Origin of the sequence: Faecalibacterium hominis (ex Afrizal et al. 2022) (genome assembly GCF_049545105.1) — a bacterium.
Taxonomy (GTDB): domain Bacteria; phylum Bacillota; class Clostridia; order Oscillospirales; family Ruminococcaceae; genus Faecalibacterium; species Faecalibacterium duncaniae.
The window spans coordinates 2,972,157-3,028,960 of the sequence record NZ_CP186860.1; the positions used below are offsets into that span (position 1 = coordinate 2,972,157).

At 57.8% G+C, this 56,804-nt stretch carries 52 protein-coding genes and 6 tRNA genes (2 of these 58 cut by a window edge); 26 read left to right on the forward strand and 32 right to left on the reverse strand.

Features of this window, described 5'->3' with window-relative positions:
- The 12 genes from ACKXGA_RS14315 to ACKXGA_RS14370 form a co-directional block, all read right to left on the reverse strand.
- Positions 1–120, reverse strand: the 5' portion of a protein-coding gene (locus ACKXGA_RS14315; protein ID WP_015565185.1) for a Maff2 family mobile element protein. 96 nt of this gene lie to the left of the window's left edge; the window shows 120 of its 216 coding nt (coding positions 1–120); it begins with the start codon at positions 118–120; its stop codon lies off the left edge, out of view.
- Positions 121–257: 137 nt separating this feature from the next.
- Positions 258–2,039, reverse strand: a complete 1,782-nt coding sequence (locus ACKXGA_RS14320; RefSeq protein ID WP_423729748.1) for a VirD4-like conjugal transfer protein, CD1115 family — start codon at positions 2,037–2,039, stop codon at positions 258–260.
- A complete protein-coding gene (locus ACKXGA_RS14325; protein ID WP_097779483.1) occupies positions 2,036–2,494 on the reverse strand; it encodes a PcfB family protein in 459 nt (152 codons plus the stop codon). The genes ACKXGA_RS14320 and ACKXGA_RS14325 overlap by 4 nt, the downstream gene beginning before the upstream one ends.
- A gap of 29 nt (positions 2,495–2,523) precedes the next feature.
- Positions 2,524–2,973 (reverse strand): DUF3846 domain-containing protein, encoded by a 450-nt coding sequence (locus tag ACKXGA_RS14330; RefSeq protein WP_097779484.1) that lies wholly within the window; start codon positions 2,971–2,973, stop codon positions 2,524–2,526.
- Positions 2,897–3,097 (reverse strand): hypothetical protein, encoded by a 201-nt coding sequence (locus ACKXGA_RS14335; RefSeq protein WP_423729749.1) that lies wholly within the window; start codon positions 3,095–3,097, stop codon positions 2,897–2,899. The genes ACKXGA_RS14330 and ACKXGA_RS14335 overlap by 77 nt, the downstream gene beginning before the upstream one ends.
- A 291-nt stretch (positions 3,098–3,388) precedes the next feature.
- The gene (locus tag ACKXGA_RS14340; RefSeq protein ID WP_227611650.1) at positions 3,389–3,859 is read right to left on the reverse strand and encodes a hypothetical protein; all 471 of its coding nucleotides are present in this window, start codon (positions 3,857–3,859) and stop codon (positions 3,389–3,391) included.
- A gap of 65 nt (positions 3,860–3,924) precedes the next feature.
- On the reverse strand, positions 3,925–4,857 hold the full coding sequence (locus tag ACKXGA_RS14345) for a ParB/RepB/Spo0J family partition protein (protein ID WP_242889535.1): 933 nt from the start codon (positions 4,855–4,857) through the stop codon (positions 3,925–3,927).
- On the reverse strand, positions 4,814–5,647 hold the full coding sequence (locus ACKXGA_RS14350; RefSeq protein ID WP_097770932.1) for a ParA family protein: 834 nt from the start codon (positions 5,645–5,647) through the stop codon (positions 4,814–4,816). The genes ACKXGA_RS14345 and ACKXGA_RS14350 overlap by 44 nt, the downstream gene beginning before the upstream one ends.
- Positions 5,647–6,543: a DUF6017 domain-containing protein gene (locus tag ACKXGA_RS14355; protein WP_423729750.1), complete on the reverse strand. Its 897-nt coding sequence runs from the start codon at positions 6,541–6,543 to the stop codon at positions 5,647–5,649. The genes ACKXGA_RS14350 and ACKXGA_RS14355 overlap by 1 nt, the downstream gene beginning before the upstream one ends.
- Positions 6,506–6,760 carry a hypothetical protein gene (locus tag ACKXGA_RS14360; protein ID WP_005924919.1) on the reverse strand — a complete coding sequence of 85 codons (255 nt, stop codon included), beginning with the start codon at positions 6,758–6,760 and terminating at the stop codon, positions 6,506–6,508. The genes ACKXGA_RS14355 and ACKXGA_RS14360 overlap by 38 nt, the downstream gene beginning before the upstream one ends.
- The gene (locus ACKXGA_RS14365; protein ID WP_005945283.1) at positions 6,757–7,017 is read right to left on the reverse strand and encodes a hypothetical protein; all 261 of its coding nucleotides are present in this window, start codon (positions 7,015–7,017) and stop codon (positions 6,757–6,759) included. Before ACKXGA_RS14365 ends, ACKXGA_RS14360 begins: the two co-directional genes overlap by 4 nt.
- 396 nt (positions 7,018–7,413) lie before the next feature.
- A tRNA-Arg gene (locus ACKXGA_RS14370) sits at positions 7,414–7,487 on the reverse strand.
- A gap of 399 nt (positions 7,488–7,886) precedes the next feature.
- On the opposite strand from ACKXGA_RS14370, the gene ACKXGA_RS14375 reads away from it, so the two are divergent.
- On the forward strand, positions 7,887–9,260 hold the full coding sequence (locus ACKXGA_RS14375) for a TrkH family potassium uptake protein (RefSeq protein WP_423729751.1): 1,374 nt from the start codon (positions 7,887–7,889) through the stop codon (positions 9,258–9,260).
- Positions 9,261–9,339: 79 nt separating this feature from the next.
- Here the strand turns inward: ACKXGA_RS14375 and pepT are convergent, their stop codons facing one another.
- From pepT to ACKXGA_RS14415, 8 genes are all read right to left on the reverse strand, one after another.
- Positions 9,340–10,557, reverse strand: a complete 1,218-nt coding sequence (gene pepT, locus ACKXGA_RS14380) for a peptidase T (RefSeq protein ID WP_423729752.1) — start codon at positions 10,555–10,557, stop codon at positions 9,340–9,342.
- 158 nt (positions 10,558–10,715) lie between these two features.
- The gene (gene atpC, locus ACKXGA_RS14385) at positions 10,716–11,123 is read right to left on the reverse strand and encodes an ATP synthase F1 subunit epsilon (protein WP_097770960.1); all 408 of its coding nucleotides are present in this window, start codon (positions 11,121–11,123) and stop codon (positions 10,716–10,718) included.
- Positions 11,123–12,535, reverse strand: coding sequence for a F0F1 ATP synthase subunit beta (atpD, locus tag ACKXGA_RS14390; protein ID WP_005933079.1), 1,413 nt, complete (start codon positions 12,533–12,535; stop codon positions 11,123–11,125). The genes atpC and atpD overlap by 1 nt, the downstream gene beginning before the upstream one ends.
- Positions 12,536–12,721: 186 nt before the next feature.
- Positions 12,722–13,600, reverse strand: coding sequence for an ATP synthase F1 subunit gamma (gene atpG, locus ACKXGA_RS14395; RefSeq protein ID WP_156061955.1), 879 nt, complete (start codon positions 13,598–13,600; stop codon positions 12,722–12,724).
- A complete protein-coding gene (gene atpA, locus ACKXGA_RS14400; RefSeq protein WP_423729753.1) occupies positions 13,587–15,341 on the reverse strand; it encodes a F0F1 ATP synthase subunit alpha in 1,755 nt (584 codons plus the stop codon). Before atpA ends, atpG begins: the two co-directional genes overlap by 14 nt.
- A complete protein-coding gene (atpF, locus tag ACKXGA_RS14405; RefSeq protein ID WP_423729754.1) occupies positions 15,331–15,822 on the reverse strand; it encodes a F0F1 ATP synthase subunit B in 492 nt (163 codons plus the stop codon). The genes atpA and atpF overlap by 11 nt, the downstream gene beginning before the upstream one ends.
- Positions 15,823–15,839: 17 nt before the next feature.
- On the reverse strand, positions 15,840–16,064 hold the full coding sequence (atpE, locus tag ACKXGA_RS14410) for an ATP synthase F0 subunit C (RefSeq protein ID WP_005933085.1): 225 nt from the start codon (positions 16,062–16,064) through the stop codon (positions 15,840–15,842).
- Between the two features lie 37 nt (positions 16,065–16,101).
- Positions 16,102–16,785, reverse strand: a complete 684-nt coding sequence (locus ACKXGA_RS14415) for a F0F1 ATP synthase subunit A (protein WP_005933086.1) — start codon at positions 16,783–16,785, stop codon at positions 16,102–16,104.
- A 1,170-nt stretch (positions 16,786–17,955) separates the two neighbouring features.
- Between ACKXGA_RS14415 and ACKXGA_RS14420 the strand changes: the two genes are divergently transcribed.
- Together ACKXGA_RS14420 and ACKXGA_RS14425 are read left to right on the forward strand one after the other, a co-directional pair.
- Entirely contained in the window at positions 17,956–18,252 is a 297-nt protein-coding gene (locus ACKXGA_RS14420) for a hypothetical protein (RefSeq protein ID WP_242888060.1), read from the forward strand.
- Positions 18,253–18,322: 70 nt separating this feature from the next.
- Positions 18,323–18,625: a Dabb family protein gene (locus ACKXGA_RS14425; RefSeq protein WP_097770964.1), complete on the forward strand. Its 303-nt coding sequence runs from the start codon at positions 18,323–18,325 to the stop codon at positions 18,623–18,625.
- A 93-nt stretch (positions 18,626–18,718) separates the two neighbouring features.
- On the opposite strand, the gene ACKXGA_RS14430 is transcribed toward ACKXGA_RS14425, so the two are convergent.
- The 5 genes from ACKXGA_RS14430 to glgB all read right to left on the reverse strand — a co-directional run bounded on the left by ACKXGA_RS14430 (position 18,719) and on the right by glgB (position 27,240).
- Positions 18,719–20,752: an ABC transporter substrate-binding protein gene (locus ACKXGA_RS14430; protein WP_423729755.1), complete on the reverse strand. Its 2,034-nt coding sequence runs from the start codon at positions 20,750–20,752 to the stop codon at positions 18,719–18,721.
- Between the two features lie 233 nt (positions 20,753–20,985).
- Positions 20,986–22,230 carry a 4Fe-4S dicluster domain-containing protein gene (locus ACKXGA_RS14435; protein ID WP_098922909.1) on the reverse strand — a complete coding sequence of 415 codons (1,245 nt, stop codon included), beginning with the start codon at positions 22,228–22,230 and terminating at the stop codon, positions 20,986–20,988.
- Between the two features lie 4 nt (positions 22,231–22,234).
- Complete coding sequence (tig, locus tag ACKXGA_RS14440; protein WP_005933098.1) at positions 22,235–23,215, reverse strand: trigger factor; 981 nt, start codon at positions 23,213–23,215, stop codon at positions 22,235–22,237.
- A gap of 17 nt (positions 23,216–23,232) precedes the next feature.
- On the reverse strand, positions 23,233–25,155 hold the full coding sequence (locus ACKXGA_RS14445) for a hypothetical protein (RefSeq protein WP_423729756.1): 1,923 nt from the start codon (positions 25,153–25,155) through the stop codon (positions 23,233–23,235).
- 141 nt (positions 25,156–25,296) lie between these two features.
- Positions 25,297–27,240, reverse strand: a complete 1,944-nt coding sequence (gene glgB / locus ACKXGA_RS14450) for a 1,4-alpha-glucan branching protein GlgB (protein ID WP_005933102.1) — start codon at positions 27,238–27,240, stop codon at positions 25,297–25,299.
- Between the two features lie 196 nt (positions 27,241–27,436).
- Here glgB and ACKXGA_RS14455 point away from each other — a divergent pair, with 196 nt between their 5' ends.
- The 3 genes from ACKXGA_RS14455 (at position 27,437) to ACKXGA_RS14465 (ending at position 29,987) form a co-directional block, all read left to right on the forward strand.
- Positions 27,437–28,795 carry an alpha-amylase family glycosyl hydrolase gene (locus tag ACKXGA_RS14455; protein ID WP_423729757.1) on the forward strand — a complete coding sequence of 453 codons (1,359 nt, stop codon included), beginning with the start codon at positions 27,437–27,439 and terminating at the stop codon, positions 28,793–28,795.
- Positions 28,796–28,852: 57 nt separating this feature from the next.
- Complete coding sequence (locus ACKXGA_RS14460) at positions 28,853–29,362, forward strand: transcription repressor NadR (RefSeq protein WP_156065570.1); 510 nt, start codon at positions 28,853–28,855, stop codon at positions 29,360–29,362.
- 88 nt (positions 29,363–29,450) lie between these two features.
- Positions 29,451–29,987, forward strand: a complete 537-nt coding sequence (locus tag ACKXGA_RS14465; RefSeq protein ID WP_097770970.1) for a TetR/AcrR family transcriptional regulator — start codon at positions 29,451–29,453, stop codon at positions 29,985–29,987.
- An 85-nt stretch (positions 29,988–30,072) separates the two neighbouring features.
- Here ACKXGA_RS14465 and recG read toward each other — a convergent pair whose 3' ends face one another.
- The 6 genes from recG to ACKXGA_RS14495 form a co-directional block, all read right to left on the reverse strand.
- A complete protein-coding gene (gene recG, locus ACKXGA_RS14470; protein ID WP_227611663.1) occupies positions 30,073–32,133 on the reverse strand; it encodes an ATP-dependent DNA helicase RecG in 2,061 nt (686 codons plus the stop codon).
- A gap of 94 nt (positions 32,134–32,227) precedes the next feature.
- Positions 32,228–32,302 (reverse strand) — tRNA-Cys (locus ACKXGA_RS14475).
- Between the two features lie 29 nt (positions 32,303–32,331).
- Positions 32,332–32,407: transfer RNA gene (locus ACKXGA_RS14480), tRNA-Gly, on the reverse strand.
- A 36-nt stretch (positions 32,408–32,443) separates the two neighbouring features.
- Positions 32,444–32,517 (reverse strand) — tRNA-Asp (locus ACKXGA_RS14485).
- Positions 32,518–32,547: 30 nt separating this feature from the next.
- Positions 32,548–32,623 (reverse strand) — tRNA-Gly (locus ACKXGA_RS14490).
- 40 nt (positions 32,624–32,663) lie between these two features.
- A tRNA-Phe gene (locus tag ACKXGA_RS14495) sits at positions 32,664–32,739 on the reverse strand.
- A gap of 326 nt (positions 32,740–33,065) precedes the next feature.
- On the opposite strand from ACKXGA_RS14495, the gene ACKXGA_RS14500 reads away from it, so the two are divergent.
- The 20 genes from ACKXGA_RS14500 (at position 33,066) to ACKXGA_RS14595 (ending at position 55,494) form a co-directional block, all read left to right on the forward strand.
- Positions 33,066–35,057: a DNA gyrase/topoisomerase IV subunit B gene (locus ACKXGA_RS14500; protein WP_423729758.1), complete on the forward strand. Its 1,992-nt coding sequence runs from the start codon at positions 33,066–33,068 to the stop codon at positions 35,055–35,057.
- A 184-nt stretch (positions 35,058–35,241) separates the two neighbouring features.
- On the forward strand, positions 35,242–37,491 hold the full coding sequence (locus ACKXGA_RS14505) for a DNA gyrase subunit A (RefSeq protein WP_423729759.1): 2,250 nt from the start codon (positions 35,242–35,244) through the stop codon (positions 37,489–37,491).
- 211 nt (positions 37,492–37,702) lie between these two features.
- Positions 37,703–38,188, forward strand: a complete 486-nt coding sequence (gene rlmH / locus ACKXGA_RS14510) for a 23S rRNA (pseudouridine(1915)-N(3))-methyltransferase RlmH (protein WP_097770974.1) — start codon at positions 37,703–37,705, stop codon at positions 38,186–38,188.
- 239 nt (positions 38,189–38,427) lie between these two features.
- Complete coding sequence (locus ACKXGA_RS14515; RefSeq protein WP_097772530.1) at positions 38,428–39,849, forward strand: glycine--tRNA ligase; 1,422 nt, start codon at positions 38,428–38,430, stop codon at positions 39,847–39,849.
- A 496-nt stretch (positions 39,850–40,345) separates the two neighbouring features.
- Positions 40,346–41,587 (forward strand): aminopeptidase, encoded by a 1,242-nt coding sequence (locus ACKXGA_RS14520; RefSeq protein ID WP_423729760.1) that lies wholly within the window; start codon positions 40,346–40,348, stop codon positions 41,585–41,587.
- A 220-nt stretch (positions 41,588–41,807) separates the two neighbouring features.
- A complete protein-coding gene (locus tag ACKXGA_RS14525; protein WP_423729761.1) occupies positions 41,808–42,284 on the forward strand; it encodes a hypothetical protein in 477 nt (158 codons plus the stop codon).
- 177 nt (positions 42,285–42,461) lie between these two features.
- Positions 42,462–42,953, forward strand: a complete 492-nt coding sequence (gene rimP, locus ACKXGA_RS14530) for a ribosome maturation factor RimP (RefSeq protein WP_423729762.1) — start codon at positions 42,462–42,464, stop codon at positions 42,951–42,953.
- Positions 42,954–42,988: 35 nt separating this feature from the next.
- The gene (gene nusA, locus ACKXGA_RS14535; protein WP_097770979.1) at positions 42,989–44,104 is read left to right on the forward strand and encodes a transcription termination factor NusA; all 1,116 of its coding nucleotides are present in this window, start codon (positions 42,989–42,991) and stop codon (positions 44,102–44,104) included.
- A 36-nt stretch (positions 44,105–44,140) separates the two neighbouring features.
- On the forward strand, positions 44,141–44,437 hold the full coding sequence (rnpM, locus tag ACKXGA_RS14540; RefSeq protein WP_005933128.1) for an RNase P modulator RnpM: 297 nt from the start codon (positions 44,141–44,143) through the stop codon (positions 44,435–44,437).
- Positions 44,424–44,801 (forward strand): L7Ae/L30e/S12e/Gadd45 family ribosomal protein, encoded by a 378-nt coding sequence (locus tag ACKXGA_RS14545; RefSeq protein WP_223453768.1) that lies wholly within the window; start codon positions 44,424–44,426, stop codon positions 44,799–44,801. Before rnpM ends, ACKXGA_RS14545 begins: the two co-directional genes overlap by 14 nt.
- Positions 44,798–47,275 carry a translation initiation factor IF-2 gene (gene infB, locus ACKXGA_RS14550; protein ID WP_097770980.1) on the forward strand — a complete coding sequence of 826 codons (2,478 nt, stop codon included), beginning with the start codon at positions 44,798–44,800 and terminating at the stop codon, positions 47,273–47,275. The genes ACKXGA_RS14545 and infB overlap by 4 nt, the downstream gene beginning before the upstream one ends.
- A gap of 137 nt (positions 47,276–47,412) precedes the next feature.
- A complete protein-coding gene (gene rbfA, locus ACKXGA_RS14555; protein ID WP_097772525.1) occupies positions 47,413–47,802 on the forward strand; it encodes a 30S ribosome-binding factor RbfA in 390 nt (129 codons plus the stop codon).
- A 17-nt stretch (positions 47,803–47,819) separates the two neighbouring features.
- Entirely contained in the window at positions 47,820–48,809 is a 990-nt protein-coding gene (locus tag ACKXGA_RS14560; RefSeq protein ID WP_097772524.1) for a DHH family phosphoesterase, read from the forward strand.
- The gene (gene truB, locus ACKXGA_RS14565; protein ID WP_154276479.1) at positions 48,809–49,693 is read left to right on the forward strand and encodes a tRNA pseudouridine(55) synthase TruB; all 885 of its coding nucleotides are present in this window, start codon (positions 48,809–48,811) and stop codon (positions 49,691–49,693) included. Before ACKXGA_RS14560 ends, truB begins: the two co-directional genes overlap by 1 nt.
- Positions 49,694–49,699: 6 nt before the next feature.
- Positions 49,700–50,620: a riboflavin biosynthesis protein RibF gene (ribF, locus tag ACKXGA_RS14570; RefSeq protein WP_097770984.1), complete on the forward strand. Its 921-nt coding sequence runs from the start codon at positions 49,700–49,702 to the stop codon at positions 50,618–50,620.
- Positions 50,621–50,767: 147 nt separating this feature from the next.
- Entirely contained in the window at positions 50,768–51,022 is a 255-nt protein-coding gene (gene rpsO / locus ACKXGA_RS14575; RefSeq protein WP_005933138.1) for a 30S ribosomal protein S15, read from the forward strand.
- A gap of 209 nt (positions 51,023–51,231) precedes the next feature.
- A complete protein-coding gene (locus ACKXGA_RS14580; protein ID WP_097770985.1) occupies positions 51,232–53,376 on the forward strand; it encodes a polyribonucleotide nucleotidyltransferase in 2,145 nt (714 codons plus the stop codon).
- Between the two features lie 153 nt (positions 53,377–53,529).
- Complete coding sequence (locus ACKXGA_RS14585) at positions 53,530–53,910, forward strand: GntR family transcriptional regulator (protein ID WP_005933142.1); 381 nt, start codon at positions 53,530–53,532, stop codon at positions 53,908–53,910.
- Positions 53,903–54,631, forward strand: a complete 729-nt coding sequence (locus tag ACKXGA_RS14590; protein WP_097770986.1) for an ABC transporter ATP-binding protein — start codon at positions 53,903–53,905, stop codon at positions 54,629–54,631. Before ACKXGA_RS14585 ends, ACKXGA_RS14590 begins: the two co-directional genes overlap by 8 nt.
- On the forward strand, positions 54,625–55,494 hold the full coding sequence (locus ACKXGA_RS14595; protein WP_423729763.1) for a DUF2776 family protein: 870 nt from the start codon (positions 54,625–54,627) through the stop codon (positions 55,492–55,494). Before ACKXGA_RS14590 ends, ACKXGA_RS14595 begins: the two co-directional genes overlap by 7 nt.
- Before the next feature lie 57 nt (positions 55,495–55,551).
- Here ACKXGA_RS14595 and asnB read toward each other — a convergent pair whose 3' ends face one another.
- On the reverse strand, positions 55,552–56,804 hold the 3' portion of the coding sequence (gene asnB / locus ACKXGA_RS14600) for an asparagine synthase B (protein ID WP_423729764.1). Its footprint extends 334 nt past the window's final position; only the last 1,253 of its 1,587 coding nucleotides appear in the window; its start codon lies beyond the right edge, outside the window; its stop codon occupies positions 55,552–55,554.

Sequence of the window (56,804 nt, forward strand, 5' to 3'; positions counted from 1 at the left end):
GGAGGGGTTATCGCCGCCGTAACCCTCCATCAGGTTGACGGCACCCCACACGCCCAGACCGGCACCCAATGCCACAACCAGAGTCTTCAGAACGTCCACTGCGCTGTTAAAGAATTCCATAGAAAAATCTCCTTTGTTTTGAAAAAGTGACCCTGCACACACCTGAAATCCGTTTGCAAAAAGCCGAAAGCCACGGCGAAGGCCGATTTTCCGGTGTACCTGTTGGGTCAATGGGTAAAAAATAACCGCTCGTCTTATCAGGCGGGCGGGAGTGAATCGGCATCCACCATGATGAAGGTATCATCCGGGTGGATTTTTTCTTTTCGTTTCAAGAACTTCTCGATATCGAGTGCGTTCTTGGGGTCATAATCGGAGGTGTACTTGTAGTTCGGGTGCTGGGTCAGGTCGTACTTGTCGCTCAAAAATGGGCGCACACCACGAAGCTGCAGGATGCACTTGCCGCCATCCAGCACCGCCAGTTCATCCCGGCTCATAAGTTCGTGGCCGAGTTTTTGATAGTTGGTGCCATAGCTTGGGCTATTGCCACGGGTATCAGAATTGTTGTAGCTGTCGATGGTTTCCTTGCCGAGTGCTTCGGCAAGATCTTTCAGGGTGGTAGGCTCGCTGCCGCCGAGAAAGATCTGCGAATCCATATTGCCGACAATGGTGTCGGCGTTGTCCTTGTAGATGGCTTTCAACTGGCTGCGGGTCTGTAAGACCAGACACGCCGAGATCTCACGGCTGCGGATGGTAGCCACCAGTTTTTCCAGCTGCGGAATTTGACCGATGTTGGCACATTCGTCAATCAAGCACCGCACATGGACGGGCAGTTTGCCGCCGTATTGGTCATCTGCCTTATCGCAGAGCAGATTGAAAAGCTGCGTGTAGATCATGGAGATCAAGAAGTTGAAGGTACTGTCGGTATCACTCATAATCAGGAACAATGCCGTTTTCCGGTCGCCCAGCTTGTCCAGCTCCAGCTCATCGTACATGGTGGCATCCCGGACTTCCTGAATGTCGAAAGGTGCCATCCGGGCACCGCAGGAGATCAGTATCGAACGGGCCGTCTTGCCGGCAGCTAATTTATAGAGCTTGTACTGGCGCACAGCGAAGGAATTGGGCTTTTTCTTGCCCAGATCCTCAAACAACAGGTCTACCGGATTCTGGTAAGTTTCATCATCTTCCGAGACCTGCATGGTGTTGAGCATTTCCAACAGCGTTGCGAAGTTTTGCTCCTCGACAGGGGCTTCGTAGTGGAGGTACGCGATCAGTGAAACCAGCAAAAGCCGTTCAGCCTTGTCCCAGAAAGGGTCGCCGCCCTGACCTTCACCTTTGGTGTTGGTCATCAGTGCGGTCACGAGTTTCAGAACATCCTTTTCACTGTGGATGTACGCCATGGGGTTATAGCGCATACTCTTGGAAAAGTTGATGGTGTTGAAGAATTTTAGCTTGTAGCCGTGCTTTAACAGGGCTTCTCCACATTCCACGCCGATACTACCTTTCGGATCTGTAACCACGAATGATACCGGAAAATTCTTGGAATCACATTGCAGCAGATTCGGCTTGATAAAGAACCTTGTCTTACCGCTGCCGGAGCCGCCGACTACCAGCACATTTTTGTTCCGGGCGTTCTTGGGGTCCGGTGGGCGGTTGGACATCATCAGGCGTTCTGTTTTGGTGAGGATGATATTGTCCTCAAACTTCGGAGCCATAAACGGCTCGATATCTTTGGGTCCGCCCCACCGGGCAGAGCCGTACTCCATGCCATGGCGGTACTTCTTGGCGTTTTTGCCTTTCAGGTAGACCGCCAGCCGCATTCCAGTGCCGCAGCACAGACCAATGAACAGGTCAAACGGGTGCAGACTGGGCAGTGGATTGGCAAATGCAGCCGGGAGCGTATCCATCAGCGATACGATTTTATCGCCCAGTTCCTTGCCCACGGCCAGCCGCCACGCCTCGCCCAGATTGGTTGCCAGCAAGCCAATTACCACATAGGGCAGATAGAGCGCCAGCAGCTTAGAGAGCTTCTTTTTGCTCATAAGCTGCGTTCCTCCTGCTTGTTCCGCACCTTGTCCGGCAGGCTCGCAACGGACTGCGCCAAATCGTGCAGCTTTGCCAGCACGGATGGACGCTTGGTTTTATCCAGCACCGATGCCGAATATTCCTTGAATGCTGCGCTCAAAGCGTCCGTGTCCTGTGCCTTGAAGTAGATCAGATACCGGGGCGGCGTGCAGGACAGGTCTTTCTGGATGGAGTAGTCGATGTGATACCGCTTAGCATAGCGGTCAAAATCCTTGATGCCAGTTTTCTGGATCTCCACATTGGTCACGCCACGGTTCTGCCGTACCAGCCGCTTCATGGACTGCTTGCCCTGCGAAGCGTGCTTGTCGTACTGCCGCAGCAGAAACTGCATCCCACGCAGCAGGGTGCGGGCAGACAGTTTTGTGGTCGAGATGGCAAGGTTGACCGTCTTATGCTCGATTTCTTCCTGCATCGTTACCACCTCCTGTGCAGAAAATCGCCTTAACGGTCATGTTCCACCGGGGGCTTACTCACAGCCTTTTCTGCATCACTCTGAACTGATTCATCCGGAACCGGAATGACCATCAGGCGACGCCCCAGAGGGAGAAAGGCTTCGGGTTGATGGAATTCTTCTTCATACTTCTGCGCCAGCTCCGGGGAGAGCGATACAAAATCTTCCTCGCCCAGACCTACCACCAGAAAGGTTCCGGCAATAACATCGTACATCAGCCCGTCCTCGTCCCATAAGGCCCGGTTCAGCGGCAGACCCATAAGCTTGCCGTCATCGTTATAAACGATGGCAATCGGGTCATCAGCAAAGGGGTAGCTTGCGCCGATAGAGCCGCCCACCGCCTGCTGCAAGGCTTTCAGGTCGTTATCGATCTCGACCTGCTGCGGATACTGTCCCGGTGCAATTTTCAGCACCGACAGAGTGTTCTCGTTCTGCTCCATTATCTTCCACCTCGAATTTGATAGTGATTTCCTGCCCAGCACGGGCGGCGTTCAACAGAGCTGCCACAAAGAAGCCAAAAAAGGCACCAGCTTCAAAAATGATAAACGAATAAATATAATTCATAGCGAACCTCCTGCATTGACTGAACTGTGAGAAGAATCCTCTCAGGGAGGACGGGGAGCGCAAGACGCGGTGACGGTATGCTTAGTGGAAACATTGGCATGAGTATGCGGTGCGGCATCGGTAGAAAAATAGTCGTACAGAGAATCCCGCAGAGAATGGAAGCAACGAGCATGGTAGTCGTGCAGACGGAGAACCAGAATCTTCAAAACATCAACGGCGGAACAGTAAAAGTCCTCCGTGACTTCTGCGAAACTCGCATAGCAGGTCATTTCAGTATCCATACTGCACCTCTCAGTCAATGCAGATGCAGACCATTTTCTCGCGGCCAGCCATCAGAGGAACACTGTTCTCGGCCAGATAGCACTGGATCAGGTACAGGTCGGCGGTGGTAAGTGCAACAAAATTGCCATCGGTGTCGTAGCGTACAAAGACAACGGCACCGGACAGATACCGCTTGCCAGCCAGTGTGATGACCTGACGAGGGTCGTAACAGAGAGCCAGCGGCACATCGTCGCTGATGCTGTAGCAGGAATCTGCTTCATCGAAGCAAGGCAGGTAACTGCGGACGTTCGCCAGCGGAGTGATGGTCAGTTCGATCTCCGGGGCAATCACAGCGGCGTAAACTTCATCATCGCCGAGCTGCCGCTCCAACACATCGCTCATCTTGTTAAAGAAGTCGGTCACGGCAGTGTCCATGTGGTTGATTTTCTGATTCATGGCTTCGATGGTCTTTGCGGTCTTGAGATCAATGGTAGTGTTCATAGTGTTTTTCTCCTAATTTTTGCAAAAAAGAAAGACCCGGTCGGGTCTTACGTTCAAAAGGTGTATCAGCGTTCATTCTGCCGCTGCTGTTTACGCTGCCACTGATCCAGCAGCTTGATGATGGTGTCCTCCATCTGTTTCGGGGTGAAGCTGCGCGGGAAATACTTCCGCAGGGTGTCGTTTTTGATGACCACTTTGTCCAGTTCGTCCTTTTTTTCTTCTCCCATGACAGCAAAGGCAACATCATACGAGAAGTGCCCTTCCTGTGCCAGCTTTTTGAGCCGTTGCGCTTGGGAAAGGGATGGAGCATTCTGGGTGTCTTGCATCGCTTCTAAAAAATCCCGCTGTTGGCTTTCGTCCAGATAGGACAACTCCACAGCGGGATTAAAAGCAATTTTCTTTTCGTCTACCATATCCAGCAGTTCCGGGATGAGGTTGGTCAGGCGGATAAAACGCTGGACTTGCTTATAACTTTCGCCTGTTCCTTCAGCAACAATCTCTGTACTGCGTTTCCCGAAATAATCTGGGACAACTTGTCCCACATTTTTGGGTCGTCCAACAGTTCGCTCGATTGCTTCCAGCTTCATCTTGTAAGCGAAAGCCCGTTCGCTGGGCAAGATGTTCTCACGTTGGAGATTGCTGTCCACCATGAGCAAAACAGCGGCGTCATCATCCATTTGACGGACAATAACCGGCAGGGTGTCCAGCCCGGCAAGCTGTGCAGCGTGCTGACGGCGGTGCCCGGAGATGATCTCGTAGCCACCCTCCGGGCGAGGGCGGGCAATCAGCGGAGAAAGCACGCCGTACTGTTCTACGCTTTCCACCGTGCGCTGCATGGACTCATCATCCAAGACCTTAAAGGGGTGGTTCTTGAAAGGGAACAGCTCTCCAATGGGGATCTGTTGCACCTGCTCTCGTTGCTGCTCCTGTCGGGATTCTTCTGTGGAGAAAATGTCATCTGCCCCTTTCAGCGACACGTTTAAGCTGCCTTTCGGCATTCGCCATCACCTCCTCGGTCAGAGATTTATAGGCTTCTGCCACCTTGCCTTTGGGGTCGTGCTGGAAAATGCTCTTGCCTACGGCGCTGATCTCCGCAGCACGGACAGACCGGGGAATGGTCTGGTCGAACACCTTGATCTTGCTGCCGTAAGCACCTCGAATCAGGTTGTCAATCTGCTGTCCGTAGTTGGTGCGGCTGTCGGTCATAGTCAGCAGGATGCCCTCGATTTTCAGCTTGGGGTTGATCTGCCGCCGGACCTTCTGCACGGTCTGCAAAAGCTGTTCCAGACCTTTTGCGGAAAGGTACTGTGCTTGCACGGGAATCAGGGTGGTGTCTGCTGCTGCCAGTGCATTGACGGTCAGCATCCCAAGGGAAGGGGTACAATCCAGCAGAATGAAATCATAGTCGTGCTTTGCACTGTCCAGCACCTGTTTCAGCATCTTTTCCCGGTTCATGCAGTTGACAAGGGAAACTTCCAGCCCTGCCAGTTCAATGTTTGCCGGAATCAGGTCAACGCCCTCTGCATGGTGCAGGATGCCTTCACCGGGCGGAATGCTCTGATCGTTCATGGCTTTTGCCATCAGGGTGGAAAGGGTGGTAGGCAGTTCATCGGGCTGCTGCCAGCCCATGCTGATGGTAAGTGACCCCTGCGGGTCAGCGTCCACCAGTAGGACCTTCTTGCCCTCCATCGCCAGCCCGATGCCAAGATTTTCACAGGTGGTGGTCTTACCGGTGCCGCCTTTCTGGTTGACGATGGCTATTGTGGTTGCTTTCTTTGAAATTTTTATCACCTCCGCATCGCTAAGTCGTGATTAGTTTGGTTTTGATAGGAAAGCTGCATCGTGGTGGGTGCGTTGTACAGAGAAGCAAGCAGATACTGTTTCATGTTTCGGATCGGACTGCTGTTCTCTGCAAGGCACTTCAGCACAAAGCGAATATGGTCGGCGTTCAGCTTCATAAACCGGCTGCGTACCACCTCGGCGGGCTTATCGTCCCCAGCAATGCGCAGCGTCTTGCGGTTGGTGGCACAGGTGTCCACCAGCAAATCTACGATCTGATAGATGGTATCCTCATCGTCCGGGCAGAGCCGGAGCAGAAGGTCTACCTCCAAAGACTGAGAAAAATATTCTTCCAGTTGGGCGCGTTTGCTCATCCAGTCGTTTTCATCGGAATAGATAGGATCAGTATCGCTTACCTCTGTATTATTTCTCTCAGTCTTATTACATCGTAGTTTGGCCGGATCTTGAAGCGTATTCTGGACGGTTCCAGAATCGTCATTATCACGATTCAAGTAGGGCGTTTTTGACGATTCTGACGAAAAATTCTTTACATAGATGAGATCGGGCTTGCCCAGCCCCCTCCGTTTGCGTTCAATCAGGCCGTACTCTTCCAGTTCTCGCAGCAGCTTGGTGGCCTTTTTATCGGCACAGCCCAGTGAATCCTGCACCTCCTGCACAGTATAGATGATGAACACCCGCCCAGCTTTGTCCAACCAACCATTCCGGGCTGAAAGGCTCATGCGGTCCAGCAGGATACCGTACAGGGTTTTGGCATCTGTGGAAAGCGGTTGGAAGTTGCTATCCTGAAACAACAGCTTGGGAATCCGGTAGAAGGAGAACAGCTCGCTGGACTGCCCATAGAAGTAATCAAGGTCTGCGGTTCTTGTCGGCTTTTTTTCGGGCATAGAGAATATCCCATTTTTCAGGTGTGGAACGGAATACATTGACCTGCTTCTTATAAGGGCAGTGGGCATACAGGCAGGTGCGGAACTTGAAATCGGGTCGATAGTACGGGCACAGCTTGCAGCTGTCCGGGGCACGGTCGGAACCTTCGCCAGCGGCGATCACATGGTGCATAGAGTGCTGAACATGGCGCAGAGCTTCGTTTCGCTTGTGGCTCACTTGGCATCACCTCGTTTCTCCAGCGGTGCCATCAGGTCTTTGTAGCAGGGAACCAACACACAGGGCTTTGCCCGCTTGTAGGGGCACCCTTCGCACTTGCTGGGGCCTTTGGGCGGCTCGATCAGATAGTAGCAGTTCTCTTTGCCGAGAACGCAGCCCTTCTTTCGGTTCTTCCAGAAGAAGCAGTGCCGGCAATCTGCCGGGCGGGAAGCATGGTAGCGGATACCGTCCATCGTGACGGTCAGAACTTTTTTCATTGGTAAACCCTCCTTTGATGGATTCGGGAAGTTCAGCCCGAAAACAAAAAAGCGCGTTCCTCTTTCTGTTCCGAGAGAACAGCGAGTGAACGCGCTATGTATGGAGAAAAGTGTTTTACACGGTTTTGGGTAGGAATGTGGAAAATAGATTTACACAAATTATTTTGTATTTACATGGATTTACAGGAAAGCGGCTACCAATTTTAGCAGAGAGCCGGAAAACGGAGTTCAAAAGGTGCTTTATGGGGCTTCATTAGCTGGAAGCCTGATTTTATTAGCTGAAACCGAAAATTCTGCTAATGGCATTAGCTGGCTAATTTTGGTGATAGGTTCAAAATGAAAAATGCGAAGATCGTCTTTCACATGGAAAAATGACCTTCGCATTTCTTAAAAGGATGTCCCTACCCGGGTTCGAACCGGGGGCGTTTCGCTTAGGAGGCGAACCCTCTATCCAGCTGAGGTATAGAGACATATATGTATTATCGTTGATTTTTGACTTTTCTGCACTTTGTATGGAATGCTTTTCACAACGAAGTGACCGACTGCGTTGCAACCGGAACGGTGTTAAACTTGTTGCATCAAAAATTGTTGAGAAAACTTCGATTCCCGGTCTTGCTTTTGATTAGAGCAATCACTTCTGCCCCCAAGGTATCAGGTTGACCGAATTCTTAGGAGGCGAACGCTCTATCCAGCTGAGCTATGAAGACGAACACCATATTATAATACCGCAACTTCCCCACAAAATCAAGTTGAATCGGAAAGAAAAAAGGTGTATCCTATAGGAGAGGTGCTCATGCGCGGCATGGGTGCAGAATGAAGTGCAGGTGCAGCACAGGCGGCCCAGCACAAAAAGGAGCCAACTTATGGGGATGAAACGGAAAAAGAGAGCACCGCGTCGGCGCGGCTGGCTGCTGGGCAGCAGTGCAACGCAGGTCATCTGCATCAGCTTTGTGCTGTTGATCGCGCTGGGGACGCTGCTGCTGACACTGCCCATTTCCAGCCGCAGCGGTCGGCTGGGCGTGGTGGATGCCATGTTCACTGCCACCAGTGCCACCTGTGTGACAGGTCTGGTCGTGCGGGATACCTGGACACAGTTCACGCCCTTTGGGCAGGCGGTGGTTTTGCTGCTGATCCAGGTGGGCGGTCTGGGCTTGGTGACCCTGACCAGCTTTTTTGCGCTGGCGGCCAAACGCCGGATGGGCTTTAAGGATCTGCGGCTGCTGGGAGAAAGCGTTTCGGCCAGCGGATACTCGCAGGCTACCGATGTGCTGAAGATCGTGGTCAAGCTGGCGATGACCTTTGAGATCATTGGTATGGTGCTTCTGATGATCGCCTTTGTGCCGCAGTTTGGTGCGGAGGGCATCTGGATCAGTGCATTCACGGCCATCTCGGCGTTCTGCAATGCGGGCTTCGATCTGTTTGGCCGGTTCGGGCAGTATTCCTCGCTGGCTCCCTATGTCAGTAATTATTATGTACAGGCTGTGATCATGTTCCTGATCATGGCGGGCGGTCTGGGCTTTATGGTCTGGGTGGAGATCGGAGAGTGGCGCAGGAAGCGGCACCTGTCTCTCCATGCCCGGATGGTGTTGCTCTTCTCCTGCATCCTGTGGGTGGGTGGTGCCGCCCTCATCGGTCTGATGGAGTGGAACAACCCCAAGAGCATGGGTGAGCTGTCCGTGCCGGGCAAGGTGATGGCGGCCCTGTTCCAGTCGGTGTCAACCCGTACTGCCGGTATGAACACCATCGACCTGGCCGCCTGTGGGCCCATCACTAAGCTGCTGATGAGCGTTCTGCAGTTCATCGGCGCGGCTCCCGGTTCCACCGGCGGCGGTGTGAAGGTGACCACCTTTGCCGTTCTGATCCTGACCATGCGCAGCGTGGCGCAGGGCCGGGACGATTGTGTCATCGGCGGCCACCACATTGAATCCAAGACCGTTTACCGCGCGCTGACCATTATCATGCTGGGCATGGTGGCAGCGCTGGGCTCTGCCGTGGTGGTCTATTACAACACCTCGGATGCTGTAACGGTCATTGACGCGATCTTTGAATCCTGCTCCGCCTTTGGTACCGTGGGCCTCTCGGTGGGCGTGACCAGCCAGCTGAACACTGGGGCCAAGCTGCTGTACATGCTGGTGATGTTCATGGGCCGTGTGGGCCCGGTGTCCTTTGCCATCAGCCTGACCAGCAAGCCCGATGACAACAAACGCAAGATCCTGCCCGTTGGACAGATCAACGTAGGATAAGAAAAAATGGACGGCTCTCGTTTTCGGGAGCCGTCCATTTCTTATGTGCAGTCAGCGTGGAAAAGTTCCGGGAGCGGAATCATTTGCTGTAGATCTCCACGATATTCAGCAGGATTTCGGTTGCCTTGTCCATGCGCTCTACGGTGGTGCACTCGCACACGCCGTGGAAGTTGAAGCCGCCGGTGCCCAGGTTGGGGCAGGGCAGGCCCTTCCAGCTCAGGGTGGCACCATCGGTGCCGCCGCGCACAGGCACTTCCTCGGGGGTCAGACCGGCCTTTTCGATGGCTTTGCGGGCGTTCTCCACCAGATGGAAGTGGGGCTTGATCTTTTCCAGCATGTTGCGGTAGCTGTCCTTGATCTCCACCTCCACGGTGCCGGGGCCGTACTTGCCGTTGAGGTAATCGGCAATGTGGAGGAGGTTATCCTTCTTGTACTGCAGCTTATCGGCATCGTGGTCGCGCAGGATGTAGCCCAGCTTTGCGTTGGTCACGTCGCCGTACATCTGGCAGAGGTGGTAGAAGCCCTGACGGCCCTCGGTGGTCTCGGGACGGGCCATGATGGGCAGGGCCGTGTGGAACTCCATGGCCACATTGGAGGCGTTGATCATGGCATCCTTGGCGGAGCCGGGATGCACCGAGAAGCCGTGGATGGTCACGGTGGCGGCAGCTGCGTTGAAGTTCTCATACTCGATGCCGCCTACGTCACCGCCATCAACGGTGTAGGCGAAATCCGCACCAAAGCCCGGGATATCGAAGAGGGAAGCGCCCTCGCCGATCTCCTCGTCGGGGGTGAAGGCGATGCAGAGCTTGCCGTGGGGGCGGCCCTCGGCAAGGAGGATCTCGGCGGCGGTCAGGATCTCTGCCACACCGGCCTTGTCGTCTGCGCCCAGCAGGGTGGTGCCGTCGGTGGTGATCAGAGTCTCACCCTTGAGGTTGGCCAGGAAGGGGAAGGTGGAGACCTTCATCACCATGCCGGTGGCGGGCAGGGTGACATCACGGCCGTCATAATTCTCGTGCAGGATGGGGGTGACACCCTCGCCGGAAGCGTCGGGGGCGGTGTCCATGTGGGCGATCAGGCCCAGGGCAGGCTTGTCCTCACAGCCGGGGGTGGCGGGGATGCTGCCGTAGACATAGCAGTGCTCGTCTACCCGGGCATCCTCGATGCCCAGAGCCTTCATCTCTTCCACCAGCTGGCGGGCCAGGTCAAACTCCCGCTCTGCCGAGGGGTGGGTGCCGCTCTCGGGGTCGGAGGTAGTGTAAACGCGGACATAATTCAACAGTCGCTCGTATGCACGCATAAGAATGCTCCTTTGCTTGTATTTGATTCTATGATACGCTTTTCCGCGGCAATTTACAAGAGGGTGCAGCAGGGGAGCGCAGATCGAAGCGCAGTAAAACAACAAAAACACCGTCAGCCCGTTGTGTCAGACTGACGGTGTTCTGTTTGAGGGAGTGTTTAACGCTTGTATTTGGCGGCCGTCTGCAGGCGCTGCATGGCGCGGTCCAGTGCGATCTTGCTCTGGTAGTACTCGTGCATGCTCTGCTTGTGCTGCAAGCGCTCCTCGGCCCGGATGCGGGCAGCCTCGGCGCGGTTACGGTCAATATCTTCGGGCCGCTCGGCGCTGTCCACCAGCAGCAGGACAAAGGTGGGGGTCACTTCTGCAATGCCGTCGCCCACCAGCACCTCGCGGGTCTCACCGTCCACGGTGAACTTTGCAATGCCCATGTGCAGGGCCACCAGCACGGGGTTGTGCCCGGCCTGCACGCCGTACACGCCGTCGCCGGTGGGCAGGGTCAGGCTCTCGCAGTAGCCCTGATAGAATTCACCGCTGGAAGCCGTGATGTTCAGGATGAACTTTTCCATCAGTTGGCACCGCCCTTTTCCTCCGCCTGTTTGTCTGCGTACTTCTTGCGGGCATCCGCAAGGGTGCCCACGTTGAAGAATGCCCACTCGGGCAGGTCATCGCACTGGCCGTCCACAATGGCGGCAAAGCCCTTGACGGTCTCTGCCAGCGGGACGTACACACCCTTCAGGCCGGTGAAGTTCTCGGCCACCGCAAAGGGCTGGCTGAGGAACTTCTGCAGCTTGCGGGCACGGGTGACGGTGAGCTTGTCCTCTTCGCTCAGCTCGTCCATGCCCAGGATGGCGATGATGTCCTGCAGCTCCTGATAGCGCTGCAGGGTGGCCTGCACCTTGCGGGCCACACGGTAGTGCTCCTCGCCCACGATATCGGCTTCCAGAATGCGAGAGGTGGAAGCCAGCGGATCGACAGCGGGGTAGATGCCCTGCTCCACGATCTTACGGCTCAGAACGGTGGTTGCGTCCAGATGGGCAAAGGTGGTTGCAGGAGCCGGGTCGGTCAGGTCGTCGGCGGGGACGTAGACGGCCTGCACCGAGGTGATGGAGCCGTCGCGGGTGGAGGTGATGCGCTCCTGCAGGGCACCCAGCTCATTGGCCAGGGTAGGCTGATAGCCCACGGCGGAGGGCATCCGGCCCATCAGGGCGGAGACCTCGCTGCCTGCCTGCACGAAACGGAAGATGTTATCGATGAACAGCAGCACGTCCTTGTGGGTCTCCTCACGGAAGTACTCTGCCATGGTCAGGCCGGTCTCAGCGACCCGCATACGGGCTCCGGGAGGCTCATTCATCTGACCAAAGACCAGCGCGGTCTTGTTCAGAACGCCGGAAGCGTTCATCTCGCCCCAGAGGTCACAGCCCTCACGGGAGCGCTCGCCGACACCGGTGAAGATGGAGTAGCCGCCGTGCTCGGTGGCCACGTTGTGGATCAGCTCCTGGATCAGCACGGTTTTGCCGACACCGGCACCGCCGAACAGGCCGATCTTGCCGCCCTTGGCGTAGGGAGCCAGCAGGTCGATGACCTTGATGCCGGTCTCCAGAATTTCAGTTGCAGGTTTCTGCTCCGCAAAGCTGGGGGCCTTGCGGTGGATGGGCCAGTGGGGCAGATCGTCCACCGGGCCCTTGCCGTCGATGGGGCGGCCCAGCGGGTCGAACATGCGGCCCAGAGTGCCCTCGCCCACAGGGGCATTCAGGCCGTGGCCGGTGGCGGTAACTTCCATCCCCTTGCCCAGACCCTCGCTGGCAGAAAGCATGATGCAGCGCACCGTCGTTTCATCGACGTGCTGCGCCACCTCCATGGTGCGCTCAGTGCCCTCTGCGGTCACAGTCAGCGCTTCCTGCAGGGCAGGCAGCTTGCCCCCGGTGAATTTGACATCCACCACGGGGCCTGCTACTCGAATAATAGTTCCCTGTATCATACAATTGCCTCGTTTTTTTTGTTACAACCCTCTCAGTCTCACTTCGTTCGCCAGCTCCCCCAAAGGGGGAGCCAACACATCTGCCAGGCAGCCATCTGCTAATTTGCAGGGCCTTGCCTCGAAGCCGGCATTGCCTCTCCCTTTGGGAGAGGTGGCATTGCGTCAGCAATGACGGAGAGGGCGGTATTATTCTTGATTCTGTACCGCCGCCGCGCCGCCGATGATCTCGGTGATCTCCTGGGTGATGGAACCCTGACGGGAGCGGTTGTACTCCAGCTCCAGATCGTGGATCATATCCTTGGCGCTCTTGGTGGCGGAATCCATGGCGGTCATGCGGGCGCTCTGCTCGGCGCAGAAGCTCTCGGTCATGGCACCAAAGATCATGCCGTGCATATAGATGGGGGCCGTCTGCTCGAACACCGTCCAGGCATCCGGGAACATCTCCACCTCGCCGCGGGGGTCGCCCAGACCCTTGGGAGCAGGCGTGAGGTGGGCACGGTCCAGCGGCAGCAGGCGTTCCATGACCGGCTCGCTGGTCAGCGCGTTCTGGATCTTGGTGTAGACGATGTAGATCTCGTCCAGCTTGCCGGACTTGAAATCATCGATGGCATCCACCGTGATATCACGGGCGCGCTGCAGGGTGGGAGCCGTGGCACCGTAATGGAAATCCTCCACCAGACGGGGATCCTTGCGGAACAGGGCACGGTAGCCTACCTGACCGATGACATAGAACCGGTCATTCTGGTCGGCGTGCTCCCGCAGGAACTTGAGCAGGTTCTGGTTGTAAGCACCGGCCATGCCCTTGTCGGCGGTCAGCACGATATAGGCCCGCTTGGGGTTCTCCAGATCCCGCTCGTGGAAGAAGGGGTGCTCCGGCTCGTCGGGCAGGTGAGGCACCACGCGGGAGATGGTATCCCGCATCCGGGTGAAGTAGGGCAGAACATTCTGGTAGTTCTGCCGGGCCTTGCGGAGCTTGGAGGAGGAGATCAGGTACATGGCATTCGTGATCTTCATGGTATCCTGAATGCTCTCGATCCGCTCCTTGAGCAGCTTACTGGATGCCATTGCTCTCCCCTCCCGCGAATGCCTTCCACGCGGTCAGGATGGTGTCCACCTGTTCCGGGGTGATCTTGCCCGTGGACGTGATCGCGTCCATGGTGCCGGAAACATCGGCGTGGAACTGGCGCACAAAGGCATTGGTCTTTGCGCGCTGGTCAGCCAGCGGCAGGTCGTCCAGCATCCCGTGGGAAGCCAGGGTCAGCACGACCACCTGCTCGGCATCGGACTTGGGCTGGTACAGCGGCTGCTTGAGCATCTCGGTCAGGGCTTTGCCGTGTTCCAGCTGGCGGCGGGTCTCAGCGTCCAGATCAGAGCTGAACTGGGCAAAGGACTCCATATCCTTGTACTGGGCCAGCTCGATACGCAGGTTGGAATTGGCCTTCTTCATGGCCTTGGTCTGGGCAGCGCCGCCCACACGGGAGACCGACAGGCCGACGTTGACGGCGGGGCGGTTGCCTGCGTTGAACAGGGCGCTTTCCAGGAAGATCTGACCATCGGTGATGGAGATGACGTTGGTGGGGATGTAAGCAGAGACATCGCCCGCCTGGGTCTCGACGATGGGCAGGGCAGTGATGGAACCGCCGCCCAGATCGTCGCGCATCCGGCAGGAGCGCTCCAGCAGACGGGAATGCAGATAGAACACGTCGCCGGGGTAAGCCTCACGGCCGGGGGAGCGGCGGAGCAGCAGGGAGATGGCACGGTAGGCCACCGCATGCTTGGAAAGGTCGTCGTAGACGATCAGGACGCTCTTGCCCTTGGACATGAAATACTCAGCCAGTGCAGTGCCCGCATAAGGTGCGATGTACTGCAGGGGAGCGGAATCGGAGGCCGTGGCGGCCACGATGGTGGTGTAGCTCATGGCACCGTGCTTCTTGAGGTCCTCGGCCACACGGGCGATGGAGGAAGCCTTCTGGCCGATGGCAACATAGATGCAGAGCACGCCGGTGTCCTTCTGATTCAGGATGGCATCGGTGGCAATGGAGGTCTTGCCGGTCTGGCGATCGCCGATGATCAGCTCACGCTGGCCGCGGCCGATGGGGAACATGGAGTCGATGGCCAGGATGCCGGTGTGAAGCGGGGTATCCACGCTCTGGCGCTCCAGAATGCCGGGGGCCTGCTTCTCGATGGGGTTGTAGCCTTCGGCGTTCACCGGGCCCTTGCCGTCAATGGGCTCGCCCAGTGGGTCGATGACACGGCCCAGGAAACCATCACCCACAGGGATGCCGGCGCGTTTGCCGCTGCGGGTCACCAGAGTGCCCACGCCCACGGTCTCGGCACCGTCGAACAGCATAATGCCCAGCTTGCCCGGGTCCACGCTTTCGACCATGCCCTTGGCACCGTTCTCAAAGGTGACGATCTCACCGTAAACGGCCTTGTCCATGCCCTCCACCTGCACGATGCCATCGGCAGAGGAGATGACCACGCCGCCCTCGGCAGAGGTCTGGGCAGGCTTGTAATCCTCGATGCGGGTCTTGAGGGTGGCCAGAGAGGGCTTGCCAGCCATCATCTGGTCCAGCTGGTGGCGGCCGGAGTTGTCGAATATCCGGTCGCCCACCTGCAGCACATAGCCGGAGAGCAGGCTCTCGTCCACCGAGACATTCAGGATGACCTCAGTGGCATCATAGAGCTTCTTGACCTCGGCCTTGATGCGGGCGATATCCTCTTCACGGAGCTGATGTGCGGCGCGCAGATCGGCCTTGACGATGCGGTTCTCAGAGAAGAATTCGCGGCTGAACTCAGTTGCCATGCTCAGCACCTGCTTTCTCCAGCAGATCGTCCAGCAAACGGGAATCGTCCTGCTCGGTCAGGTTCCGGCTCAGCAGCTTCTCGCACATGGCGCGGGCCAGTGCGGTGGTCTGTGCGTCGGCTTCGCGCAGCTTGTGCTGGCGCTCTGCCTCAGCAGCGGCCTTGCCCTCGGCTACAATGGCATCGGCCTGTTTCTGGGCCTCGGCCAGCAGCTGCTGCTTTGCAGTTTCGGCCTGCTGCTCGTAAGTCTCGCGGCGGGCAGCAGCCTCGGTGTCCACATTGCGCAGCTTGTCCTGCGCAGCGCTCATGGCCGCAGCGGCCTCCTTTTTGGAGGTCTCGGCGGCGTTCAGTGCGTCATCCACCTGTTTCTGACGCTGTGCGATGATTCCCATAACAGGCTTGTACAGGAATTTCCGCAGCAGCAAAAACAGAATCAGAACGTTGACGACTGTATACAGAAGATTCAGATTCAGTGTCAGCATTCGTCATGCCTCCGTTATCAACCCAGGAACAGGATGATCAGCAGTGCAACGACGAAACCGAAAATTGCAGTACCTTCGGCCAGAGCAGCACCCAGCAGCAGGTTGGTCTGGATCTTGCCGGAAGCCTCGGGCTGGCGGGAAATAGCCTCGGTTGCCTTGCCGGTTGCAATGCCGATGCCAATGCCGCCGCCAATACCAGTCAGCGCTGCAATGCCAGCGCCCAGAGCGATAAGTCCGTTCATAATTTTAATCTCCTTTTGATTTGATGATGGAAAGGGTTTACTCTTCGTCTCCCATGGTCTCCTTCATAAACAAAGAGGTAAGGAACACAAAGACGTAGGTCTGGATCAGACCATCGAACAGGTCAAAATACAGGCTGAAGATGGCAGGCACGAACACAGGCACCACCAGCTTGATCAGCTCCATAATGACAAAAGCGCCCAGCACGTTGCCGAACAGTCGCATGCACAGGCTGGTGGGCCGGATGGCCACCTCCAGCACGTTCATGGGGGCCATGATGGGGGTGGGGGCAGCCAGGCTCTTGAGGAAGCCAACGCCGCCGCGGGCATGGATGCCGGCATACTCGATCAGGCAGATGCTCATCAGAGCAAGGGCCGCTGTGACGTTCAGGTCCTTTGTGGGGGGCTTGATGCCGAACACACCGATCAGGTTGGAGCAGCCGATGTACAGCGCCACGCTCATCAGATAGGGGACATAGCGCTTTCCACTTTCGCCCAGCAGGCCCACAAAGAAATCATTGATCGTAGTAACGACTGTTTCCAGGATGGCCTGCCGCTTGGTGATGTGATCCACCCGCAGATTCCGCGTCAGCAGGATGGAGCCGATGACAAGAAACGCCATAATGCCCCAGCTCACGACTACGGACTCCGGAATGGAAAGCCCGAACACCGTGACCATGTCAACATTCAGCTCTTCTTTCAAAGCAGCAGTCAACGCATTCATTGATTAGCACTCTCTCCTTTCTTAATTTGTGATGGTATCATAGCACGATTTCTGCCGGTTTTACAGCCCTCCACCTAACATTCTACTTTTTGTTATATTCCATTTCTGCTTTGGATGAAAACAGTTGTGCAGATTGCAAAAAGTACAGGTGAGAAACTATGCGATTTGCACAATCTCTTTGCTGATTCTTAGCTATCTGTACCATTTTCTGGCCTTTGGATGAGGTGAAATCGACATTATTATTCACGGATTGTATAGCGGGCATATCAGATTTATATAGCTGCATCCCTTGTGATGATACCTATTTAATATGCCGGAGCAGTGTCCGCGATGGCCCGGTACGATCTGCGGGGCAGAGCCTTTGCCGGGAAGGTGGAGCAGTACACTGGAAGGACGGAATTCATGTATCCCAGAAATTTGGACTTTTGATGCAAAAGTATGTCTGATTTGTTGTGCACTCTGCGAATAGACAAACTGTGCATCTTCCTGTATAATAAAGCCAGAAACCAGAGAAGTACAGCAGAAGCTCAAATGAGAGCTAACCCCGCTGACTTTAAGTAGAAAGGAGCGAGACCGATGGTTGATATGGAACCCGCACAGTTCGGACAGACTGTCGGGATTCGCTGAGAAGCAAAATAGAGGCTCTCCACAAACGGGATGTTTCCCCCGTATAACAAAACAAATCAAAGAGCCGGTCTTGAGCATCAAAAATGCGAAAACAGTACAGTCTGTCAGAATAAATCCCCTGGCAATTCAAATAGATCCGCCCGAGGTGATCTCCCATGATGAGGACAGTTACACGGATGCACCTGTTTGAATGACCAAAAAGGAGTAACTCCAATGTACTAAGCAATGGAATCCCTGGCAAATCTAACTCGAAAGAATGTGGTAATATGAAATTCATCTTCAGAATCTCGGTACCGCAGTCCAACAGTTAAGAGAAGGGTCAGTCCAATGTACTAGAGTAGTTCATCCCCTTGCATAGAACTCTTCAGTTTCAGGTAGTTTCTAAGGAGAGTCACCCTATGAAACGCATACTCCGAAAATGAGAGAACCCAAGGAGAAGAGGCTTATGACTCCGAAGAAGTAAGTTTCCAGCCGGACGAGGGCTTGCAACCGCCTCGATCCGGCTGGTTTTTGTTTATGGATTTTTTACGGAGGTGCCCCCGCATGAAATTTGACACATCCCTTTTGCTGAACCTGTTTGCTGCCGCTGCCATGCTGGTAATGGGCTTTCGCAGTTTTTCCAAAAAGCACCAGATGAAGTTCAGCGATGACGAAGAGCGGGCTATGTGGGAGAAAAAGTTCGGTGTGTTCTATTTCTTTAATGCCGTTGTGTTTGTCGCTTCGCCGTTTTTGCCCCACACTTCCATTGGCGGCAGCCGCCTGCTCTCTATCGGCATTGCTGCGGACACCGTGTTCCTGCTGATGTACCACGCTTGGAAAAAAGGCCGGGAAGACGACTGAACCGTTTCAAAAAGCATTGCACCTCCTGCATTTCTCTGCTACAATGGAGAAAACGCAGGAGGTATTTTTTATGGTCAAGCATATCATTCTCTGGCAGCTCAAGGACGAGCTTTCTGCCGCCGAAAAGGCAGAAATCAAGGCGAACATCAAAACCGGGCTGGAGGGCCTGGCAGGGCAGATCCCGGGCCTTGTGGAGGTGCATGTGAACATCAACGGCCTGCCCTCTTCCAACGCAGACCTGATGTTGGACACCACCTTTACCGATGCAGCTGCCCTCAAGGGCTACTCCACCCACCCCGCCCACGTGGCTGTGGCCGATGGCAAGGTGCGCCCCTACACCAAGACCCGTGTCTGCCTGGATTTTGAAGTGTAACTGAACATGCAAAAAGAACACCCCCTCTGCGGTGCAGCTTCAGAAACTGCCGTGCAGAGGGGGTGCATTTTGTGTTATGAGCAGATGGAACGATCAGCGAGCGTCACGGTTTGCTTCGTACTCGTCCATGGAGATGTAGTGGTCGAGGACGTGGATCCCCTTCAGGCGCTTGTTGGAGAAGCCGGTGGAAGCGTACTGGCCTTCCCAGTAGTTCAGGCGGGTCGCCAGATAGGCGGGAACGCTCATGCCGCGCGGAATGACCAGTGCGTTGGTAATGAGCAGAGTCTCGGCATCGGCAAAGGCCTTGTAGCGGGCATCGATGTCATCGGTGATCTGCTTTGCAGCCTCGATGGCGTTCATGTAGGCCATGACAGCATCTGCGGTCTCGCCGGTGATGAAGCCGTCTTCCACGCCGGTGCGCAGGTAAGCATAGCGCATTCCACGGGAATCCTCAGCCTGATAGAACGGGTCAGTCTCGGTCTCGGGGTCGGAGTAGTCAGCGCCCCAGTTGCAGAGCAGGAACTCGAACTTGCCGTTGCGGCGCACAGCAGACAGGAAGCTGTCGGAGGGGCCGGCGGTGATGATGATGTCGATGAAGTCGGTGCCGTCGTTCAGCACACCCTCCAGCTGCTGCTTGAGCACCTGGCACTGCTTATCCCAGTCGGTGGTGGAGGGGTTGTAGGGCAGCTGTACCTTGATGGGGAAGGTGACCCCCTGTGCGGTCAGCTCCTCAATGGCGGCATCGCGGTACTCCTTGGCCTTGGCCTCGTCAAAGAACTCGGTCAGGTCGGCCAGGCCGCCGCACTGGGTGTAGTCCACACCATCGGTGGTGGCGCAGAAGTTGGGGGGAGTGATGGTGTTCAGCTTGTAGCTGTCGTAGCCCAGAGGTGCGCTGACAGCCAGCGTAACGGCGTTGTTGATGCCGTACAGGAAGGCCTTGCGGAAGTTGGTGTTGTTGATGGCCTTGGCCCAGTTCTCGGGTTCGTATTCTGCATCCACGCCCTCAACGCTCCAGTTGGAGAACTCGTGTGCAAAGGGCATGAAGTTGAACATGTAGAAGTAGGTGTAGTTGGTGTTGGGACGATCCATGGAGACCATGTCCTTGGTGGTATCGTCGGCCAGCCAACTGTCCAGAATGTCGGAACCGATGGTGGCTTCGTCGATCTCGCCGCGCTTGATCATCTCGGGGCCGTTCACGGCAGCCTCGGCATTGTAAATGCGGCTGATGGTGTCGATAAAGACATTGTCCGCATCATAGTTTTCGGGGTTCTTCTTCATGATCCAGGTTTCCAGAGACTCGTAATCAGACAGGTAGAAGGCACCGCAGCTGTACAGGGTCTCGGCGCTGGTGGCATACTGGTCGCCCATCTCGCTCAGCAGGGGGCCGTAGGCAGGTTCATAGGGCAGGTAGCACAGCAGGCTCAGGAAGCCGGGGAAATCGTAGGTCAGGGTGTAGGTCAGGGTGTGGTCATCCACAGCGGTCACGCCCACGGAATCAAAGTCCACGGGGGCGTAGGTGGAAGCGGTACCGTCTGCTGCGGTCACAGTCACGTTGCCGCTGCCATCGGTGACATAGGTGGTGCCGTCATCGTCCACAGTGCCGTTTTCAGCATTGGTCAGGTAGACGTGATAGTTGTAGTAATCATTCGCACCGGCAATGTAGGCGGTGACCAGGCCCACGTTGGAGGAAGCGTAATCCGGGGTCAGCACATACTGCAGGGCATCCACAAAGTCCTGTGCGGTCACGGGGGCAACGACTTCGCCGTTGTTGTCCACCCAGTTCTCCTCGCGCAGGGTGAAGGTCCAGGTCAGGGTGTCGGCATCCCACTCCCACTTGGTGGCCAGGCCCTCGCGCATCACGCCCTTGTTGTCGTACTCGACCAGGGTGTCCACGCAGTTTGCACCCACGACCATTTCCAGGTCGGTGGCGGTGGTCAGGTAGTTCAGGGTTGCAGGCTGGCTGGAATAAAGCACGGTGTACTTGCTGGTATCCGCACCGGAAGCAGAACCGGAGGAGCTGCCGCCGCTCTTACCGCCGCAGCTGGACAGCAGACCGGCGGCGCAGGCACCTGCGGCTGCCAGGCCGCTTGCCTTGAGGAACTGACGACGAGAAATAGACTGTTTCATAATGAAATTCCCTCTTTTCTTCGTGTTGAAGTCTGGTTGCCGCCCAAAGCCGACAGGCCCGCTGTTTCCCGGCAGCGGGAAGCAAAAAAGACGTAACGGAAACACATCCGTTACGCCTTTGTAACTTGTCCTCCCGACCACAGCTGGGTGGTTAAGAAGAATTATAGCATTTTTTTGGAGCTGCGTCAATAAAAACCTCTCCGTCCATGCGAAGCGCCGGAGAGGTCCAGCGATCAGCAGGTGCTTTCGGTCGGGGCGGGAGCGGCTCCTGCTTCAGGGGCAGCGGCGCTTTGCGCTGGCTGAGAGGGCTGCATCTCGGCAGCCAGCTCTTTTGCAGCCGCTTCTGCGGCCTTTTTGGCCTCGCGCTCGGCCTGACGCTCCTTGGCGCGGGCCACAGCCTCCTCCTGCCGTTTTTTGGTGCGCAGCTTGATGCGGCAGACAGAACAGATGCCGTCCGCACAGTTGGGCGCAATGGGCTTGCCGCATTCTTTGCAGAGGGTCTTGGTGCACTTGTAGACACTGACGGGGCCAAGGCTGGTCAGCTGGCGCAGCTTCAGGCCGTCCAGACCGCCGTTGGAGCAGGCGGCAACGCAGACCCCGCACTCGCTGCACTTCCACGGCGTGATCACCGCGCGGGTCTGGCCGTCGGGCAGGTCCTCAAACTTGATGGCACCGCTGCGGCAGCTCTTCTCACACCGGCCGCAGGCAAAGCACTTCTGGGTGAAGTTGGGCAGGTGGTAGCCATAGCGCAGGGGCGTTTCGGACACCGCCTTGAGCTGCTTGGTGTACTGGTGGAGCAGCAGCCGGAAATCCTGGCTGCTCTCGTCCTCGCTGCGCAGGCCGGGCAGCATCCGCAGCAGCTGCTTGGTGCCCTTTTTGGAGCCGGAGGTCACCTGCTCCATCATCTCACGGCGGGAGTACTCCTTGACGTGGAAGGGGGCATCGTCCAGCTCGTATGCCAGCGTGAATCGGGCCTCGAACAGGGGCTGGCCGAAGAACTCCACCAGCCGGGTCAGAACGGCACGCAGATGCTCGGCACAGACATCGTTCTCGCACTCGCCGCAGGGGGTCAGGTCGAGGACGATCTTCTTGTTCAGGGCAAGGTAGGCCAGCGCTTCCCACGAATAGGCCGAGACGCAGGTGCGCACCACGGTGTTTTTCCGGGTGGATTTTTCGCAGCCGATCCAGATGGTGTCACCATCGCTGTCGGCAGGGGAGATATCCCGCTGCACCTGCTCCGGCGAGGGGGCAATGCAGCCCGACCGGCAGGCTGAAACACACAGGCCGCAGTCGGTGCAGGGATCCCAGTCCTTGACGAGGTTGGGGCGGGTGAAGATCTCATCACCATAGGGGCAGATATCCTTGCAGGCTGTGCAGGGGGTGCGGTGGGGGTGCAGGTTCCAGCACTGCTTGCGGTTCACTTCGGGGTGGGTGGTCTTCATCAGCGCATCCATGGCGTAGCGCGTAAAGATACTCATAGGATCACTCCTTTTCAGGGTCCATCACCGTGGTGATGTCGGCGTTGTCCAGCAGGAAGCGCTGGACTTTCTGTGCAACCAGTGCGGCGGCAAGGGTGTCCGGGCTCAGCACCCGGCGGATGTCGGCCTCCGGGGTGTCCTGCAGCTGGGACAGGCGGCGGTACTCGTTGTTGACCTCCAGCGTGCTCACGGTGATGTTCTCGGCCTCGGCAATGGAGCGGGAGGCCAGCATGGAGCGCAGGTTCCGCTCGGCAGCGTCACGGTAGCCTGCCCGCAGGGCGGCAGCGGTGGTGTGGCTGTTCTTGCAGTGCTTTTCCAGGGTGATGTTGCTGCGGGAGAGCCGCTGCTCCAGCATCCGCATCTCATTGTCGGCGGTGCGGTCCAGCATGGCTTCGGGCAGGTCCACGGTCAGGTTGGCACCGGCCTTTGCCAGCAGTTCCTGCCCGGCGGCGCGGTCGGCGGCATCTTCGTGGATCTTCCGCTTTTTGGCCCGCACGGCCTCGCGCATGGCGGCAAGGTCTGCATAGCCCTGTGCCCGGGCAAATTCCTCGTTCAGCTCCGGGGTGGTCTTTTCGGCCACGGAGTGCAGCTTGATCTCAAACTGCGCGGTCTTGCCGGAGAGCTCCTCCACCCGGAACTGCTCCGGGTAAGTGAAATCAAAGCGGAAGGTCTCGCCAGCGGTGTGGCCGTAGATGGCATCTTCGGCGGCAGGCATCAGCTTGCCGTCCCCCAGAACCACCATCACCTTTTCCATCCGGCTGTCGGGGATCTCCTCCCCGTCCATGAAGCCGACAAAATCCAGCAGAACCCGGCTGCCGCGCTTGGCGGGGGCGGTGGAGTTGTGGTAGACGGAGCGCATCCGGGTCTGGTGGACCATCTCCTGGTCAATGGTCTTTTCGGAAAGCGGCCGCACATGGCGGGTGACAGCCAGCCCCTTGTACTGGCCTAATTTTACTTCTGGTAGATTTTTTGCGTTGTTGGACATATCGTTTTACTCTCCTTTTATAAACCATGAACAGCCAGCCAGTTTTCCACAACAGAGGAAAACATTTCTGGGTATTTGGCGTTTTCAGCATCAAATTCATGGAGATAGGTCTCCACTTCCTCACGTGTCACGGGAGTGGTGCGTTCCCAGATCGTGAACACCGTGCCGTTGCCCATATCGAAGGTCGCAACTTGCTGGTGGGTAGTCTCTCTCAGCTGAAGAAAAACGGCGTTGAACCGGTGGCCCAGTTCCGTGTCCGGAGCCAGTGAGAGGGGGAACGGGTCTGCAGTTACCACATATCTGGCATCAAAGAAACCGGTGGGGAAATAGTGGGTGCCCGGCACCGAGAAGCTGTCCGGCAACTTGCCGTCCAGTGCATGGTTGGGCAGGTCACAGTTCCGCAGGTGGCCGGGATTGTAGAGCATGTCATCCGGGATCATATAGGCGACCTCGCCCTCCCCCAGATGTTCAACCAGCCATTGTGCCATGGCCTGGATCTGCGGTTTGTCCTTGCGGTCATAGGTCAGCTCGTCCAGCCGCTGATACTCAGCAAGGTCTGCCGGGTGGAACGCATGGATAACGAACTCTGGCAAGGCCATGACAGTGAGCGGGGAGCACCGCACCGACACGGCGAACAACAGTGTAAAGACCCAGAAACAAAGCTTTGGTATTTTGAAATGCTCGATACTCTCTGCCAGACCCGCCGCACCGCAGAGAAACAGAATGACATAGGCGGGCACGTACAGCAGCATCTGATGGGAGCCGGAATTCTGCACTCGGGTAAATAAGAGCATACTGAGCATCAGCTCACACAGCGCCAACACAGGCAGGCTGGGCTTTTTCCGCTTGACGCAGAGCCACAAACCAAACAGGATCAAAATAAGGTTCAGCAGGCCGGTGCGCATGGCATGATAATAGAGCTCTACCGCAATGCCGCCGACATTATAGTACGAATAGCGGTCGGAGTAGTTAAAAGCCAGGATCTTGCTGACCATGGGCCAGAGCAGGACCACCATTGCTGCCATGGCGCAGACACCAAACAGGATGAGGTTGCGTACTCGGCGCAGGGCAAGGCCCTTTTGGCCCTGTTTTGCGAGCTTTGCACTGCTTACAAAGAGCAGAAGCGCATAGGAAAAATAATAGCCCACCACAAAATATAAGTACCAGCGGCGGCTCAGGATAATCGCGGCCGTTGCCAGGAAGATGAGCACGAACCGCCCCGGCTCCAGCTTTTCAAAACGGTAGTCCAATGTGAGGAGCAGAATGGCAAAAGCGAAGATCAGACCGAACCAGTCCGGCTGTGCCAGCATAGCGCTCATTCGCAGGAACGGATAGGTCAGCACCCAGGAAAAGCCGATGATAAAATACCAGAACTTATTCTTGATCTCCAGAATCTGCCCGATTTTGATCGTGAGACCAGCCAGCATCAGCATAAGGCTGGGGAGCACACAGAAAACCTGCGAAAAAGCGTAGTTGTCACCCGTTTTTGCGGTGAGGCAGAACGGGAACTCAGTGAACAAGGTGATGAAATTGGTGTAATCTTCAGAAAATGTGCTTATGATATACTTAAAACCGGCCACCGGACCCAGCGCAAAAGCCGCTTCGGTATTGAACTGTTTCTGAATGTAGTTCACATAATCCCAGGCGTAAATGAACTGCCGCCGGCCCAACGCCCAATAGAAGTAGAGCACAGCTCCGGCCCAGAAGGCGATGATGGCTGCGCGGTGGAAGAAGTCCAGCTCCACACCGGCAGTGTGCAGCACCCACAGCGCGCCGTAGAACAGCACACAGCTGCACCACAGGCTCACCAGCGGGAAGAACGCCGCTGCGGTGGGGAACAGCAGGCCCACCAGCACCAGCAGGAGTGCTCCGGCACCCAGCCCGATGCCGCCCTTTGCCCAGGGCGAAAGGGTCTTCTTTTCAGAAAGTATCGTTGACATTGTACATGCTCCTCGGTTTTGAACCACAATATTACAGCTTACAGTATAATGGTTCCGGGCGGCGCAGGCAAGAGGGCAGGCCCCCCGGAAGATAAAATATCCCGCCTGCATTTCAGCAGACGGGATATTTTGAATGCGATATTACTTTTTGGAATTCTGCTTTGCCGCGATGGTGGCCTTGCGCTTCTGGGCGGCGGCCTTGCGGGCAGAGGCCTGCGCGGCCTCCGGGTGGGGAGCCTCCGGCGTGATGCGGTACATCCGGCTGCCCATGGCAGGCAGATCCACGCTCAGGGTGTAGTCCCGGCCGTACACGCCGCCATCGGTGGTGTGCAGGTGTCTGGTGCGGCTGCGGTCCGCACCGTTCCAGCAGGCAGCCTCGCTGTTCAGCAGCTCATCGGCGGCGCAGGGATACTGGAAGTAGAGCGGGAACTTTTTGTGGGCGGTATTCTGAGTGTTCATCACACAGAGGATGGTCTGGCCCGCGCCCTTCCGCAGCCAGGCGTACACGCCCTCGTCCCGGCTCTCGCAGGCGATCCACTCAAAGCAGTTCGGGTTGTACTCGCCGTCGTAGAGGGCGGGCTCGGTGGCATACAGGCGGCCCAGCTCGGCAAAATATTTCTGGAAGCTGTCGTGGAAGGGATACTTCATCAGGCCCCAGTCCAGCTCCTTTTTCTCATCCCACTCCCGGAAATGCCCCAGCTCATTGCCCATAAAGTTCAGCTTTTTGCCCGGGTGGGTGTACATGTAGAAGTAAAGGGTGCGCAGCTGGGCACATTTTTCCTCGTAGGTGCCCCACAGCTTGTCAATGATGGTCTTTTTGCCGTGCACCACCTCGTCGTGACTGAGTGCCAGCAGATACAGCTCATTATAGAAATACTGCATACTGAAGGTCAGCTTGTGGTAGGCATCGGGCCGCTCACCAAAGGGCGTGGCAAAATAATCCAGCGTGTCGTGCATCCAGCCCATGTCCCACTTATAATCGAAACCGATGCCGTCGTAGCGGGTGGGGGCGGTGACCTTGAGGAAGTTGGTGGAGTCCTCGGCGGTGTAGATGCCGGTGGGCCAGCGCTCGTTCAGGCCGTGGTTCAGGTTCCGCAGGAAGGTAACAGCGCCCTCGTTCACGCCGCGGTTGGGGTCGCCCTGCCAGTAAAGGGCGCGTGAGATGGCATCCATCCGGATGCCGTCGCAGTGGTAGACATCCATCCAAAGGGCAGCGGCGCTGTTCAGGAAGCTGCACACCTCCCGGCGGTAATAGTTGAAGTTGCAGGTGCCCCACTCGCTGTGGCCCACATCGCTGTCGTACTCGTAGAGGTGGGTGCCGTCAAAGTTGGCGAGCGCGTCGCCGTTGGCGGCAAAGTGGACGGGCACAAAGTCCATGATGACACCAATGCCCATCCGGTGGCAGGCGTTGACAAAGGCCGCAAAGTCGGCGGGGTCGCCGTAGCGGCTGGTGACAGAGAAGTAACCGGTGGTCTGGTAGCCCCAGCTGCCGTCAAAGGGATGCTCTGCCAGCGGCAGCAGCTCCACATGGGTGAAGCGGTGATCCAGCAGCCAGGGGATCAACTCCCGGGCCAGCTCCCGGTAATTGTACCAGCCATCCGAGCCGTCCTCGCGGGTGGCATTGGGCTTGTGCTTCCAGCTGCCTGCATGGAGCTCATAGATGTTCAGGGGCAGGTTACGGCACTTGTCCCGCCGCTCCATCCAGCTGGAATCGTCAAAGGCAAAGTCCATCCGGGCCAGCCTACTGGCCGTGCCGGGCCGCAGCTCGGTGGAAAAGGCGTAGGGGTCAGCCCGCATCACGGTGCTGCCATCCTTGCCGTGGATGCGATATTTGTACAGCTCTCCCTCGGCAAGGCCGGGCACAAAGCCGCTCCACACGCCGGTGTCGGCCTTCTGCATGGGAACGCCCGGCCCCCAGCCGTCAAAGCCACCGCAGATCTCCACAGCCACAGCACCCGGGGCCCACACGGCAAACCGCCAGCCCTCCTGCCCAAAGTCATCCCGGCAGGGGTGCGCGCCCAGCACACGGTAGGCATCAAAGCATTCGCCCGCAAAGAACGAGCGGTCGATGGTGGGAAAATTCATGCAGATTTCTCCTTTTCTCAACGGGATACACCCGGTCATATTTACCAATAATTTTTGATCAAAATCGTCACACTTGCTGATTTTAACAGAGACTATGTAGAAAATTTATCAAACATCCACACAATTGGCGGAGTTTGTGGTATACTGAGCCTGCCGCCGCTGGGCGGCAGAAGAAATGATATGGGAGAGAGTAACTATGGCATGGTATGATACCGCAGTTTTTTATCACATTTATCCGCTGGGCCTGTGCGGCTGTGCGCACGAAAACGACGGCCAGCCCACACCGGGCGCGTTCGCAAAGCTGAACGCCTGGGCCGAGCACGCCTCCAAAGATCTGGGCTGCACGGCCATTTATATCGGCCCGCTGTTCGAGAGCGGCTCCCACGGCTATGATACCATCGATTACCGCCGGGTGGACCGCCGCCTGGGCACCAACGAGGAGTTCAGGGAGTTCGTGGCCAACTGCCACGCCCGGGGCCAGAAGGTCATTGTGGACGGTGTGTTCAACCATGTGGGCCGGGATTTCTTTGCCTTCAAAGACCTGCAGGCCAACCGCGAGAATTCCCGCTATAAGGACTGGTTCTGCGATGTGAACTTCTGGGGCAACAACGAGTACAACGACGGCTTTTCTTATGGCAACTGGGGCGGCTTCAACCTGCTGGTCAAGCTGAATCAGCGCAACCCCGAGGTGCAGAACTACCATTATGATACCATCCGCTTCTGGGTCGATGCATTCGACATTGACGGCATCCGGCTGGATGCAGCGGATGTGCTGGACTTCGACTTTATGAAGGGTCTGCGCCGCCTTGCCAACGAGGTCAAGCCTGAGTTCTGGCTGATGGGCGAGGTCATCCACGGCGATTACAGCCGCTGGGCCAACCCTGAAATGCTTCACTCTGTTACCAACTATGAACTGCACAAGGGCCTGTGGAGCGGCCACAACGACCACAACTATTTTGAGATCGCACACACCATGCGCCGCCTGCAGGGGCTCTGCCACGACACCCGGCTCTATACCTTCTCCGACAACCACGATGTGGAGCGCCTGCCCAATAAACTGCGGAACAAGGCGCACATCCGGCACATTGCAATTCTAGTATACACGCTTTGGGGCATTCCGTCCATCTACTACGGCTCCGAATTTGGCATCGAGGGCAAAAAGGAGTGGGGCAGTGACTGGCCCCTGCGCCCCTGCCTGGAGCTGGACAAATTCCGGGATGACCTGACCACCAACCCCGTCACCAGTGTGTACGCCGCATTGGGCAGGCTGAAGGCCGAATACCCGGCCCTGAGCTGGGGCGAGGTGAAGGAGCTCCAGCTGACCACCCAGTGCTATGCCTTTGCCCGGGTACTGGATGGAAAAGCCCTCGTGGCCGTATTCAATAACGGTGACAGCCCGGCGGAGATGGAGTTCCAGCTGCCGGTGGAGGCCAACGCTGCAACGGACCTGCTGGCCGATACCGTGGGCGCTGAGAATGTGATGGTCAGCCTTGCATCTGGCCGGATGAAGGTCCAGCTGCCCTCCAATTACGCCACGGTCCTGCGTCTGGATTGACAGGACACCTGTCATGCACTATTATAATAGGGAATAATGCTGACAGGGGGAACAACAATGAACGCAGCACAGCGCCGGGAAAAGATCTTGCAACAGCTCCATGGGGCCAGCGCACCCATCAGTGCCAGTGCACTGGCCGCAAAGCTGGGGGTCAGCCGCCAGATCGTGGTGGGGGACGTGGCCCTTCTGCGGGCAGGCGGGGCCGAAATCGAGGCCACCCCGCGCGGGTATCAGTTCCACCCGACCCCCGGCGGCTACACCGGCATCCTGGCCTGTGTGCATAAGACCACCGATGAGATGCGTACCGAGCTTTACACGGTGGTGGATCAGGGAGGCGTGGTGGTCGATGTGGCGGTGGAAAACCCGCTTTACGGCGAGCTGCGGGGCAACCTGAACCTCGCCAGCCGATACGATGTGGACACCTTTATCACCCAGGCAGCCAATACCCCGGAGTGCCTGCTCAGCCGGATGACCGGCGGCGTGCACCTGCACACCCTTCGCTGCCCGGATGAAGAAACATTCCAGAGGATCGAAGCCGCATTGAGAGAGAAAGGGATTCTCTATTGATATTGTAAGAAAACTCGAACAAACTGTCTATCCCCGAAAAACGAAAAGCGTTGGATATCCAACGAAACAATGAAAGTGGTGGATTATTTTGGACATCCGCATTGAAAAGACTGACCGCGCCATCGAAAAGGCATTCATGGAGCTGCGTGCCCGCCAGCCGCTGGAGAAGATCAGGATCAAAGACCTGTGCACACTGGCCAAGGTGAACAAATCCACCTTTTATGCCCACTATGAGGATATCTATGAGCTGTCCAGCCGGTTGGAGAACAAGCTCATCCATGTCATTCTGGACAGTGTGCCCAATGTGGGGCTTACCGCTGCACACACAGAGCAGCTGACCCGTGAACTGTTCCATGCCTTTGTTCAGAACCAGGAGGCAGTGAACATCCTTTTCTCCGGGGCAAGGCAGGGAATCTTTGCCAACTGCATTGAAAAGGGTCTGCGAGACCGTCTGGCTGCCAAAGACCCCACCTTTGCAGCGGACCCCGACCGGGGCATTCTGCTTTCGTTCTGCGTGCAGGGCTGCTTCTATGCCTTTGCCAACAACAGCGGCCAGATGGACGTGGAACATCTGGTCGATCTGCTGGCTGTGATCGCCAAAGCGGCGCAAAGCCTGAACCGATGATAGAATGGTAATAATGAGAAAGGCTCCTGCTTTCGCAGGAGCCTTTCTCATTTAAAATACATGGAAACCGGTTCTTTTTATTGTTTCAATTCATGGCTCCGGCCCTGGTGAACATCTGCTCGACCTGTGCGGCGAGCAGGCTGTGCTCCGGCGCTTCCAGCAGGGGGTCTGCGGCCAGCAGAGCGGCGGCCTCGGCCTGAGCGGCGTGAAGGGTGCGGGTGTCGTTCATCAGGTCGGCGATCTGCAGGGTGGGCAGGCCGTGCTGTCGGCTGCCGAAAAAGTCGCCGGGGCCGCGGGTCTCAAGGTCGAACTGCGCCACGGCAAAGCCGTCTGAGGTGGAGCAGAGGAACTTGAGTCGCTTCTGGACGCTCTCGGCGGTGTTGTCGCTGACAAGGAAGCACCAGCTCTCGGCGGCACCTCGGCCCACGCGGCCCCGCAGCTGGTGCAGGGCGCTCAGGCCGTAGCGCTCGGCATTCTCGATGACCATGACGGTGGCGTTGGGGACATCCACGCCCACCTCGATGACAGTGGTGGATACCAGTGCGTCCAGCCGGCCGGCTTTGAAATCGTCCATTACAGCGGCTTTTTCCTTTGGCTTGAGCTTACCGTGCATCAGGCCGACCCGGCGGTCGGGGAGAAGGGCTTTGGCAATGTCCTCGTAGTAACTCTTCACGGCGTTCAGCCCGCCGTCCGGCGTGTCCTCGATGGCGGGACAGACGATATATACCTGCCGTCCGGCTCCGATCTCCCGGTCGAGAAAACCGTAGAGATCCCGCCGCTTTTTTCCGGTGATGCACCGGGTCTTGACGGGCTTGCGGCCCGGGGGCAGCTCATCAAGGATAGAGATGTCCAGATCGCCGTAGATCAGCAGGCCCAGTGTGCGTGGAATGGGCGTGGCGCTCATCACCAGCAGATGGGGGTTCGCGGCCTTTTCGGCCAGCATTCCGCGCTGGCGCACGCCGAAGCGATGCTGCTCGTCCACCACAGCCAGACCCAGCCGGGCAAACTCCACGCCCTCACTCAGGATGGCGTGGGTGCCCACCACAAGGTCGGCTTCGTCACTGCGGATAGCAGCCAGCGTGGTGCGGCGGGCGGCGGCCTTCATGCCGCCGGTCAGCAGGGCCACACGCATCCCGAAGGGGGCCAGCATCCGGTTCAGATTCTCTGCGTGCTGGGCGGCAAGGATCTCGGTGGGGGCCAGCAGGGCCGCCTGGTATCCGCTGCGGATGCAGGCCCAGATGGCGGCGGCGGCAACCAGCGTCTTGCCGCTGCCCACATCGCCCTGCAAAAGGCGGTTCATGGAGGTACTGCCGGACAGATCGGTCAGAATTTCGTCTACGGCCCGGCGCTGGGCACCGGTGGGGGAGAAGGGGAGCGATGCCCAGAAGGGGGCCGGGTCGAGCCGCTGCATGGGTGCACCGGTGGAGGCGCTGCCCCGGTTCTTCATTCGTCCAATGCCCAACTGGAGCACCAGCAGCTCCTCGTAGATGAGCCGCCGCCGGGCTGCAAAAGCCTCCTCTTCCGTGGCAGGGCAGTGGATGGCCCGCACGGCATCGGCCTTGGAGAGCAGGCGGTATTTTTTCAGCATCTCCTCTGGCAGCGGGTCGGGCAGGAGTTCCGCATGGGGGAGCAGCTGCCGGATGCATTTTGCGATCACAGTGCTGGAAAGCCCCTCGGTCTGGGGGTAAACGGCCTCGAAGGGAGCGGCGGTGATCTGTGCCGCTGTGCGCACCTGCGGGTTGACCATCTGACGGCGAAGCATCCCGCCGGTCACGATGCCCTCAAAATAGTATTCCTGCCCCAGCTCCAGCTTCTGGGTGGCATAGGGATTGTTGAACCAGGTGATCTCCAGGCTGGAAACATCATCCCCGGCGGTGATGCGCTCCATCCGCCGCCCGCCCGGCAGGATGCGCCCAGCAGGTTTGGCGAACACCTCGGCCTTCACCACGCACTCGGTGTCTGGCGGGGCCTCGGCAATGGAGTAGGGACGGGAAAAATCGATGTACCGCCGGGGATAGTGGCAGAGCAGATCGGCCAGTGTCACGATGCCCAGCTTCTCGAACCGCTCGGCGGTCTTGGGCCCCACGCCCTTGAGGTAGCGCACCGGCGTGTCCGGGGTCAGGGTGGTGTGATGTTCAGCGGGCATGGCAGGAGACTCCTCTCGTGGTTTTCTTTATTCTAGCACGTCCGGCGGCAAAAGAAAACAAAAAATCCCGGAAGCCGCAGCTTCCGGGAACTTTTGGAGGTGACGACCAGATTTGAACTGGTGGATGAGGGTTTTGCAGACCCTTGCCTTACCACTTGGCCACGTCACCATATTTGGAGTGAATATTTCCACTCCATTTGGAGCGGCCGACGAGGCTCGAACTCGCTACCTCCACCTTGGCAAGGTGGCGCTCTACCAGATGAGCTACGGCCGCATATTGGTGCATTTACCCTTGCACCACAGGGAAAGACGACCCGGATCGGGCTCGAACCGACGACCCCCAGCGTGACAGGCTGGTGCTCTAACCAACTGAGCTACCGGGCCATATCCGGAGTGATTATTACCACTCCGTTATGGAGCGGCCGACGAGGCTCGAACTCGCTACCTCCACCTTGGCAAGGTGGCGCTCTACCAGATGAGCTACGGCCGCATATCAGAGGAACAGGAGTAATTCTTGTTCTTCTGAAAGGTGGTGCCTCCGATCGGAATCGAACCAATGACACGGGGATTTTCAGTCCCCTGCTCTACCGACTGAGCTACAGAGGCGCACCGGACGATGATTATTATACCTGAAATTTTGATTTTGTAAAGGGGTAAATTCAAATTTTTTGAAAAAAACTGAAACTTTTTTCGTTTTATGCGTTTCAACGTGCAAAATAAGAATGACTTTTTGAGCGCTTTTTTGCCGGATCGGGAGGACAAGAAATCTGCCCGAAGAAATTGACAAGTAATACAACCTATGGTTTAATAAAAGAAAAGAACACCGACGCTTTTGCTCTTTACACATCGCTTATACTTATTATAAGGGAAAGAGCAAAGGCGTTTTGATTTGACGACCTGCTTATTACAAGAGAACAGGCCCGGAGGACAGCATGGCAAGAAAACAGGAATATGGCAACGAAAGTATTACTTCGCTGAAGGGTGCCGACCGTGTGCGCAAGCGCCCGGCCGTCATCTTTGGCTCAGACGGCGTGGAAGGCTGCGCCCACTCTATTTTTGAGATCGTCTCCAACTCCATCGATGAAGCCCGTGATGGCCACGGCGATACCATCAATGTGACCCGCTGCAAGGACGGCAGCGTGATCGTGGAGGATTTTGGCCGCGGTATGCCCGTGGACTGGAACAACGGCGAGGGCCGCTACAACTGGGAGCTGCTGTTCTGTGAGATGTACGCGGGCGGCAAATACGGTGAGGGTGAGGATAACTACGAGTTCAGCCTGGGCCTGAATGGCCTGGGCCTGTGCGCCACCCAGTACGCTTCTGCCTGGATGACCGCCGATATCTACCGCGACGGCTTTCATTACCACCTCGACTTCAAAAGGGGCGAGAATGTGGGCGGCCTGCAGAAGGAGCCCTACAAGGGCCGCCGTACCGGCAGCATCATCCACTGGAAGCCCGACGATGAGGTGTTTACGGACATTGACGTGCCCGGCAGCTACTATAAGGATGTGCTGCGCCGTCAGGCCGTGGTCAACGCGGGCCTGACCCTGAACTTTACGGACGAAAAGGAGAAGGACCCCGCCACCGGCAAGCCCTGGAAGGAGAGCTGGTGCTACCAGAACGGCATCGCCGACTATGTGCAGGAGGTGGCAGGAGAGGATACCCTGACCCCGGTGTTCAGCTGCGAAAGCGAGGCCTCCGGCCGTGACCGTGAGGATCAGCCGGATTATAAGGTGCGGATGAGCGCTGCCTTCTGCTTCTCCAATAAGGTGCAGCTGCTGGAATACTATCACAACTCCTCCTGGCTGGAACACGGCGGCAGCCCCGAGCACGCCGTCCGCACGGCTTTTGTCTACCAGATCAACAAATACCTGAAGGACAAGAACCTCTATAAGAAGGGCGAGAGCGCCATCAGCTTCCAGGATGTGCAGGACTGCCTGGTCTACGTCTCGTCCAGCTTCTCCACCCGCACCAGCTACGAAAACCAGACCAAGAAGGCCATCACGAACAAGTTCGTCTCGCAGGCCATGACTGATTTCCTCAAGCATTACCTGGAGGTCTACTTCCTTGAAAAGCCGGAGGAGGCCCAGAAGATCTGCCAGCAGGTGCTGGTGAACAAGCAGAGCCGCGAGCACGCCGAAAAGACCCGCCAGAGCATCAAAAAGACGCTCTCCACCCAGATCGATCTGGCCAACCGGGTGCAGAAGTTCGTGGACTGCCGCACCAAGGATGCTTCCCGCCGGGAGCTCTACATTGTGGAGGGCGATTCCGCTATGGGCGCGGTCAAGCAGAGCCGCGACAGTGAATATCAGGCCATCATGCCCATCCGCGGCAAGATCCTGAACTGCCTGAAGGCCGATTATGCCCGCATCTTCAAGTCCGATGTCATCGTGGACCTTATCAAGGTCATGGGCTGCGGCGTGGAGCTGGGCGGCAAGCACAACAAGGAGCTTGCCACCTTCAACATCGATAACCTGCGCTACAACAAAATCGTCATCTGTACCGATGCTGACGTGGACGGCTACCAGATTCGTACGCTGGTGCTGACCATGCTCTACCGGCTGACCCCCACTCTGATCAACGAGGGCTATGTCTATATCGCGGAATCGCCGCTGTATGAGATCACCACAAAGGACCACACCTATTTTGCCTACACCGAGCTGGAAAAGGCAGCTTTCCTGAAGGAGATCGGCGACAAAAAGTATACCATCCAGCGCTCCAAAGGTCTGGGCGAAAACGACCCCGAGATGATGTGGCTGACCACCATGAACCCCGAGAGCCGCCGCCTGATCAAGGTGCTGCCCACGGACGTGGAGGAAACGGCCCGGGTGTTTGACCTGCTGCTGGGAGATAACCTTGCCGGACGCAAAGAACATATTGCACAGCACGGCGCGGAATATCTGGATGATCTGGATGTGAGCTGACGAGATAAACCCCTCCGTCAATGCTTTGCATTGCCACCTCCCCTAGTAGGGGAGGCTCTGGCGTTGCGGAACGCCCTGCGAGTTCCCCTCTATGCCAAGGGCCCCACTATTAGGGGGGCTGTCGAGCGTATGCGAGACTGAGGGGTTGAATCCGGGATATAGATGCTGATATAGAGGAGCAAAAATGGCAAAACGAACAACCAAAAAAACGACCAAGCCTGTCCGCCCGCAGCTGGGCGACGGCGTTGAGATCCTGAACGCGGGCAGTGTGCTGGAAGATCCCATCACCAGCACGCTGGAGACCAACTATATGCCCTACGCGATGAGTGTCATCGTCTCCCGCGCCCTGCCCGAGATCGATGGCTTCAAGCCCGCCCACCGCAAGCTGCTGTACACCATGTACGGGATGGGCCTGCTGAAGGGTGCCCGCACCAAGTCGGCCAACATCGTGGGCAGCACCATGCACCTGAACCCCCACGGTGATGCCGCCATCTACGATACCATGGTGCGCATGGGCCGGGGCAACGAGAGCCTGCTGGTGCCCTTTGTGGACAGCAAGGGCAACTTTGGCAAGGCGTACAGCCGGGATATGTCCTGCGCCGCTGCCCGTTATACCGAGGCCAAGCTCGAGGGAGTCTGCGAGGAACTGTTCCGGGATATCGATAAGGAGACCGTGGACTTTGTGCCCAACTACGACGGCACCACCACCGAGCCGACCCTGCTGCCCGTGACCTTCCCCACCATTCTGGCCAACAATACCCTGGGCATTGCAGTCGGCATGGCCTGCAACATCTGCTCCTTCAATCTGGCAGAGCTGTGCGCCACCACCGTGGCCCTGATGAAGGATCCCAAACACGATATCTCCACCACCATGCCTGCCCCGGATTTCGTGGGCGGCGGCCAGATCCTGTACGATGAGGCCCAGATGCGGGAGGTCTATGAGAATGGCCGGGGCAGCATCAAGGTGCGTGCCCGGTACAATGTGGTGCCCGGCGAGAATATGCTGGAGATCACGCAGATCCCGCCTACCACCACTGTGGAAGCCATCATGGACAAGATCGCCGAATTGGTCAAGGCGGGCAAGATCAAAGAGATCAGCGATATGCGGGATGAGACCGACCTGAACGGCCTCAAGCTGACCCTTGATCTCAAGCGCGGCGTGGACCCGGAAAAGCTGATGGCCAAGCTCTACAAGACCACCCCGCTGGAGGACAGCTTTAGCTGCAACTTCAACGTGCTGGTGTCCGGTCAGCCCCGGGTCATGGGCGTGCGGGAGATCCTGCAGGAGTGGACCGCTTTCCGCATGGAGTGTGTCCGCCGCCGCACCTACTACGATCTCCACGGCAAGGAAAATCGGCTCCACCTGCTCAAGGGCCTTGCCGCCATCCTGCTGGATATCGATAAGGCCATCCATATCATCCGCACCACCGAGGAGGAGACCGAGGTGGTGCCCAACCTGATGATCGGCTTTGGCATCGACGAGGTGCAGGCCGACTATGTGGCTGAGATCAAGCTGCGTCACCTGAACCGGGAGTATATCCTCAAGCGGACGGGTGAGATCGAACAGCTGGAAAAGGACATTGCCGACCTGAACGATATTCTGGCAAAGCCTGCCCGCATCCGCCGCATCATCATCAATGAGCTGAACGATGTGGCCAAAAAGTACGCCCAGCCCCGCCGCAGCGAGATCCTGTATGATCTGCCCGAGGAGGAGAGCGGTGCCGAAGAGGAATCCATCCCGGATTATCCTGTTACCGTGTTCTTCACCCGTGAGGGCTACCTGAAAAAGATCCCGCCCCAGAGCCTGCGCACCGCCGGTGCCCACAAGCTGAAAGAGGGCGATGAGATCATCCATCAGGTGGAGACGCGGAACAATGTGGAGGCCCTCTTCTTTACCGACAAACAGCAGGTGTACAAGGTGCGCCTGAACGAGCTGGAGGATGGCAAGGTGGCCCAGATGGGCATCTACCTGCCGGGCCGTCTGGGAATGGATGAGGGTGAAAATATCCTCGCCATGGTCATCACGGGCGATTACAGCGGCTATGTTCTCTTCTTCTTTGCGGGCGGCAAGTGCGCAAAGATCCCGCTGGCCTCTTACGCCACCAAGCAGAACCGCCGCAAGCTGCTCAAGGCCTACTCCGACAAGGAGCCGCTGGCAAAGCTGCTCTTCCTGCCCGAGGACACGGAGCTGGCCATCCGCACCAGCGCTGGCCGGATGCTGCTGGTCAACACGGCGCAGATCGCTGCCAAGACCACCCGCGACAGCCAGGGTGTTGCTGTTGTGACCCTGAAAAAGAACCAGACCATTGCATCTGTCGTCCCGGCGGAAACGCTGGAGCTTGCCAACCCCCACCGCTACCGTGTCCGCAGCCTGCCCGCCACCGGTGCGCTCATCCGCGCCGAGGACGAGGGCGAGCAGCTGACAATGCTGTAAAAAACTCCCCCAGTCTCGCATTCGCTCGACAGCCCCCTCTAGGATGGGGCCTTTGGCATGGCGGGAAAGCTTTTGCTTGAATTGCAAAGTATCCGGTTTCGCCAGAGGCTCCCTCTCCGAGGGAGCTGGCACGGCGTAAGCCGTGACTGAGGGAGTTCAAGCAGTAGCGGAGACAATTTTAAATCGTTTATCCTGAAAAGAGGAAGCTGTAATGCAGAATATTGACCTGATCTGTATTGGTAAAATGAACGCAAAATATTTTGCCGAGGGCGTGGCAGAGTACCAGAAGCGTCTGGCTGCCTTTGCGGCATTCCGGATCATCGAGCTGCCGGAGGAAAAGATCGAGGAGAAAAATGCCTCCGATGCTGTGGTGAAAAAAGCACTGGAGAAGGAAGGAAAAGCCATCCTCTCCAATGTGCGCAAGGGTGCTGCCATCGTTGCCATGTGCATTGAGGGCAGGCAGATCTCCTCCGATGAGCTGGCGCAGTTCCTGGCCGACCGCGCAAACAGCGGGGCAGGGGATGTGGCGTTCGTCATCGGCTCCTCCCACGGCCTGTCCGATGAGGTGAAAAAAGCCGCAGCCCTCAGATTCAGTATGGGCCGCATCACCATGCCCCATCAGCTGGCCCGCCTGGTGCTGACCGAACAGATCTACCGGGCCTGTACCATCAATGCCGGTATGAAGTATCATAAGTAAAACTTGCAAAGAGAAACAGAGGACGGAACAGGCAACCGTCGCCCGGTGTTAGGAGATGCGGGAAACGTCAACCCGCCTGTTTCTCAGAAAGAAAGGGCCGTTGCAGAAATGCAGCGGCCTTTTGCTTTACAAATATAAGAAAACATGATAAAGTAGAGATACGCGGCAGTGGGGAAAGCTGCCCGAAACAACACACACGACACGGCAAGCCAGCCGCGGACGGAAAGGATGTTATTACAATGGAACAGAGCGAAAAGACCCTTGATATGATCGTCAATCTCTGCAAGAACCGTGGTTACGTGTTCCCCGGTTCTGAGATCTATGGCGGTCTTGCCAACAGCTGGGACTACGGTCCCCTGGGCGTTGAGTTCAAGAACAACGTCAAGAAAGCATGGCTGAAGAAGTTTGTCCAGGAGAGCCCCTACAATGTGGGCCTGGATGCCGCCATCATTATGAACCCCCAGACCTGGGTGACCACCGGCCACGTTTCCAGCTTCTCTGACCCCCTGCTGGACTGCCGCGCCTGCAAGGCCCGCCACCGTGCCGATAAGCTGATCGGTGAGGAGCATCCTGAGGTCAATGTGGATGCCATGAGCTTTGATGAGATGGATCAGTTCATCGCCGACCACGAGGACATCGTCTGCCCTGTCTGCGGCAAGCATGACTTTACCCCCATCCGCAAGTTCAACCTGATGTTCAAGACTGCCATCGGTGTCACCGAGGACAGCTCTTCTACCTGCTACCTGCGTCCCGAGACCGCACAGGGCATTTTCGTCAACTTTGCCAACATCCAGCGCACCACCCGCCGCAAGCTGCCCTTCGGTGTCTGCCAGGTGGGCAAGGCTTTCCGCAACGAGATCACCCCGGGCAACTTCACCTTCCGCACCCGTGAGTTCGAGCAGATGGAGTGCGAGTTCTTCTGCAAGCCCGGCACCGATCTGGACTGGTTCGCTTACTGGAAGGATTACTGCGAGAACTGGCTGCTGAGCCTGGGTATCAAGAAGGAGCACCTGCGCCTGCGTGACCACGAGCCCGCAGAGCTGGCCTTCTACAGCCGCGCTACCACTGATATCGAGTATGCCTTCCCGTTCACCGACTGGGGCGAGCTGTGGGGCATTGCAGACCGCACCAACTACGACCTGACCCGCCATCAGGAGGCCTCCGGCAAGAGCCTGGAGTACTTCGACAGCGAGACCAACGAGCACTACATCCCCTACGTGATCGAGCCCTCTCTGGGCTGCGACCGTGTGGCGCTGGCCTTCCTGTGTGAGGCTTACGATGAGGAGCATCTGGTCGATGCCAAGGGCAAGGAAGATGTCCGCACCGTCCTGCACCTGCATCCGGCTCTGGCTCCCTACAAGTGCGCCGTGCTGCCCCTGAGCAAGAAGCTGGGCGACAAGGCCATGGAGATCCGCAATGAGCTGAGCAAGTACTTCATGGTGGACTACGATGATACCGGTTCCATCGGCAAGCGTTACCGCCGTGAGGATGAGATCGGCACTCCCTACTGCATCACCGTGGACTTCGACACCGTGGGTGACGAGGCCAAGGGTATCGCAGCTGACAACTGCGTCACCGTCCGTGACCGTGATACCATGGAGCAGGTGCGTATGCCCATCTCTGAGCTCAAGAGCTATATCGAGAGCAAGATCGAGTTCTGATCCAAATAAAAACAGCCCCGCCGTTGCAATTTCGGCGGGGCTGTGGTATATTATAGATAAAGAGAGTGCTGCCCGGCAAACGGTCAGTACCTTTCTGGCAAATCAGTTAAAAAATGACCGCCGAGTTGGTAGCTCATGGGGCGGTCATTTTTTGTGTGTAAAGATTTTCCATGCGATATCGAACACGCCAAAGCCGACGGTTGCAAGCAACGTCAGCAGGGCTAAAGTTTCCAATAGCGTCATAGAGCATCACCCCTTTCGCAGCAGAGCGTCAGGGGCACGACAAAAAATATTCGCCTCCCCGACGCTTGGGCCGGAAAGGTTAGACCGCTTACCGTATGTGGACAGCACTCCCAAGGTTAGTATAGCAGACGTTTCCCCGTTTTTCAACGACGGAAGCGTCTGTTTTCTTTTATCCGATGGACAGAATTGAAAAAAGAGGGTATACTTAGGGCAAAACAACCATGCCGTTTCTTGCGGCAGAAAGGAACCTTTTGTGAAAAACTTTGATGAACTGCTCAAAAAATACGCTGACTTTATCGTCCGGGTGGGCGTGAACCCTCAGCCGGGCCAGACCATGATCATCCGCTGCCCGTTGGAGGCTGCCCCGCTGGCCCGCCTGTGCGTGCGCAGCGGCTTCGAGGCCGGAGCCCGTGATGTTCAGGTGGACTGGAGCGACAATGCCGTATCCCGCACCCGGATGGAGCTGGGCAGCGAGGAAGCCCTGACCGACAGCAAGCCCTACCAGCTGCGCCGCTACCTTGACTACGCAGAGAGCGAGGGCAGTGTCTGCGTGCTCCACCTCATTGCGGATGACCCTGAGGTCTACGCCGGTCTGGATGGTGCCAAGATCAGCCGTGTGAACGCCGCCAACCGGAAATTTATGGCTCCCTGGCGGGAGTACACCATGAACGACAGGGTGCAGTGGTCCATTGCCGCCATGCCCAGCGCCCCCTGGGCAAAGAAGATGTTCCCCGAGCTGGACACGGATGCTGCCATCGAGAAGCTGTGGCAGCTCATCTTTGATGTCTGCCGCGTGACCGGCGGTGACCCCGTCAACGAGTGGAAGGCACATCTGGACCGTCTGACCAGTCTGGGCGAGAAGATGAATGCTCTTGATCTGGAGAGCGTCCACTTTGAGAGCGCCAACGGCACTGACCTGACCGTGGGCCTAGCCGAGAAGGCCAGCTGGGAGAGCGCCGGCAGCAAGAACGAGAAGGGCGTGTTCTTCCTGCCCAACATCCCCACCGAGGAAGTATTCACCGCTCCCCACAAGGACAAGGTGGACGGCATCGTCTACGGCACCAAGCCCTATGTGTTCAATGGCCAGCTCATCAAGGGATTCCATGTTACCTTCAAGGATGGCAAGGTCGTTGAGCATGGAGCCGAGGAGGGCGCTGACCTGCTGGGCCGGCTGCTGGATACCGATGAGGGTGCCCGCCATATCGGTGAGGTGGCACTGGTGCCCGCATCCAGCCCCATCAACCGCAGCGGCGCGCTGTTCTACAGCACCCTGTTCGATGAGAACGCTGCCTGCCACATCGCCTTTGGTGCCAGCTACCCCGGCACCACCGAGGGCGGCACCGGCCTGACCAAGGAGCAGCTGGAAGAACGCGGCATGAACCAGTCTACCATCCATGAGGATGTGATGATCGGTGCAGAGGACAGCCATATCACCGGCAAGTGCCGTGACGGACGAATCGTGGAACTCTTCCGTGACGGTGTCTGGGTGCTGTAATCGTTCAATATAAATAATTCGTTAAATCCTTACAGTCTGTGATTAGTCTGTAAGGATTTTTGCTTATTTAGAACGACTAGAAACTTGATAATTGTATGAATGCACAAAAGATATTTCACATGAAAGAAAAATATTGACATCAAAAAAAGGCATGTTATACTTTTATTGTAAGAAGTGTACTTTGACAGAACTGCATTATAAGCCGAAGGGAGATGTAATTATGAAACGTTTGACTGCTGTATTATTGAACCTGATTTTTGTAGTAGCAATTGGCGCAACGGCTTTTGCGGCGTTTGACACCTCCAGAATCGATCGATATTTTGAAACAGAGACCCAGAAACGGATTGACAGTATGCTGGAGCTGGTTCTGGGAAAAGAAAAGGCAGAAGAACTTGTTGAAACTTCAAGAACTTCCAGCTATGATTTTACGCAAGTGGAAGCGTATGTAAATCAGTATGTGGCGCAGCAGTCGAGCGAAATGTTCCGTTTGATTGAAGCGGCAGAACAAAAAGCACGTGATGTATCCCCGGAACCGATTATACCTGATACCTGCAAGCATAATTATGATCTTGATAAGGTTGTCCGGGAGGAATTCCGGAATATGCCGATTGGAAGAGATTTTATCAAGGTGACTTATTATTATGTCTGTACCAAGTGTGGAGATACAAAAACAGAAGTGGAAACCTATGATGCATAAGAAGATTGTGAGAAGGTTTTGATTCTTGAAGTGCTGTGGTACGGCAAAGGATAAGGCAAAATTTCACGAAACCCCTTGCATAATTACCGGAAGTATGCTATATTCTAATAGTACGATATAACTTTTACTGAAACGTGGGCCGCAAGGTCCGCGTTTCTTGTTTGTTTGGAGGTTTTTATGGCGAAGCAGTCTGGCGGAAATACCGCCCAGAGAGTCGAAGCGCTTGTCCGCCCCACTGTGGAGGGCATGGGCCTGCGCCTGTGGGACGTGGTCTTTGAAAAGGAAGGGCCGGACTGGTATCTCCGTGTCCTCATCGACAAAACGGACGGCACCACCATGGACACCGACACCTGTGCCGATGTCTCCCATGCGCTGGACCCCATCCTGGATGAGGCGGACCCCATTGAACAGAGCTATTATCTGGAAGTCGGCAGCCCCGGCCTGGGCCGCAAGCTGACCCGCCCGGAGCACTACGAAGCCGTTCTGGGCCAGAAGGTCAGCGTCAGGCTGTACCGGGCCAACGAGAACGGTGTTAAGGAGTTTTCCGGCCTCCTGACTTCCCGCGAAGGCAATACCATCACGCTCGAAGGCCCGGCCGGCCCCATGCAGTTTGAGCTTTCCGCCGTCAGCACGGTGCGCCTGTGTGACGACGAGGACCTGTTTGATTAAAAGAGAAAGAATGATATTTAGGAGGAACCCGAAAAATGGCTGCAGCGAACAATGAATTTTTTGAAGCTCTCTCCATGTTGGAGCATGAGCGCGGCATCACCGCAGAGTACCTGATCGAGAAGATCAAGGCTGCCATCGTGATCGCTGTCAAGAAGAACTATGAAGTCGAGGACGACAACGTTCTGGTGGAGATCGACCCCGACAGCGGCAAGTTCAACGTCGCTCTGGTGCAGAACGTTGTCGCCGATGAGGACTGGTACGATGAGCACGCCGAGATCGGCATCACCGAGGCCCAGAAGATCCGCAAGAGCTATGAGGTCGGCGACCGCGTTGTCACCCCCCTCAAGACCAAGGACTTCGGCCGCATTGCCGCCCAGACCGCAAAGCATGTCATCCGTCAGGGCATCCGGGAAGCCGAGCGCAGCCAGCAGCTGAGCGAGATCCAGTCCCGCGCCCATGATATCATCCAGGCCACCGTTACCCGCGTGGACAACGAGAAGGGCATCGTGGCCCTGGACCTGGGCAAGGGCGGCGAGGCCATCCTGCCCCGCAACGAGCAGGTGCCCGGCGAGACCTACACCGAGGGCCAGACCCTGCAGGTCTACGTTGTGGATGTGGTCAGCGGCGAGCGCGGTGCCCGCGTGATGATCAGCCGCACCCACCCGGGCCTGGTCAAGCGCCTGTTCGAGCTGGAAGTGCCCGAGATCTATGACGGCACCGTTGAGGTCAAGGCCATCAGCCGCGAGGCCGGTGCCCGCACCAAGATGGCTGTCTGGAGCAAGGATGCCAACGTCAACCCCGTTTCTGCCTGCATCGGCCCCCACGGCGACCGTGTGGCCGCTGTGGTCGAGAAGCTGGGCGGTGAGAAGATCGATATCGTCAAGTGGAGCGAGGATGTCTCCGAGTTCATCTCCGCTGCCCTGAGCCCCGCTAAGGTGCTCAAGGTCGAGCTGCTGCCCGGCGAGACCCGCTCCTGCCGCGTCACTGTGCCCGACCAGCAGCTGAGCCTGGCCATTGGCAACAAGGGCCAGAACGCCCGCCTGTGCGCCCGCCTGACCGGCTACAACATCGACATCCGTCCCGAGAGCGGCTACTACGGCGAGGACGAGGAGCCCAAGGCTGCCGAGCCCAAGACCGAGGACGCAGAGTAAGAGCGGCTGTGACCGCACCTGAAGGAGGGAAACCGGATGGCACAAAAAAAGATCCCTGCCCGCCAGTGCATTGGCTGCATGACCAGCCGCCCCAAAAAGGAACTGGTGCGGGTGGTGCGCGCCCCCAGCGGCGAGATCAGCATCGACCCCGTGGGCAAGAAGCCGGGCCGCGGCGCTTACCTCTGCCCGGACCCGGCCTGTCTGGCAAAGGCCAAAAAGAAAAAGGCGCTGGAGCGCTGCTTTGAGCAGCCGGTTCCCGCCGAGGTTTACGATGCGCTGGCCGCACAGCTGGCCGATGTGGAAAAGGAGGCCCAGCCGAATGGCGAAGCATAACAATACCCCCGAAAAGCCCAAAATGGCCCCGGAAGAAGCGCTGTTTCAGGCGCTGAGCCTCTGCCGCAAGGCAGGCGCGCTGACCATGGGCTTTGATGCCGTGGAAGATGCCTGCGTCAAGAGCAAGGCATGGCTGGTAATGGTCGCGTCCGATGCCAGCGCCAAGACCGTGCAGCGCCTGAACTACGCTGTGGGCGACCTGGTGGACGTGATCACCATGCCGCTGACCCAGGACCGCCTGGCCGATATCAGCCGCAAGCCTGTGGCTGTTTACGCGGTGACTGACCGCAACCTCGCAAAGCTCTGCTTTGACCGTCTTTCGGACTGCGGGGCAATCAAAAATGAGGAGGATATGAGCGAATGACCGTAAAATATAAAGTGAGCGATTTTGCAAAGGATCTGAATGTTTCTGCAAAAAAGGTCCTGGATGAGCTGGCTGCCATGGGCAGCACCGGCAAGAAGAACAGTTCCACCCTGGAGGAAAACGAGCTGAACTACCTGCTGGAGAAATTCAGCAAGGACAACAGCGTTGCCAGCCTGGACGAGTACCTGAACAGCGCAAAGCAGCCTGCCCAGCCTGAAAAGAAGGCGGAGAAAAAGGCCGAGAAGCCTGCGGAGAAAAAGGCAGAGCCCAAGGCTGCTGAGAAGAAGCCCGAGGCAAAGCCCGCTGCCCCTGCCGCAAAGGCAGAGCAGCCCAAGGCAAACAATAACAACAATAAGCACGGCGAGAAGAAGAACGAGCAGCACAAGAAGCGCGAGGAGAAGACTGTCTCTCTGAGCGAGCTGGCCCGCGAGACCGGTGCCAAGGCCTCTGCTGCCCCGGCTCAGTCCGTTTCTGTCCGCCGCGAGGACAGCCAGGTGACGGTCGATACCCGCACCGTGGATGTGAACGTGGACCGCTTTGATGCCCGCTACGACGATCTGGCTTCCACCAAGAACACCGAGAACCGCCGCAAGCCCACCCCGCAGGGCAACAAGCAGAAGTTCACCCAGCGCGGCCAGCGCCAGCGCCAGCAGTTCCAGAAGGGCAAGCGCGAGACCGAGTTCGAGCGCCTGCAGCGCATCCAGCTGGAAAAGGCCCGCAACGCACAGCTGAAGGTGATGATCCCCGATGAGATCACCGTCGGTGAGCTGGCTGCCCGCCTGAAGCAGCAGGCCGGCAAGGTCATTGCCAAGTTCATGCAGATGGGCGAGATGCACGCCATCAACGATGTGATCGATTTCGATACCGCATCTCTGCTGGCTGAGGAGTTCCACGCAAAGGTCGAGCACGAGGTGCATGTGACCATCGAGGAGCGCCTGTTCACCCAGGAGGAGGATTCCGCCGAGGATCTGGTGGAGCGTCCCCCCGTTGTCTGTGTCATGGGCCACGTTGACCACGGCAAGACCAGTATCCTGGATGCCATCCGCAAGACCAATGTCACCGCAGGCGAGGCTGGCGGCATCACCCAGGCCATTGGTGCATATCAGGTCAAGATCAACGACAGCCTGATCACCTTCCTGGATACGCCGGGCCACGAGGCATTCACCTCCATGCGTGCCCGCGGTGCCAACATGACCGATATCGCTGTTCTGGTCGTTGCCGCCGATGACGGCATCATGCCCCAGACCGTGGAGTCCATCAACCATGCCAAGGCTGCCAATGTCAAGATCATCGTGGCCATGAACAAGATGGATAAGCCCACTGCAAACCCCGAGCGCGTGATGGAAGGCCTGACCAAGTACGGCATCATCACCGAGGACTGGGGCGGCGACGTTGCCTGCATCCCCGTTTCTGCACTGACCGGCATGGGCATCAACGACCTGCTGGAGCGGATCGCGCTGGAGGCCGAGGTCATGGAGCTCAAGGCCAACCCCAACCGCCGCGCCAAGGGTGCTGTTGTTGAGGCTCGTCTGGACAAGGGCCAGGGCCCCATCGCCACCATTCTGGTGCAGAACGGCACCCTGCATGCCGGTGATGTCATCATTGCCGGTACTGCTGTGGGCCGTGTGCGTACCATGCGCAGCGACAAGGGCATGCTGCTGAACGATGCAGGCCCCTCCACCCCCGTGGAGATCACCGGCCTGACCGCTGTGCCCGAGGCAGGCGACCTGTTCGAGGCCGTTGCCGACGAGCGTCTGGCCCGTGAGCTGGCAGAGCAGCGCATTGCCGCTGCCAAGGAGAAGCAGTTCTCCTCCTTCCAGAAGGTCACTCTGGATAACCTGTTCAGCCAGATGGCACAGAACGATATGAAGGAGCTGGCCATTGTCGTCAAGGCTGATGTGCAGGGCTCCGCCGAGGCCGTCAAGCAGAGCCTGGAGAAGATCTCCAATGATGAGGTGCGCGTCCGCGTCATCCACGCCGGTGTCGGTGCCATCAGCAAGTCCGACGTTGACCTGGCCGATGCCTCCAACGCCATCATCATCGGCTTCAATGTCCGCCCCGACAACGTGGCCAAGGAAGAAGCCGCTGCCACCAAGGTCGAGATGCGGATGTACCGCGTCATCTACGATGCCATCAACGATGTTACCGATGCTATGAAGGGCATGCTGGCTCCCAAGTTCCGCGAGGTCGCTCTGGGTGAGCTGCAGGTCCGTCAGGTCTACAAGATCAGCAACGTGGGCACCGTTGCAGGCTGCCGCGTGACCAGCGGCAAGATCACCCGCGACAGCAAGGTGCGCGTTGTCCGTGACGGCATCGTCATCACGGAGGACGAGATCGCATCTCTGAAGCGCTTCAAGGATGATGCCAAGGAAGTGGCCGAGGGCTACGAGTGCGGCGTTACGCTGGCAAAGTTTGCCGATGTCAAGGAAGGCGACGTTTACGAGGCCTTCAAGATGGAAGAATATCGGGACTAATTGAAAAAACCTCTCAGGCTCGCATCCGCTCGCCAGCTCCCCTGGCAGGGGAGCTGGGCAGGGCGTGTGCTTGCCTCTCCTATCAGGAGAGGTGGCATTGCGAAGCAATGACGGAGAGGTTATTATAGGAGAAATTTATGTCTCAGAAAAATATGGGTCGTCTTGCCCAGGATATGAAGCGTGAGGTCATTGCCATCATCGGACGGCTGAAGGACCCCCGCCTGGAGGGCGGTCTGCTGACCGTCACCCGTCTGGATGTGACACCTGACCTGGATGTTGCAAAGGTCTATGTGAGCGTGATGGGCCGCGAGGACGGCCCCAAGCCCGCCATCGAGGCACTGAACCGTGCCGCAGGCCATGTGCGCACCGAGGTCAGCAAGAAGATGCACATCCGGAAGGCTCCGCGCTTCATCTTTGTGGAGGACGACGGTGCCGCCTACGCAGCCCACATCAACGAGCTGCTCCGCACGCTGAACGTGAACGGTGACGCTGAGGAAACCAGCCAGCCGGAAGAGACCGAGGAATAATCAGCCTTGCGGAAAGGATGGAACATGGGATGACAGAACAGCTGAATGTACAGCAGATGGCAGAAAAGCTGCTTGCTGCGGATAACATCTTGATTCTGTGCCACAAAAACCCGGATGGTGATACGGTCGGCTGCGGCAGCGCGCTCTACTATGCGCTGCTTGCACTGGAAAAACACGCAGCCGTGCTCTGCGCCGACCCCATCCCCGGCCGGTACGCATTTACCAACCCCCGCCTGTTCAAGGGCGAATTTGAGCCGCAGATCGTGGTGGCTGTGGATGTTGCCAGCGTCCAGCTGTTTGGCGAGGGCAACGGCGTTCCCCAGTACACGCGCCATGTGGACCTGTGTATCGACCACCATGCAGGCAACAGCGGCTACGCCGAGTTCACGCTGCTGGACGGCAGCGCCGCCGCTGCGGCAGAGCTGCTGTACGAGGTGATCTGTGCCATGCATGTGGAGATCACCCCCCACATTGCCGATTGCCTGTATACCGGCCTGTCCACGGATACCGGCTGCTTCAAGTTCTCTTCCACCAAGGCCAGCACCCACATCACTGCGGCCAAGCTGATGGAGGCCGGTGCCCATGTGGAGGAGCTGAACACCCTGCTGTTTGACACCAAGTCCCGGGAGCGGATGGAAGCCGAGCGGATCGCCCGCAACCATCTGGAATATCATCTGGATGGCCGCTGCGCCCTCATCTACCTGACCCGGGATGAGATCGAGCAGAGCAGGGTAGACCCTGCGGATCTGGAAGAGCTGACCAGCCTGCCCATCAGCATTGAGGGCGTGAAGGTCGGCCTGACCCTGCGCCAGCAGCCCGGCGGCAGCTATCGCATCAGCGTGCGCACCGCCAAGGGCGTGGATGCCTGTGCCATTGCCCGCCGTCTGGGCGGCGGCGGCCACACCCGTGCGGCGGGCTGTGAGCTGCTGGGCAACCTTGACAACGCCAAGAGCGCAATCCTCTCTGAGGTGGAAGCTGTTCTTGATGCACCGCAGGAGGAAGCATGATGCAGGGGATCCTCATTGTTGATAAGCCCACCGATTGGACCAGCTTTGATGTCATTGCCAAGCTGCGGGGCATTCTGGGCACCCGGAAACTGGGCCACAGCGGTACGCTGGACCCCATGGCGACCGGTGTTCTGCCGGTGTTCTGCGGCGGGGCCAGCAAGGCAGTTGATCTGCAGCTCGATCACACCAAGGCCTACCGCGCTGTCCTCAGGCTGGGCCAGCGCACCGATACCGGGGATGTGACCGGCACTGTGCTGGAGACCGCCCCGGTAACGGCAGGGGAGCAGGAGCTGCTGGCCGTTCTGCCGCAGTTCCTCGGCCCCCGGATGCAGACCCCGCCCATGTACTCGGCAGTCAAGATCAATGGTCAGCCGCTCTATAAGCTGGCCCGTGAGGGCAAGACTGTGGAGCGCAAGGCCCGGCCGATCGAGATCCTGGACATCCGGTACGAGGGCAGCCCTGCGGAAAACGAGTATGCCCTGACCGTAAAGTGCTCCAAAGGCACCTATATCCGGGTGCTGCTGGAGGAGATCGCCGAAGCCATGGGCCAGAAGGGCACCATGAGCGCCCTGCGCCGCGTGGCTGCCGGGGTGTATTCCGAAGCCGATGCCCACACGCTGGAAGAAATCCAGGCGGCAAAGGACGCGGGGCCGGAGGCCCTGCAGGCCCTGATGCTGCCGGTGGAAAGCGTGTTCGCCAGCCTGCCGCTGCTGGTGGCGGACGAGCGGGTGGAGCAGCACCTCTACAACGGGTGCCCCACCAGCCGCTATCCCGCTGCCGACGGCCGCTACCGTGTGCGGAACGCCGGAGGGCAGTTTCTGGGTCTTGCCAATGTGGTGAACGGTGTGCTCAAGGTGGAAAAGCTGTTCGTGGAAAGGAACTGACGACCAATGCAAATCGTTTCATCTCTGTCGCCCCTGGCGCTGGAACATGAGGGCGGCACTGCTGTTGCCATGGGCTACTTCGATGGCATCCACATCGGCCACCGTGCCGTCATTGAGGGAGCAGTGGAGTGGGCAAAGGCCCACGGCGCTGCCCCGGCGGTGTTCACCTTCAAGCTGCCCGCTGACAGCAAAATGAAGGGCCGCCGTCTGCTCTCCACCGAGGATAAACATGCCCTGATCGCAAGCCTGGGAGTGGAGTACTATCTCTGCCCTGAGTTTGAGGAGATCCGCGCCATGACCCCGGAGCAGTTCGTGTACGGCATCGTGCAGGACTGCCACGCCAAGGCGTTGTTCTGCGGCGAAAACTTTACCTTTGGTGCCAAGGCTGCCGGGACCCCCGAGCTGCTGAAGGAGCTCTGCGCCCCGCTGGGGGTGGAGGTCGTGGTGGTGCCCATGGCACAGTTTGAGGAAAAGCCGGTGTCCTCCACCCGCATCCGCACGGCACTGGAGGGCGGCGATGTGCCTGCCGCTAACGCCATGCTGGGGATGCCCTACGCCATCCGCTTTGCGGTGCAGCACGGGGCGGGTCTGGGCCGCACACTGGGCGTGCCCACCATCAACCAGATCTATCCGGCGGGCTTCCAGATGCCCCGCTACGGCATCTATATCACCCGCACCCGGATCGGTGATACCTGGTATCCCTCGGCCACCGGCCTGGGGACCCGGCCCACTGTCAATTCGGACGAGACCAAGGTGACCTGCGAGACCTTTATCCCGGATTTTTCCGGCGACCTCTACGGCACCGACCCGGTGGTGGAGTTCTACGCCTACCTGAGTCCCAGCAAAAAGTTTGATACCCTGGACGAGCTGAAGGCCTGCATCGACCATGCGGCCCGGCGCGCCAAGGCCTATTTTGCAAAAGCATAGTAAAATTTTTCTTGCTTTTTGCACGGATTTCTGTTATACTAGCCATGTTACCGCGGCACGGGGCTGGGAGTATGCCCATTTGGGAGTACCGTTTTCCCGCATTCTGTGCCGACGGCAAATAAAATTTTATAAAGAGGTACTGTTACTATGAACAAGCAGGAAGTTATGGCCAAAGTCGCTCTGACCGAGAAGGACACTGGCTCCCCCGAGGTTCAGGTCGCTCTGCTGACCGCTCACATCAACGAGCTGAACGAGCACCTGAAGAAGAACCCTAACGATCACCACAGCCGCCGTGGTCTGATGAAGATGGTTGGCCGCCGCCGCAATCTGCTGGCCTACCTCCAGAAGAAGGACATCGAGCGTTACCGTGCTCTGATCGCAACCCTGGGTCTGCGTAAGTAATAGAAAACAGAGGGCAGGTACCGCAATGTGGTGCCTGCCCTTTGCTCTTTTTTGAGGAACAACAGGCCGCTGCTGCGCGTTGCAGCAGTAAATCGAGCGCCTGTGCTGTAAAAAAGCACGGGCGTTGGCTTTATTGCTATGATGCGCTGGCCGCTGCCTTTTGGAAGATAAGAAGATAAACCGCAAAAGGACAAAGGAGGCAAAACCAAATGGCAATTGAATTTGGTTCCCGCAAAGAGACCTTTGAAAACTTCAAGGTCTACGAGACCACGCTGGCTGGCCGTCCGTTCAAGGTCGAGATGGGCAAGATGTGCGGCCTGTCCAACGCAAGCGCCCTGATCCGCTACGGCGAGACCTGCGTGCTGTGCAACGTTGTGATGAGCCCCAAGCCCCGCGAAGGTGTGGATTTCTTCCCCCTGAACGTGGAGTATGAGGAAAAGCTCTACGCCGCAGGCCGCATTCCCGGCAGCTTTATGCGCCGTGAAGGCCGCCCCGGTGAGCGCGCCATCCTGACCAGCCGCGTGGTGGACCGCCCCATGCGCCCGCTGTTCCCCAAGGAGATGCGCAACGATGTCTGCATCACCATGACCGTGATGAGCCTGGACCCCGATTGCAGCCCTGAGATCGCCGGTATGATCGGTGCGTCTCTGGTCACCGCTGTGTCTGAGATCCCCTGGAACGGCCCCATCGGCGGTGTTCAGGTGGGCCTGGTGGACGGTGAGATCGTCCTGAACCCCACCCAGGAGCAGCGCAAGGTGAGCGACCTGGCCCTGACCGTTGCCGCCACCATGGACAAGATCGTGATGATCGAGGCCGGTGCCAACGAGGTGGACGAGGACACCATGCTCAATGCCATCAAGGCCGCCCACGCTGAGATCAAGAAGATCATCACCTTCATCAACGGCATCGTTGCAGAGCGCGGCAAGCCGAAGATCGATTTCCAGGTGGTGGGTCTGGATATGGACGTGTTCCACGCCATCCAGAACAAGTATCTGGACGACTTCAAGGCCGCCATGGATACGGACGACAAGAATGTGCGGGATGCTGCCCTGCTGCCCATCATGGACAAGATCGCTGAGGAGTACCCCGACCTGTCTGACGCAGATCTCGACCTCGTCAGCTACAAGATGCAGAAGTACGTTGTCCGCCGCTGGCTGCTGGATGAGGGCAAGCGCGTGGATGGCCGCGGCATCAACGAGATCCGCCCGCTGGCTGCCGAAGTGGGCATCCTGCCCCGGGTCCACGGCTCCGGTATGTTCACCCGCGGCCAGACCCAGGTGCTGACCACCTGCACCCTGGGCGGCACCAAGGACAACCAGCTGATGGACGACCTGACCGATGAGCAGACCAAGCGTTACATCCATCACTATAACTTCCCGCCGTATTCTGTCGGCGAAGCCCGCGCACCCCGCAGCCCCGGCCGCCGCGAGATCGGCCACGGCGCACTGGCAGAGCGCGCTCTGGTTCCCGTGCTGCCCTCTCTGGAGGAGTTCCCCTACACCATCCGCTGTGTCTCTGAGGTCCTGAGCTCCAACGGCTCCACCTCTCAGGCTTCCATCTGCGGTTCCACCCTGGCTCTGATGGATGCCGGTGTGCCCATCAAGGCACCTGTTGCCGGTATCTCCTGCGGCCTGATCACCGAGGGCGACCGCTGGATGACCATGCTGGACATTCAGGGCGTGGAGGATTTCCACGGCGATATGGACTTCAAGGTGGGCGGCACCCGCAAGGGCATCACTGCAATCCAGATGGACATCAAGATCGATGGCCTGACTTACGATATCATTGCCGAGGCCTTTGAGAAGTGCCGCAAGGGCCGCCTGTACATCCTGGACGAGATCATCAAGCCCGTGATCGCACAGCCCCGTGAGGAGCTGAGCCGCTGGGCTCCCAAGATGTTCAGCATGATGATCCCCACCGACAAGATCAAGGACGTGATCGGTAAGGGCGGCAAGGTCATCCAGGACATCTGCGCCACCTGCAACTGCAAGATCGATGTGCAGGAGGACGGCCATGTGTTCGTCTCCGCCGTGGATCAGGAGGACGCAAAGCGCGCCATCTTCACCATCAAGACCATTGTGGAGGACCCCGAGATCGGTGCCATCTACAAGGGCAAGGTGACCCGCCTGATGAACTTTGGTGCCTTTGTGGAGATCGCACCGGGCAAGGAAGGTCTGGTGCACATCTCCAAGCTGGACACCAAGCGTGTGGAGCGCGTGGAGGATGTGGTCGCCGTGGGCGATGCCATCGTGGTCAAGGTCACGGACATCGACCAGCAGGGCCGCATCAACCTGAGCCGCCGCGATGCCATTCTGGCGCTGGAAGCCAAGCGCGCCGCGCAGGAGCAGCAGTAATCCATAAATCAGAGGGACCCCACAGCCGGTTGGCTGCGGGGTCCCTTTTTGCTGTCCGAAAAAATTTTTGGGTTTCCTCTTGACAGAAATGCAAAAATGTGTATTATTGTATTAGCTGCTTAATACAGCAACACATAAGGAGGGCAAAGCAGAATGAGTGAACAGTTTGATGCCAGCCGCCCGATCTATGCCCAGCTGGTGGAACGGCTCAAAGCCAGAATTCTGGCGGGCACCTACCCGCCGGGGGGCCATCTGGATTCGGTGCGGGATCTGGCCGCAGCTGCCGGGGTCAACCCCAACACGATGCAGAGGGCTCTGGCCCAGCTGGAAAGTGAGGGCCTTGTGCGCACCGAGCGCACCAGCGGACGCTACGTCACGGAGGATACGAATTTGATCGAACAACTGCGGGCTGCCGCCGCCCATGACATCGCGGCAGATTTTCTGGAGAAGATGCGCAGCATCGGCTACACGCCGGAAAAGGCGGCAGCCCTGTTGGAGCACTGGGATACAGAGGAGGTAGAACCCCATGAGTAAGGTGCTGACCTGTGAAAAATTGACAAAAGTATACGGAAAGGAAAAGACCGCGCTGGACGGTATCGATCTGGAGCTGGATTTTGGCCGCATCGTAGGGCTGCTGGGCCCCAACGGCAGCGGCAAGACCACCCTGCTCAAGCTGGCCAATGGTCTGCTGCAGCCCACGGAAGGCCGCATCCGGATCGCGGGCATGGCCCCCGGCCCGGAGACCAAGGAGCTGGTCTCCTACCTGCCGGATGCCGACTGGCTGCCCGACTGGATGCGGGTGGAGGAGCTGGTGGAGATGTTCCGGGATTTTTACGGCACGCCCAGTCAGGCCAAGGCTTACATCGGCTTTGACGCCGACAAGGCCAATGAGATGCTGGCCCGGCTGAACATCGCCCCCAATGCCCGGCTCAAGACCCTTTCCAAGGGCAACAAGGAGAAGGTTCAGCTGGTGCTGGCCATGAGCCGCAACGCCCGTCTCTACCTGCTGGATGAGCCCATCGGCGGCGTGGACCCTGCGGCCCGGGACTACATCCTGAACACCATCATTTCCAACTACAGCAAGGACGCGACCGTTGTCATTTCTACCCACCTCATCGAGGACATTGAGCCGGTGCTGGACGAGGCCGTGTTCCTGAAGGACGGCCGAATCTTTGCTCACCGCGCTGTGGATGATATCCGCGAGACCGAGGGCAAGAGCGTCGATGCATATTTCCGGGAGGTATTCAAATGCTGAAACAATTGCTGAAATATGAGTTCAAGGCCACGAAACGCCGGTATTTCGGGCTGTATCTGGCGCTGGCGCTGTTGAGCGTGGTGCTGGGCGTGACCTTCCGGCAGGAACACGCGCTGGCTCACAGCACAAGCTTCCAGAATCTCGAAGTGATTCTGATGATCGTGTATGTCTCGGTCATCCTTGCCATCGCGGTGCTCTGCTTCGTGAACACCATCCAGCGCTTTTATCAGAACCTGCTGGGCCGGGAAGGCTACCTGATGCACACGCTGCCGGTCAATGAGAACCAGCTCATCCTCTCCAAGCTCCTCACCAGCATGGTCTGGGTGCTGTGCAGCGGCCTTGTGGGCATCGTCTGCATCACGGTGATGGTCAGCATCGGTGTGATTGACTCGGAGACCTTCGGCATGGTGGACTGGAACAGCTGGAAGCAGCTGTGGCAGATGCTGTACGAGGAGATGGGCACGGAGTTCTGGGTGGCAATGGCATGGACCATCCTCATCAATCTGGCCCGGCTGGCAAGCCTCATCCTCTGCGTTTACGCTGCCTGTATGATCGCCCATCAATTCCCCAAGCATGTGATGGTGGCCGGGATCCTCGCGTTTATCGGCCTGAACTTCGTGGAGACCCAGCTCGATAAGCTGCTGGGCACGAATGATGTGAGTATGATCGTGGATGTCGCGTACCGGGTCGTGGATGTGAACGTGACCGGTGTGAGCTATGGAGTGACCCCGATGCGCTGGCTGACGGCGGCACTTGGAACAGACGTTGGCTATCTGTTCTGCTTTGCCGTGACTGCAGCCATTGCGGCGGCATACTTCTTCCTGACCCGGTGGCTGATGAAAAATAAACTGAATCTGGAGTAAACAAAAAGGCGGTGTGCCCGGAGCGGACACACCGCCTTTTGCTGTCTGGAAAAAGGATCACACGCCGGAAGCGCCGTAGTTTGCCAGCACACGGGCAGAGGGGTCGTTGACGTTGCAGCCGGGCCATGCCTTGTTCGGCATCCAGAAGCCCACGATGGTGCGGCTCTGGTCGTGGTAGTATTTCTCGAAGATCTCGCGGTAGAATAGGCTCTCCTTGGTAAAGGGCATACAGTGGGCCGAGTAGTTTGCCCGGCGGAGCTGGAACTCCTCATCGGTGTACAGGCCCTCGGCATACTCCTTGATGTCGTCCACCATGCTGTGGCCCACGGCATCGGAGAAGGCGGCTTTTTCGCGCCAGAGGATCTCCGGGGGCAGCCAGTCGCCCTCAAAGGCCTTGCGCAGCAGGTACTTGCCCTTGCCGTAGCTGTTCAGCTTCTTTTCGGGGTCAATGGCCATGACGTAGCGCACAAAGTCCAGATCACCAAAGGGCACGCGGGCCTCGATGCTGTTGGCGGAGATGCAGCGGTCGGCCCGGAGGACATCGTACATGTACAGCTCCCGGATGCGCTTCTGGCTCTCCTGCTGGAAGGCATCGGCGGTGGGGGCGTAGTCGGTGTACTTGTAGCCGAACAGCTCATCGGAGATCTCGCCGGTCAGCAGCACGCGCACATCAGTTTGCTCGTGGATGGCCTTGCAGAGCAGGTACATGCCCATGCTGGCGCGGATGGTGGTGATATCCCAGGTGCCCAGCAGTCGGATGACCTCCTCCAGACTCTGGATGACCATGTCCCGGTTGATGATGATCTCATGGTGTTCGCTGCCCAGATAATCGGCGGTCTGGCGGGCATACTTCAGGTCGATGGCATCGGTGTCCATGCCGATGGCAAAGGTGCGGATGGGCTTGCCCAGCTTCTTGGCTGCAATGGAGCAGACCAGCGAGGAATCCAGACCGCCCGAGAGCAGGAAGCCCACAGGGGCATCGGCATCCAGACGCTTTTCCACGCCTGCGATCAGCTTTTCGCGGATGTTCCGCAGGGTAGTCTCCATGTCATCCTCCATGGGGGCGGGCACATCGGCAATGTCCTCGTAGCGGACAAAGCGGCCATCGCAGTAGTAGCTTCCGATGGGGAAGGGGCGGATGTCGTCGCACCAGCCGATCAGGTTCTGCATCTCGGAGGCAAAGGCGATCTGGTGGCTGGACTTGGAATAGCCGTAGAACAGCGGACGGATGCCGATGGGGTCGCGGGCTGCGATCAGCCGGTCCTTACGGGAATCATACAGAATAAGCGCAAACTCGGAGTCCATGTGGC

Coding starts and splice junctions, on each gene's coding strand:
- ACKXGA_RS14320 (WP_423729748.1), bottom strand. CDS start 2,039: ATGAGCAAAAAGAAGCTCTCTAAGCTGCTGGCGCTCTATCTGCCCTAT.
- ACKXGA_RS14325 (WP_097779483.1), bottom strand. CDS start 2,494: ATGCAGGAAGAAATCGAGCATAAGACGGTCAACCTTGCCATCTCGACC.
- ACKXGA_RS14330 (WP_097779484.1), bottom strand. CDS start 2,973: ATGGAGCAGAACGAGAACACTCTGTCGGTGCTGAAAATTGCACCGGGA.
- ACKXGA_RS14335 (WP_423729749.1), bottom strand. CDS start 3,097: ATGAATTATATTTATTCGTTTATCATTTTTGAAGCTGGTGCCTTTTTT.
- ACKXGA_RS14340 (WP_227611650.1), bottom strand. CDS start 3,859: ATGAACACTACCATTGATCTCAAGACCGCAAAGACCATCGAAGCCATG.
- ACKXGA_RS14345 (WP_242889535.1), bottom strand. CDS start 4,857: ATGCCGAAAGGCAGCTTAAACGTGTCGCTGAAAGGGGCAGATGACATT.
- ACKXGA_RS14355 (WP_423729750.1), bottom strand. CDS start 6,543: ATGCCCGAAAAAAAGCCGACAAGAACCGCAGACCTTGATTACTTCTAT.
- ACKXGA_RS14365 (WP_005945283.1), bottom strand. CDS start 7,017: ATGAAAAAAGTTCTGACCGTCACGATGGACGGTATCCGCTACCATGCT.
- ACKXGA_RS14375 (WP_423729751.1), top strand. CDS start 7,887: ATGAAACGGAAAAAGAGAGCACCGCGTCGGCGCGGCTGGCTGCTGGGC.
- pepT (WP_423729752.1), bottom strand. CDS start 10,557: ATGCGTGCATACGAGCGACTGTTGAATTATGTCCGCGTTTACACTACC.
- atpC (WP_097770960.1), bottom strand. CDS start 11,123: ATGGAAAAGTTCATCCTGAACATCACGGCTTCCAGCGGTGAATTCTAT.
- atpD (WP_005933079.1), bottom strand. CDS start 12,535: ATGATACAGGGAACTATTATTCGAGTAGCAGGCCCCGTGGTGGATGTC.
- atpG (WP_156061955.1), bottom strand. CDS start 13,600: ATGGCATCCAGTAAGCTGCTCAAGGAGCGGATCGAGAGCATTCAGGAT.
- atpA (WP_423729753.1), bottom strand. CDS start 15,341: ATGGCAACTGAGTTCAGCCGCGAATTCTTCTCTGAGAACCGCATCGTC.
- atpF (WP_423729754.1), bottom strand. CDS start 15,822: ATGCTGACACTGAATCTGAATCTTCTGTATACAGTCGTCAACGTTCTG.
- atpE (WP_005933085.1), bottom strand. CDS start 16,064: ATGAACGGACTTATCGCTCTGGGCGCTGGCATTGCAGCGCTGACTGGT.
- ACKXGA_RS14415 (WP_005933086.1), bottom strand. CDS start 16,785: ATGAATGCGTTGACTGCTGCTTTGAAAGAAGAGCTGAATGTTGACATG.
- ACKXGA_RS14420 (WP_242888060.1), top strand. CDS start 17,956: ATGAAATTTGACACATCCCTTTTGCTGAACCTGTTTGCTGCCGCTGCC.
- ACKXGA_RS14425 (WP_097770964.1), top strand. CDS start 18,323: ATGGTCAAGCATATCATTCTCTGGCAGCTCAAGGACGAGCTTTCTGCC.
- ACKXGA_RS14430 (WP_423729755.1), bottom strand. CDS start 20,752: ATGAAACAGTCTATTTCTCGTCGTCAGTTCCTCAAGGCAAGCGGCCTG.
- ACKXGA_RS14435 (WP_098922909.1), bottom strand. CDS start 22,230: ATGAGTATCTTTACGCGCTACGCCATGGATGCGCTGATGAAGACCACC.
- tig (WP_005933098.1), bottom strand. CDS start 23,215: ATGTCCAACAACGCAAAAAATCTACCAGAAGTAAAATTAGGCCAGTAC.
- ACKXGA_RS14445 (WP_423729756.1), bottom strand. CDS start 25,155: ATGTCAACGATACTTTCTGAAAAGAAGACCCTTTCGCCCTGGGCAAAG.
- glgB (WP_005933102.1), bottom strand. CDS start 27,240: ATGAATTTTCCCACCATCGACCGCTCGTTCTTTGCGGGCGAATGCTTT.
- ACKXGA_RS14455 (WP_423729757.1), top strand. CDS start 27,437: ATGGCATGGTATGATACCGCAGTTTTTTATCACATTTATCCGCTGGGC.
- ACKXGA_RS14460 (WP_156065570.1), top strand. CDS start 28,853: ATGAACGCAGCACAGCGCCGGGAAAAGATCTTGCAACAGCTCCATGGG.
- recG (WP_227611663.1), bottom strand. CDS start 32,133: ATGCCCGCTGAACATCACACCACCCTGACCCCGGACACGCCGGTGCGC.
- ACKXGA_RS14500 (WP_423729758.1), top strand. CDS start 33,066: ATGGCAAGAAAACAGGAATATGGCAACGAAAGTATTACTTCGCTGAAG.
- ACKXGA_RS14505 (WP_423729759.1), top strand. CDS start 35,242: ATGGCAAAACGAACAACCAAAAAAACGACCAAGCCTGTCCGCCCGCAG.
- rlmH (WP_097770974.1), top strand. CDS start 37,703: ATGCAGAATATTGACCTGATCTGTATTGGTAAAATGAACGCAAAATAT.
- ACKXGA_RS14515 (WP_097772530.1), top strand. CDS start 38,428: ATGGAACAGAGCGAAAAGACCCTTGATATGATCGTCAATCTCTGCAAG.
- ACKXGA_RS14525 (WP_423729761.1), top strand. CDS start 41,808: ATGAAACGTTTGACTGCTGTATTATTGAACCTGATTTTTGTAGTAGCA.
- rimP (WP_423729762.1), top strand. CDS start 42,462: ATGGCGAAGCAGTCTGGCGGAAATACCGCCCAGAGAGTCGAAGCGCTT.
- nusA (WP_097770979.1), top strand. CDS start 42,989: ATGGCTGCAGCGAACAATGAATTTTTTGAAGCTCTCTCCATGTTGGAG.
- rnpM (WP_005933128.1), top strand. CDS start 44,141: ATGGCACAAAAAAAGATCCCTGCCCGCCAGTGCATTGGCTGCATGACC.
- ACKXGA_RS14545 (WP_223453768.1), top strand. CDS start 44,424: ATGGCGAAGCATAACAATACCCCCGAAAAGCCCAAAATGGCCCCGGAA.
- infB (WP_097770980.1), top strand. CDS start 44,798: ATGACCGTAAAATATAAAGTGAGCGATTTTGCAAAGGATCTGAATGTT.
- rbfA (WP_097772525.1), top strand. CDS start 47,413: ATGTCTCAGAAAAATATGGGTCGTCTTGCCCAGGATATGAAGCGTGAG.
- ACKXGA_RS14560 (WP_097772524.1), top strand. CDS start 47,820: ATGGAACATGGGATGACAGAACAGCTGAATGTACAGCAGATGGCAGAA.
- truB (WP_154276479.1), top strand. CDS start 48,809: ATGCAGGGGATCCTCATTGTTGATAAGCCCACCGATTGGACCAGCTTT.
- ribF (WP_097770984.1), top strand. CDS start 49,700: ATGCAAATCGTTTCATCTCTGTCGCCCCTGGCGCTGGAACATGAGGGC.
- rpsO (WP_005933138.1), top strand. CDS start 50,768: ATGAACAAGCAGGAAGTTATGGCCAAAGTCGCTCTGACCGAGAAGGAC.
- ACKXGA_RS14580 (WP_097770985.1), top strand. CDS start 51,232: ATGGCAATTGAATTTGGTTCCCGCAAAGAGACCTTTGAAAACTTCAAG.
- ACKXGA_RS14585 (WP_005933142.1), top strand. CDS start 53,530: ATGAGTGAACAGTTTGATGCCAGCCGCCCGATCTATGCCCAGCTGGTG.
- ACKXGA_RS14590 (WP_097770986.1), top strand. CDS start 53,903: ATGAGTAAGGTGCTGACCTGTGAAAAATTGACAAAAGTATACGGAAAG.
- ACKXGA_RS14595 (WP_423729763.1), top strand. CDS start 54,625: ATGCTGAAACAATTGCTGAAATATGAGTTCAAGGCCACGAAACGCCGG.